We start from the raw sequence: 42,855 nt of genomic DNA, 5'->3' as shown, positions 1-42,855 counted from the left end.
AGGCCTGCGGCTTTTGCCATGCGTTCAAACGGGAACACTGAGTGAAGCCTGCCAAGCTCACTCTCATTAAAACTTTTGCGGTATTTTTCCAGAACATCAAATTCTGTGAAGCCCAAAGTTGGGTGAATTTCGGAAATATTTTGTATCTTAGCCATATCTTAGTCGGGGAATTTCCCCCGTTTTGGCCTTCAAACCTTATTTGCGGGGGAATACCTAAAGATACAAAAAAGCCAGCTAATTCGCAATATTTTGTGTATGAATTAGTTGGCTGATTTTATATTATTTACTGAATGTCCCTAAATAATTACGCCCTGGCTGTTTGTCAATTTCATCCACCTTCTTCTGAGCTTGCTCCAAAGAATAATACTTACGGAAGAAATCCAACATATACTGTTTGAACTCTTCATCAGTTCGTTTGTGGATTTTAAGTTCGTATGTTTGTGACAGATAATCAATAGTCACATCATCTACAAGCCCTATGCAGCACATTCTGTATATTGCTTTATCTGTATCATCTTTATCTCTTTTCTTACAAAAAGCCATTCGTAGCCTTTTATAGATGCTTTTATTTGCATGATTGCGAAGCCATCTAGTATCACCTGAGCATTTGGCTATCTTAGCTATCAACTCATTAAAATCACCAATTTTTTTCAAATCCAACTTTCCGTATCTGTCCTCATTGATATTTTGCCATCCCTGTTCCTCAGATATAGCAAGAATTTCCTTTTTGATTGAAGCTTCAAAACCTTCAGGATCTTGTTGAACATTATTCTCCCAAGAAACAACAACACTTGCATTGCCGTCTTCGTCAGCATGTGCCATTGCCTGATATATACCCTCTGTGATATTGTCTTCTCCCTCCAAAGGGCGCATAAGTGTCTTAGGAGAATAATCTTCATATGATTGGAGTATCTGGATCAAACAATTAGATATATACGAGCATAATGAATATTCAAAACCTAGATAATTATAAGTCGGGCGTAGGCTGTCGAGGAAGATATAACCATATTGTTTGTTATTATCTTCTTCCGAAACGATTTTAACTGCATTTTTTCTTGTATCTATCTTTAAGCACACATCCTCGTTTCCTGCTTCGTCTCTCAACTTTGCCTGAATCTCTGTTAGAAGTGTAGGCTTAGCATTGATTATTCTATCAGTGAGTTCAACAAGAATGACCTTCTCCTTGAATAGACCACGGAACGAGTTATTATGGAACCACAAGTTAATGTCCTTGTCTATGTTCTCCAGAAATCCTTGCTTTCTGATAATATCAAGAATCTTATCTGTCTGTTCTTTGGTACAGTTATTATATTTGCACAATGCAGGAATATCATCTGCAAGAACAAACTTATTTATATATCGTTCAAGCCATGTTGGGTCTTCATCCCCCATCAAATATCGAATATCATTTATTTTATCTATAGTAAATTCAATGAATTCTGTCGGATCATATAAAACATAAGATATGGCATGCTTCTTATCACGACCACAACGACCTGCCTCTTGAACATAACTTTCAATGGATGAAGGGTGATTTATATGAATTGTATATCTGATATTTGGCTTATCTATACCCATACCGAACGCTTTAGTGGCCACCATCAGATTTTGGTCATTTTCATTAAATGACTTCATATCACCAGAAGGCTTGTCACCGCCAACAAACGTACCCATCGACAATTCTGGCTCATGCTCTCGCAATTCAGTGGAGATACCAGTCCTGGTACCCCAAACATTATCTTCTACACCGAAAGTTCCATGTGCATGTGGACAGAATACTATTCCAGCATTTTTATAGTGTTGTTCACTATCTGCCGAATAGAAATCCTCTGCTGAAAAATCCTCTATATGAGCAATCCTTGATTTCTCAGTCTCATGCTGATTGACTTGCACTATATCTGAAGGTATTTCATGCAGTAGCTCATACATCTTATTCTTTTTTGCTGTTGCTACAACATCTTTAAGTTCCCAATCTGATTTTGCTTTAAGCAAGAACTGCTCATTAGGTTCTCTCAATTCATCAAAATTAGAAAAGACCTCAATAATACGATATGTTAGTTCAGGACGTGAATCAGACTCAGGACGTACAATTGTTTCACTGTCAATAGTAAGGTTTCCACCAAGAGTCAATTCACGCTCAACGTCTGCAAGAACATCAAACGATGCTGTAGCCGTCAAACCTATAATAGACAATGGACGACCTGATTTCGTATTCATGAAATTTATCATGTTTCGTCCAAGGTGGAGATAAGAAGTACGGAAATCATGTCCCCATTCAGATACGCAATGAACCTCATCAATAATGCCATAAGAGAAATACACATGATTCTTCTCTGTCATTGTAAGCAAACTTGAACGAAAATTCTCCATCATAAATCTTTCCGGAGAAAGGAGCATGAACAAGACAGAACCATTTTGAAGAAGATTCAGTTTTTTAGCCTTCTCTTTGGCATTCATTCCACTATTAACACATTCACAAGCATCAATTCGTGCTTCGTGCAACCCTCGAACCTGGTCAACCATAAGTGAAACGAGAGGGTCAACAATTATAGAAACGCCAGGTTGTAAAATGCATGATAACTGATATGTCAAAGACTTACCGCCACCAGTAGGAAGTAATCCTATTGTAGTTTTATCAGCTAAAGCATGGCTAAGAATAGGCAACTGCCCAGGACGGAAAGATGGCTTGCGGAAAATATCACGCAAGAAATATGTAAGGACATCTTCCCTTTCCTTTATATTTACATAAGACCCTGTGCCATCTTTTGTAACCAATGGAGGATATTGTATATTGTCTGCAGCGCAGATTGTTCGCTCACGTTTCTTGTAATGAGAAGAACGGATAAGATAGACAGTATCTGCATCGACATTCAAAGGAAGGGCATCAATGTTGTCTCTAAGTAACATTGATATATCCAAGCATAGGTCAAAATGTCCTTCTGGCATTTGAGTAGCGACACGGTTTCCCAAATGCAATGGAGATTTTTTGAATTCTTCTGTTGATATGATCTGAAGCTTTATCTCCGGCAGTCTATCTGATGAAGCTGCTAATTCACAAATATACCTATATTTTTCAGCAAGGTCCTTTATAGCCAATGCAGAACATGGGATATCACGTTCTACAATGGCAATATTCCATACATCGCTATCAAGACTAAGAGCACCGGACATCATTGCCTCCACCAACATTCGTTCTACTCGTGCAATTGCCATTGGTGCAAGAACTATTTGCAAAGTGTCCAACCAATTTCCAGACAGAGCCTTTTTGTAATTAGCCTTTATAATCTGTAAGTAGTCAACTGAAGCAGCGTCACTTTCCCAATTTTGCATGAACGCCATATTCTTCAGTTGTTCAATACGATATGTATCCCAGCCTACATTGAGAGCCATTCGGTCACGCCGCTCATCGCTAATTCTACTGAATATATTAGAATGATAACGCAGACCGTCCATCTCAAGAATGAAGCCGGTTCTTGCATCACCATAAGGAATTTCCAACGCAAAATCTACTCGTTGATCTTTGCTGAATCTTCTATCAGGAATATCTACAATTGATGAAAGATTACGTTGTGGCTCAAAAACTTGAATCAGATATTCACTTTGAGAACCTTCCAAGTATTTTTCAATAAAATCTTTCTCAAAGGAACTGTCAAGCATATCTCCATTATAGAAATCTACATTAAAACGAGGATCTATAATATGCAGGGCTTCATAAATTTCCTGCACCGAAACTTTATGAGTAGATTTATAATCAAGTATCGCTCCTTCTTTTGGCTTGGTTGAAATATGGAATAAATCATAAAAAGTATTCTCTAATAACAACGGAGCCTTTGTTGGCAAACCTCTTGATATGATATTTGCCAAGACTGCAAGTTTGGAGTCTGTATTTGAATTATAAGCAAGAGGTATATTTGATTTGACATCGAAAGCAGAAAGAGAACGATAAAGTTCTTCAGCATTATCTGCCTTATCAGATTTGCTATATTCCTCTGCGACAGCATCAAGAACAAATCCTGCAAAGAACTGTTCTTTCTTATGCGAATCTTCAATACGTTTACGAATATTCTCAACGGTCTCAATGCGGTCGAAATGTTTGAAGAATATACGCATTGAGATTGTCCAGTCACCCTGCCATGTCCCACGTTCCTTATTCATCGTGGCATACATAATATCAGGTGCTGTGGCAGCTACGAATTCATCAACACGTCTGTTGTTACTGTAATAAGGACCGATGCACACAAAATAGTTATCACTTCCGAATAGCTGTTGGAACAAGTGAATGAATCGTGCAAGGTCAAAAGCTTCTACATCGAGAATATTACTGAAAAGATGTACTTTCCTAATATTCGATTTCTTGAAATCTTCCGGACTCAAAGAGTCAAAATCCTTAGTAATGGACTTTACGAAATATGCAGAACTAAAACTTTCAATAACCTGTGTTGCTCTTTCGACAGCAGCAGAAGAAGGCTCTACCAAGCAAAAATGCTTGATATTAGGTGATATATTCTTTGAATGTAGAAAATCCAATAAGCATACTGAGGCTGTTCCTTGACCGCAACCCCAATCGTAAATCTCCACTTCTTCTGAGAAGATTTCAGAAATATCAGGAATGCAACCAAAAGCAGCATCAAGCTTCGCTTTATGCATTTTACCGAAGCTATGTAAATACATATTTAGATGGTCTTCGTCATCTAATATGCCTTTACCTCGTTCTAAATCCTGATACAGCTTATTACGACTCGTTCGATCAGCAGGAAGAAGAGTCAATGCTGCATCTCTCATACCGACAAACGAGATATTTCTGTTTCTTCTGAATATATCTATAAAATTTGACATAATTATTTCCCTGTTATTGTATCAGCATTTTTATTCTGCTGATGACGTTTCCAATTCTCTAAAGCTAAATGCTTAGTTGTATTTGCATAGCAGTATTCACATAGATGTGGACAAGTGTTATATTCACCAATATCTTTAGCTGCCATACATCCACACAGGGCTCTTTGTCCTGGATCTTTCTTGTGAGCACTTAGGAAGAATTGATTGTGTGGCAGAATAATTGCACCATCAGGTAATGATGGTGAATCTTCAAACAATGACGGTGCTGGCATCTGCTGAATTTTAACCTTCATAAAATCCATAAGAACCTTATCGTCCCACGCCAAGCGAGTTATTAGATCTCCATCAATACACCTATTATGAGCTATTCCATATCTATCAATATCTATCTGCTCTCCGCAAGTAGCAAGCTGGAAATTCCAGTTTCTTTCGCTATTCATTTTTGATAATTTCATAGCGAACTTCTCCATTTGCGCAGTTTCCCACTCATGATATGGAATGCCATTCTTTTCAAGATTCAATTTAACCTTTTTATAAAGCTTGATGTCAGCATACGAAAACACCAATTTCTCCGTATATCCTTTGAGCTGGTCACCAATCTTCTCAACTTTACTAATAAGGTCATCTATAGTAATATCATCTGTAAGAATCATCGGATCGAAACGCCAAACAACAGCGTCCGCTCCAAGTTTATCAGATAACATTTTGAATGTCTCAATGCGATTTAAAAGTGAAGGTACTTTCTCCAATCCCTCCTTCTCATAATCATTCAATGTGTATTGTATATAGCACCTTATATTTCTTTCTTTGAGATAATCAAGATATGGAAGAAGCGGACGAGGATTCTTTGACCAAAAAACTATAAAGCGAGTTTTATCATACGATACATAAGACTTCACGCCATTAAATGGGTTGGTCCATGCTGAGTAACCTTTCTTTAAGCGGTCAAAAAACCAATCGGCATAGAATGCAGGAATATCCGTACTTCTACTTGCCGACACGATGATAGGAGCCTGCGCTTTCACAGGCTGCCCATCAACGATTATGTCTGTATGTTCCCAAGATGCCATACTTTATTCACTAAACATTATCAAGTAATAGAAATCATCTTCATTAGGAAGATTATTGATTATAAATGCAACAATCTTACCTTTCTGTTGAGTTATTTGAAATAATGAAACATATTCTTTACCACTTGAAGCAGATTCCCAAGAATTTCCGACTTCAGCAGAAGCTGCCTCGAAATCGTTACCTTGTGATTGGTAGTCAAATTGTGGAACAAATGTAGGATTCTGCTGAAGTATTCTTTTTGAACGAAGTTCTGCTATATTGCTAATATCAAAAGTAACAGTTCCGTTTGTCTCTTTTCTCACAATTCTAGCATAAGCAGATGAGTCCGTCTCGATAATTTGTGCGTCACCATGATAAGGTTGTTTGACAACCTTAACCTTTGGTAACTTCAAATTAAATGTAAAACCATTGGCTACTGCACTAATTGAGATGTTGTTATTGAAAGGTTTGTCATCTTCTTTCGGCTCTTCCTTTTTAATGATTGACGAATGCAAATACTCCAGGCGTATATTGCGGTCATACATATGAAGCACACACTTTTCCACTTGCCCATTTTTGTAATAAACTACAAAACCATAGTCGCTGTAATCTACTTCTTGCCAACCGAAAGGAGATCGTGCCTCGATAGGGAAACCACGCAATTCTACCATGTCTGCCGTTTTTTTCACAACCTTCATAGGTTTGTCTGACATGTTCGGCTTACCCAGGTCATCATTGTATATCTTTACGATGTAACCAACGCCGGGGGCTAACTTGTAACCAGGGCAACCATCAGTATTCTTTACCAAACTGACAGTACGAATACACTCCTGTAATCCCATAACAGGAGTGCCGTTTTCATAACGCTGATGACAATTGGAACGGAATGTAAAAGGCTGTATTGACTCCTTCTGTTCACGTTCTGCTTTCAGTTTGGCTTGACGTTCAAGTTCTTTACGACGGTTCTCTTCCAACCTACGTTCTCTTTCACGTGCAATACGCTCTTCCTCCAACTTTTGTTGGCGAGCTTGCTCTTCAGCGCGACGGCGTTCTTGTTCTTCCTTTTCACGCTTCTTTTTGAAATAATTAAAAGGCCACATATCGATAATATTTTAATTAATATAGTATTCCACATTGATGTTCAAATAAAGTCTTTCGTTATATTCCATGAAATGAAGCCTTGCCATTCGATAAGGAACACATTACTCTACTGATTATTCTTCCACACAAAGGCACTCAGCAGTTTATCCATTTGCGACATAGCATAGAGTGGGCAGATTTGTACGTGACGTACTGCATTATTATCCTTGACATCCTGATACTCAAAACTTCCATAGTTCTCCATTGAGCATCTAAGAGCATTGTCCAAATGCTTTTCGTTCATAAACAGCCAAAGGCTCTTCATTCCGCCTTGCATTCCCGCCTTCACCTCGATGGGAACAACTTGCTGCTTATATGTTACAAGATAATCAATCTCTGCAGAGGAATTTTTCGCCATTCTAAGCCAGTAAAACAAGTCATGGCGGATGTTCGGAGTTTTGTAGTGCAGCATTTCCAGTCCTGCAACCATTTCTGCCATTGGTCCTTTGTTTGCCAATTCTGAAACATCAGATGTTAGGATTTGGGTTGTCAGCTCACTTACATCACCGGTCGTCATATTCAGCAGACGCAACATCAAACCAGTGTCGAGCAAAAGCATCTTACGATAGGAATAATCAGCCTCACTTCCTAAAGGTACGCCATTGGCTGACGTATGTGTGACAGGAATCAGTATGCCTGCAAGAATAAGCATTTCAAGGGCTTTCTTCACTTCTGAAGTACTATAACTGCCGCCGACCTGAGAATAGACAAACTTTTTAGTGGCTTGAACGGCTGCACTACGCATGGTCAGGCGCAAAAGCATAGGATCAACACGCTTCTTATATTTCGGAAAATCGTCTTCATAGGTAACGACAATATCATCCTGCACCTCCTGGCAAGCCAGATAGTCGTGGGTCTCCACCCATTTGCTCACGGCTTCAGGCATTCCGCCAACAAGCATGAAAGTACGGAGTAGCCCCACCAACTTTTCATATAGAGGAGCTGGCAGTGGTGCTGATGACGTAGCTTGATTCCGCGCCTCAATAAGCAAATTCTCGCCATTAGCAAGCAGGAACTCATCGAACGTCATCGGAAACATAAACATCGAGTGAATCCTGCCGACACCAAATGTTGGCAGTTCTTCAAGTGCGAACTCTAACAAAGAGCCTGCAGCTATCACATGAAGTTCGGGCATGTCCTCTTTGAAAAATCGGAGTGACATGATGGCTTCGGGACAAGCCTGAATCTCATCAAGAAACAGAAGTGTGCTTCCTGGTTCTATCGGCTTACCGGCAATAGCCGCCATTTGTGGAACAATTCGTTTCACATCAATATCGCCTTGAAATAGCTGCTTATATGAAGGTTGCCGTTCAAAGTTCACCTCCACAAAGCTCTTGAACTTCTGACTCAGATGACGAACTGCTGTTGACTTTCCTACTTGACGCGCACCTCTTAACAGCAAAGGTTTATGTGAAGACCTTTGTGACCATTCCAGCAAATATCCGTCTATCATTCTTGAATAATACATAACTCTAAGATACTTTATAATTTGTCTGTAAAGGTATAAAATTAAAATTATCCAAGGAAATATTTCTCAATAAATTTCAAAGATACAAGGTATTATTTAAGTATCATTGAATATTTTCCCATCTAATAAAATCGTCAAAAATCAACTTTTCCAATCATTTTCGATATTCTGATTTTGTCTTGAGACATCAATTCCCAACATTTAAGTTGTAGTATGAAAAACATTTCCATATTAGCCCACATAAAAAAGGTATGCAAGGAAAATCCAAGCATACCTTCTCGACAAATTTTTAAATATGAGATTTAAATTTTGATGAAAGTCTCAAGACTTTTTAGCTTATACAAAAAACAACTTCTATCATTCAGTAAGCATGACTACCGCAAAGCGGTTTGAGTCATTGACCTTATATTTATCTATTCCACCAAAGCTATGCAGATGAATGAGACTTTCGGATACCCCTTTATCCACAAGCATTTGAGCAATATATCTGGCACGACGCTGAGCAAGTTCCTGATTGATGGACTGTGTACCAGTGGCGCTGTCAGCTGCTCCAGATATGGCCACTTTTAAATTATGTGCCTTGGATATTTTTGCAATGTCATCAAGGTTCACGATCTGGGATTCATCTACAAGCCTATCAGAATTTAGCTGGAAGAAGAAGTACACTGGAACACCCACAGTTATCTTAGAATGACCTGAAATTGCAATTGAGTCCAATGCATTATTATTTGCAGACATAAGATTATCAGATATATTCTGACCGGCAGACAAAAGTGAATCTGAGTGGCAGTTTCCAGTCTGTACATGCGTATCCACAAGACCGATTTCAACATCATCAGCCGAGTTTTCAGCTATACCGTCAATACCTGATTTGCTTTCAGGTGAGCCAGACTTTTTCCCGGACAACCGCGCTCTTAGTGAGTTAAGCCCACTATAGTTATTCTTGGGATAGACTGTCTGTACCTCTTTATCTCCAGACATTTTTTTCTGCAATCGTATATTCTCATCCTTCATATAGGAGATGTAATCCTTGAGATAAGCATTCTGCTCGATATAAGGTTTAGCATCAACCACACGCTTCCATCCAGTCTTGCCTAATGTGATGGAGAGACCGGCTGAGACCGTAAGCATATTATCCTTGAATTTTATAGAGCTACCCATATTATCAAAATTCTGGGCTGTAGTCAGTCCACTGACTCCGGCAACAAGTTTTAACCTGTTGCCAATTCTGTAACCTATCTCCAGTCCATAGGTAAAGGCGAACGGACGGCTGCCATCTGAACCTCTGCCACATGAGCATGGATCAGACCAGTCCGCATTATGAATCATACCCACTCCCACATAAGGAACAATATCCCATAGAGAGAGTCCGTACTCATTCTGACGGAGTCCGGAAGTCAGATTGTACATCAGGTCTGCATGGTAGAGCTGATACTTCATGGATTTGAACTCAGCGTTCTTGAACGTCAGTCCCTGAAAACCTACACGTCCACCGATTGCGGGTGTGAACCACTTTCCAACACCTACCTGCAAGGCAGGTGTTATCCGGTCGAACACATCACCGCAACCAATGGGTGATCCGAGAAAAGCTGAAGCCCCGCCCTTAATTTCTATAAACCAATTTCTACCCCAGTTAGCTGCTTCGCTTATATTCTTCAGATATGTAGGATTCATAGGCAAGAGCATCTGCTCCTGACTGAAAAGATTCTGCTTATAAATGCTGTCAGAATTGTGATGGATGTTACTTGCAGAGACTGTCATCGCAGCAAGACATCCCGTTAAAAACAAAAGAATATTCTTTCTCATATAGTTTGTACTTTAAAAGTTGATACTGTCATAAGCCAAAAGGCTTACCATTACATTCTCTTCTTCCGGTTAACAGATGGCGCACACATCTTGCGTGCCATTACCAGACACCTACGCGCCCACTCACGGTCATCATCTTCGGGACGTCTTCCCCATCCAGTAGAGGGACCACCGCCACCTCCGTGAGTCTGGGCAATGGTCGTAGCATCGTCCACATAACCGCACACAAGGTTCAAGGCAACCATGACAACATGATTCCCCTGTTCTGCCAGTTGACTGAGCAGCGTATCGTCAAACAAGGATTTTGTTTCATCCGGCAGATGGTGATAGCGGGATGTGAACTCCTGTGACATTGTGTCAAGTATTGCACCGTTCAAGTGATAGCTCATGTTGTAAGCCCATGAAAGTTCAGACTGATTGGCCTTGACTTCCAGTTCCCTGGCCTGCTGCTCGATGTTAGCCTTATCCTCACGAAGAGCTTCAAGCAACCGGTTAGTCTCATCAAGTTTCTTTTCCTTGTCTGCCAGTTTAGCTTCGACCTGAACCTTCTGGTATTCGAGATTTTGAATCTTACGTGCTATCTCTGCACTGATACTCTCGCTGTTGGCCTGCATTGCCCGAAGAGGACGAAGTTCATCTTCAAGACGCTCTTTCTCCGTCTTCAGATTATCAATCATGGTCGTAAATGACTTCTGTTTCTTCTGGGCTATTGCCAGTTCCTCGTTCAGTGACTTCAGCAACTTGCTGTTGTTCTCCAACTGGGCTTCAAGTGTCACACAGGCGTTGGCCAACCATCTTCGGTACTCCTCTGTGGAGCGATGTTTCGCACCAGATTCCACAACCGACACCCCTCTTGTAAGACCCCATTTTTCATTGACCTTTGCTAGCTCGTCATGAAGGGCAAGCATATAATTCTTAAACTCCAGACGGTTCTGTCCATGAAAAATCTGCTTGAAAGCAAACTTGCCGTTTTGGTCTATCGGTAGTAGAGCACAGTGAACATGCGGGTTTTTCTCGTCACAGTGAACTATAAAGGAAATGATGTTTTCCTCTCCATATTTATCCGTCACGAAGCGATAAATGTCACGAGCCCATTCTTCTATTTCCGGCATACGCCGTACATGTTCGTTACCTCCTTTGCTCTCAAAGTCAACTACCTGATTGCCGAAGGCCAGCTCACGCATACGGTCGGTTGAGCCTCCGAATATGAAGTTGACCACTGTCCGGAAACGTGGCTCGGCTAGTCCTTCATTCGGATCCTTGATGCCACGTGACGCAAGGTTTTCTGCCATGCGTTTTGTCAGCGGACGCTTCTTATCTATCGGTGTGACTATGCCACCTTTTTGTACCTCGAAATTAAGATGTTCACGGCTACGGTCATAGTTACCCTCACGCATAGCCTGCTCCCATCCTTTATCCGTCCAGGCACGTAACTCCTCATTGCTCGTCTGTGAGAGCCCTTTGGAAGTCTTTATATCCATGACTTGTTTTGATGTAGTACCCATAATGACAATTTTATTTTTTGCGTTATTCTGAGCCTTTTTTCAGTCTCCTTTGCGGTCATACGCACACTTAGAAAACTGACCCAGCTTGCTGTTTATCTGGTCAGCCCTCCCGCCGCTTCATAGCGGTCGGGGTATTAGGCTTCCCGAGACTGTAAAAAAGTGGCACGTGCAAGCACGCTGCCTGTCGTTGCATCTATCCGTTAGCGGGACAAAGACGAAGTGTATAAAAGCGTATGACATGCCGTGCATCGTTAATAAGGCGTTTAATCCGTTCCGTTTTCAATAGAGGAAGTGCCCCCAGGCTTATCATCCGTTCTGTCCTCTACGGGGCTTAAATCAGGTCGAGGAGGGTCATCATAATAAAATGTTCCCGGGTCAGATACGTAGTATTCAAATATGCAGTCAAGGAGAATAACTTCTGCTTTCGTATAACGGGATACGGGTTCTGCCATATAACCCGGCTTTCTGTTTTCACGTATGGCCACAGCCAGAATGCCAAGGATTTCTATTACTTTCTGCCAGTCCCATACATGGTCTTTTCCAAAGAGAAGGCCGATGGAATCCGACAGTTCTTCAGGCATTTCCTTCTCCATTTTCAAGACCTGAAATATGGACTTTGCCAGCGAGTCAAATACTTGACCCTGCTGTTTGAGAACATGTCGGGCAGGTCTGCCTCCGTCGTTCTCCGTTACCGCCAATTCCATAACCTTGTTGAAATAACAATTATATGATTGGGCCACCTGACCGGCAGTGTTGCGTCCTTTAATGAACCGTACAAACTGAAGTGCGTTGAAGTCCAATATATCAGACGGTGTCTCAACAAAGAGAGAAAGGCGTTGTTCCTGGCTTACGGAAAACACATAGCTTTTTGAGAATTGCTCCATGGTTAGATGGCCCAGGTTGGCAAGACCGGTCAGGAACTGACGGACTGTAGCACGTTGCCATTGCCACTTCCTTGCAAGTTCAGATATGGTGGCAATAAACTGGCCGGGAAGTAATTTCAGATTTCCTACTACAACGGATGTGGAATATGTTCCTGATGTCGCTCTGGTGAGCAGATCACAATAGGCTTCCAGTTTGCTGTAACGGTCCTCTGATTTAGGCTTCAGATACTCCAACAGGGAGCGGTCTATGCCCTGTGGGTCATTCAATTCAGGAGAAGAATTGTTTTTATTGTTAGTCATTTGCGTCATTTTTAGATTACATTTAAAAAGTGGGAAAAAAGCAAGCAAGGAATATATATTCCACATGTAAGTGGCATTAATAGTAGTTCTTCATTATCCAGTCCATCTGGCTTTTAAAACTGTCGCAGTCTTCAAGTACGCTTTTCTGCTGAAGGACTCTTTCAGACGGATAAAAGACAGCTGCCACACTTAGCAGGAAAAAAAGCTGAAACACACTGTTCATATAAGGGGTGGCATAACATACCACTGCTATCAGGAGTGTGATAAGCCAAAACCGTTTCCTTTCATGCAGAATATGAAGGGTACTATCGGCAATCCTTCTGTTCAAAAGTGCCAGCGTCAGGATGCTTGACAGTCCAACTGCCAGATTGGGCTCTGTCATACAACAGCACCAGTTGATGAAGATGAGTGTAAGCATCATAATACTTAAATAAAATTTTCTTGCACTGTCAAATACTACCATCCTCCACATGAAGCTTTGCATGCAGCGGTACGTTTTTTTATATAAGCAAAAAAATGCCAGAAGTAGCAGGAACGGGAACAAAAAACGGATGATGGTTAATGTATGTATCATAGTGAATTCATTTAGTTATTTGTATTCTCAACGTGTTCCTGCTCTTTTCTCTGGATTGACTCCAACCGTTCAGCTATGCGCCTGTTCAACCGGACATTATAGCTGAACGATTTCTGGTCAATAGTGGGGTCTTTTGAAAGTTCTTCATCCGTTTCGATGAGAAGATTCAGATAAGAATCCAAATTGGAATCGTGATTCCTTTTCTCATCTCCTATGGCATAATCATCAGTCAATGAAGTCACCTTGTCCAACGTATCAGGGTCAATATCATCGGCCAGGTCATAGGCCCTTTTAATGCTTCTCATAACCATCAGGCAAGAGAATATGAGGAAACACAGTATAGCCTTGATTATTATATTCAGGTCAAATACCATCATCGCCAGTACAGCCAGCAGGATGACTGTAAAATAAAAAACATAAATTTTCCTGTTAGTATTCATAATCGTCAAGTTCAAGTTTTATTATACCGAAAGAAGCTTTCTCTATAATGTATTCGACATCACGCAAAGTGAGCGCATCATGCTTAATCCGTTCAGAGGCTGAAGGGTCTTTTTTGCAGAGAGCCAACAGACCCATGTTCAAATCGTATTCATTGATGTTCCAGGTACAGGACCTCTTGAAACAGTAATGTTCCCTGTAGCTTTTCAAAGTGATAGCTTTAAACAGCAGCGGCTTCAGCATTCCATCCTGAGGTATTCGCATCTCTACCAGTTTTTCTGTACCGATAACCTTTATCCATGTCCTGTTTTTCTGTATGATGTCTGCAATGAGGTAATACGTTTTCCTGTTCATTCAAAGTCCGCAGTTGAAGTCATTCATTATCTGGACATGCTCTCGCTTTTCTATGAATTTTCCACGACGTTCATGTAGTCGCAAATCTTCAAAAATGTCAGCAGACATAACCTCAATGGAATTGTAGATGGTAACATATAACTCATGGATAAGACCGTCCGTATGTGTCTTGCAGTTTATCTTGAACATACGTTCCGTCACCGGATAACAGTAGGCGCAGCATTCATGTCCGTATGCGGTAGCGGATGATGGCACTATGTGGTAAAGAATGGCAAGATCCGCATTCATCTCAAACATGTCCAAAACCTTTTCGAGAGGCTGAGGTTCGTGTACTTCATAAGGAAGTACGGCATAATCTTCGTAAGTCTTGATTTCCCCAAGCCAGTAATTATCAATAATGGCTGGCAACAATATGGGACCGGATGATCTGAATTTTAAAATAGCTTCCTGTAACATGATATTTATATGATTAGATGGTTGATATGTATAATCGAATTAGCTGATTCGGTATTTTTGTGGTCACATCCCGATCGATTAAGTGTTTGCTGTCTAATCTGGAAATGATAGCCGGATAATCCTTTGCCATATCCGTCATAAGCCGAATCTGTTCCGGTGTCAGCATTGTTATGGCAAGGGCATCTATCGAGAGATAAGGTTGTAACATCATCCACAAGCAAGCATTGGCATATTGCGAATCCTTTACTATACCACGTTTCAGTTTCTCATGACAGACTTTGGCATTCAGAAGCAGACGGCGGCCTGTCCTCATGGACATATAGGTAATAGTTTCATCAGCCTTGATTTTACCATTTGATGCTTCCTTATAAATGCTGTCACAAATATTGGCCGTCATATCAGTAATATCCGCCATACCCAAAGCTGAGCACTCGTCAATGGAAGCAAGAAAGCTTCGGAAGAAGAAGTCTTCCATACGGATAAATCGAAGAAGCGCATCTTCTGAGTGTACCCCATGTAATTTATATGAAAGCAGAAACTCTGAGTAATCGGCAAGTAAGTCTCTAATATTCCCGGTATATACAGGAATGCTATCCAATGAGGAAAAGAATACTGTTGCATGTCGCTTTAATGAGTCAAGTTCCTTATCCTGACCATAGATAGAAGTATGAAGTTTGACATATGCCACATCGCTTAGAGTAAAGTTGTCCGCAAGCTCCATCAACCTCGTGCGAATGGAATCCGTTATACTGTCAAACCTCATGGTCAGACCGGCATGAGCCGTAAACGAAGGGTCTTTCTGAATAAATTTGTAGACTGTGTCTGAGCATTCATACCACAGATTGATAAATGAGGCAAGTTGCTCGGCATTGCACGTTTCCTGTGATCTGACAGTCTTATAAAGATTATCGTATTCATTCAGAGCTTCATCAGAGGACTCAAAATCATATTTCTCATGATTGTTGCATGAGTAAAACAAGAGTACAGAGCATAAAAAAATCAAGTGAAAGATTAAACTCATTTGAGTATTTTTTCTTTCACTTGATTTACTTTCTTTCACTTGTTTTCCTGAACCTGCGTCAGACATACCAATCAAACCGCTACTACAGTGATTCTGACCGATTAAATTTCTATATATCATTGGCATAATTTTGTTTGTTATGTGGCAAATGTATAGATAAAATTCCACATTGTCAGTATAAAATATTCAGTTTATACTAATTTATATTTCATACTCATAATAGTATGATTTATAATACATATCTATTGATAATAAGAAGTTGTTAAAAAAGAAGTCGATTATAAAATCTGTCATATCAGTATGATTACCAATATGAATATAATTTATACCTTTGCATCAGAGTCGTGTTCATTATACTCTTGGAGAATTATCATACTATATATTTTTCAAGACAAGATAAGACATCTATTTGATTATCAGTCAAAACCTTTATAATATGGCAAAGATAGGTTACATTATGGCAATATCCCAGTATGACAAACTGGAAGAAGACAGGGAGTGGATGAATAACTTCGGATGTATACGCATTGTAGAGGAGTGCGATGAGAACGAACGCAACAGGCCGCTTTGGAAGCAACTCATGGTTGCCCTGCAAAGGGGGGATGAACTTGTTATCCCCAAATTTTCAAATGCCATCCGTGGCAGTCGGGAACTGGCTACTTTCCTGGAATTTTGCCGGGTAAAAGCTATTCGCGTCATAAGCATACACGACCGGATTGATTCCAAGAACCAGCTTTTCCCTGAAACCAAGCCATCGGATGTGCTGGAAATGATGGGTGCCTTACCTGAAGAAGTACTTGCTTTGAGAAAGACTGCCGAGCATATGGTGAACCTGCAGGCGAAGATGATTGCATCATTACCGAAGGTTTCTTCCACAAAATTACAAAAGCTCGACAGAGAAAAGACAGTTATCAATCTGTATGCAGCCGGTCATCCTATAGATGAGATATGGAGAGCAAGCGGCTTCAAAAGCAGAAGTTCTGTGTTCCGTATTCTGAACAAGCATGGCATCAAACTCAATAGAGGAAACCATTCCGGACCTATCAAAAAGAAAAATGAAGAGGATACATCGAAAGATATGGATAAAAGCTGACTATAATGAAAAAGATACTTTTCCTTCACGGATTCTTTGCCACAGGAAGTTGTCCGATGGCAGTTGCTCTGAAAGAAGCATTTGAAAATCATGCCTCCGTCTTAACGCCAGACCTTCCGCTTCATCCCAAGGAGGCATTAAAACAGGTACGCTCAATCATTGAACAGGAATCGCCCGACCTGCTGCTGGGTAACAGCTGCGGATCTTTTCTTGCGCAGATGCTCGCCCCGATAGTCGGCATCCCGGCATTGCTTGGCAATCCGCACTTTGAGATGACGAAATTCTTGAAAGAAAGAATCGGTGAGCATCAGTACAAAGCCCCACGCAAGGACGGCAATCAGACGTTTATCATAGATGAAGCTTTAATTGAAGAGTTTGCCAAACTCGAAAAGATTCAGTTTGACTGCTGTAATCCGTATTACAGAGACCGTGTCTGGGGACTATTCGGCGAACAGGACAGACTGGCTCACTATGAGCCCATGTTCCTGGAGCATTACAACAATTCCCATCATTTCCCGGGTGCGCATACTCCCACAGAACAGGAAGTGAAGACCTGGTATGCGCCCTTGGCCATGAAGATGCTGATGGAGTTTCCTAAAAAAGAAGAAAGATATTTCCGTCATTTCAAGGGTGGTACCTATAAATATATCCATTCCGCTTTTGACAGTGAAACTCAGGAGCGGATGGTTGTATATCAGGCTCTCTATGGAGAGAAATCTTATTGGGTCAGACCGGAAAAGATGTTTTTCGAGACTATAGAAAGGGACGGAAGACGCTTTTCAAGGTTTACGGAAATAGACATCTGAGTGTTTAAGGTTTATCCGCATAGCAGCTATAACCGTAAGACTGCAACGAGTAAAGGAACAGAAGACCATCCCTGTGACTCCTGTTCCTTTGTTCTTATCACTCAATTTCCGACGTAATGAAATCAATGTGACCGGCAAATATATCATCGGCATCAATCTCATGTTCATTGCCCCGGTCGTTTTTCTCATCTCCTATGATGGTTATTCTTCCATCATTGCTAACCCTCACTGCAAGGATTACCACATCACAAGGCTCATCATAGTCATACGCTGCCACTATCGGGCAATCACCCTCAAAGTGCCATTCATAGCCATCGGCAACCTTCTCACCATATTGGCGAATTGCAGAAACGAGCTCTTCCTGTTCGCGATGCTTTACCTCCTGCACGCTATCATAGATTGAAAAATTCTTCAACCTGGTATCCCTTTGTTCATGTACCTCCTTGCCATTCTCTTCATCTATGCCAAATTCATGAAACTGCACCGGAACATAATCTGCAGGAACTGCTATCCATGAAATGTTATTCAAGGAGTAGTCGTGCTCTACAAGGAAAAGTTCAACGTCCTCTCCAACCATATTCTCCGGAACGTTCAAAACATCGATGCGGACATTTGCGCAATCCACAACAATAATCTTCATAGCTGTCCAATTTTTAAGTTATACATTAGTTTTCATCATAAAGTCTTGACAAGAAAGACTGAAGTTCTTTATCCTTTACCTCTCTGAGGGCACAAGATTTGAAACTCCTATCCTGTTCTATCTTCAATAAGCCGAGTCCGTACTTACTCGCATCATAAGTGACATCGGCCATTTCAGATGCTGACATGTAGCCGTACTCTGTTTCATGTAGACCGACCACTATACCATATAGGGTGAAGTCATCTCCTTCGGGCTGTCCTTCCATAATATACCAACGGATATTGCCAAGGTGAAACACTGCGATGCAAAGCGCATCCTTTCCTTTTGCGTCCTGTGAATACAGGGGATAATCACTCAGAGCCTCTCTCAGTTCTGGAGTTACCAGACGATTGTTGAATTTTGTTACTGTCATAATATCTGAATTATTTATTTCCCTTTTGTTACAGCCTTTCAGCTGTGTGTCGGGAAGATTTTTCTGCATCAGAAGTTTGGAGAAGGCAAATAAGGCAAGAATGGCATGAAGAATACTCTTTAAGTGCCTGCTTAAAGGAAGATTGTTCACAAGACACGTCTTGCAGTTTGACAGATCCAAGATAACTTCGCTGAAAAATTTTCCTCTGACACGACAGCGGATGTGCTTAAAGGCAGACATATAATAGGTGAAAATCAGTCCGGGACTGCATGTAAGAGTGAGATATGGGCTGTATATAACTGATAAGCAATAACAATATTAAGGAATTTTTGGAGGATTCTCGTTATCTTTGTATCGTTTTCCGGAAATATAATGAGTACAGAGCCATTACGACAATATATAGCCATAGATCTGAAATCATTCTATGCTTCAGTAGAATGTGTTGAACGGGGATTGGATCCGCTCGACACATGCCTTGTCGTGGCTGATGCTTCACGAACGGAAAAGACCATCTGCCTGGCTGTTTCGCCGGCATTAAAGAAGTATGGTACCGGAGGTCGTCCTCGCTTATTCGAGGTGATTGAGAAAGTACGTGTGGCAAACAGGCAGCGAGGTAACAGTGGAAAATCCTACTCGAAGAAGGAGCTGGACAGCAATAAAAGTCTGGCCATAGACTATGTGGTGGCTCCTCCCCACATGGCTCACTACATAGAATACAGTACAAGAATCTACGACATCTACCTGAAATATATAAGTCCGGATGACATCCACGTGTATTCCATCGACGAGGTCTTCATCGATGCTACCACCTATCTCGCGACTTACAGGATGACTGCTCATGAGCTGGCAATGAAGATGATCCGTCATGTCCTTTCGGATACAGGCATTACAGCTACGGCAGGAATCGGTACCAACATGTATCTGTGCAAGGTAGCCATGGATATTGTGGCCAAGAAGATGCCACCCGATGAAAACGGTGTACGCATTGCCGAACTTGACGAAATGACTTATCGCAAATTGCTTTGGGAACACACTCCTCTCACAGATTTCTGGCGTGTAGGCAAAGGTATTGCCAACCGGCTTGCCCAGTACAATATCCTGACGATGGGTGATGTAGCCAGATGCTCTATAGAACATGAAGGATTCCTGTACCAGATGTTTGGAGTCAATGCTGAACTGCTTATTGACCATGCCTGGGGATGGGAACCAGTTACCATGGAATATGTGAAAGCCTATAAGCCTGAAAGCAAATCATTGAGTTCCGGACAGGTTCTCCAGTCGGCTTACACTACGGATATGGCCCGTAATGTGATACTTGAAATGGCCGACAGTGTGTCGCTCGACCTTGTGGACAAGAGGCTGCTCACTGACCAGTTGGTGCTTACCGTCGGATACGACATTGAATCATTGACCAACCCTTCAATAAGGGAGAAGTACCATGGTAAGATTACAACCGACCATTACGGCAGACAGGTGCCGGTCAATGCTCATGGCACCATCAATATCGAGGAGCCGACTTCTGCAGGCAGTATCATCTCCGAAAAAGTGGCTGAACTGTACGGCCGCATAGTGAATCCTGTCCTACTCGTGCGCCGTCTTAACCTGTCGGTGAATCACCTCGTACATGAGGAGCAGTATAAAAAGCAACCTAAAATCGTCCAACTCGATCTTTTTACTGATTTCGAAGAGTCAGAAAGACAGCGGAAAGCTGACCTGGAAAAAGCTGAGAAGGAACGCAGACGTCAGGAAGCTATCCTGAGTATAAAGAAGAAGTTTGGGAAGAATGCCATCCTGAAGGGCATCAATTATGCCGATGGAGCAACCCAGAAAGAACGTAACCAACAGATTGGAGGGCACCATGAGTAAATATGACGACATAATCAATCTGCCACATCATGTCTCAAAGAACAGGACACCCATGTCCATGGAGAACCGTGCCGCCCAGTTTGCCCCGTTTGCCGCTCTCACAGGACATGATGAAGCGTTAGCCGAAACAGCAAGGCTGACTACTCCCAAGAAGCTCCTTTCTGATGATGAGATGGCAAGTCTTACAAGAGAACTCGCCCGCGTCATTGAACAGGTGCCGGAACAGGAAGAATACACTTTCGTGTATTTCGTACCTGATACTCAAAAAGATGGAGGCAAATACGTGTCAATAACAGGCACAGCCAAGAAATACGAAGAGGTGACAAGAGCACTCACGTTATCGGACGGAAGAGTGCTTCTGATTGACAATATTCTGTCTATCAGAAGACTTGATACTCCGGAGTTTTAACAGGTTATACCAAAGTCTCGTTCACCAAAATACGCAAAGACCCGGCAAGGATAAAAACCTATCCTTGCAATGAAAGCGTGATTGTCCTGTAGAAGCTGACGGCAAGACCGCTCCTACTCACCTGTACTTGACTTATATATCAGGATTGCTATCTGTCTCTTCTGAAATCGTTCCGTTCATCTCCATTCCACCATACTTCCAAAATGTAGAAGAAAAAACGGAACACGAAAAAGACAATAATAGTATCAAAAAGTTCATTCATACTCGTTCCATTTAAAATCAATACACATTAATAATCGGGATGCCCCTCGCTCGTGCCTTTTTAACGGTGTAGTATGTTCCCCCTTTCTCACGGCCATCATAATAGGCAATGAGATATGAAGCATTCTCAACCATAAACTTGTCCCGGTCAAGGAAGCACCTCGGATAATAGTAGTCACTGAGCACAATTACCTTATCAGCCAGTTCAAGCAACCGTCTATAAACTCTTTTATCATAAATATTATATCTCTCTGCCTGGCCTTCAAACGGTATGACTGCAGTCAGAGATATTCCGGGCAAATCACACTTCAGCGATTGTACCAACTGTGCTGCCATCAGATCTATTCCCAAAGCAAATCCGGAAATGAAATTCCTGATGCCATGGTCATAGGCTTCGGATATTGCTGAGGTAAGGCGTTCCTGAATAAATTCCCTTTGGGAAAAGTCATAGAACCGATGTCCTGTAAAAGCAGCTGAGACTGTCCTGTCAAATTTCAAATCATTCATAATTGTCATTTTAGTACGTATTTATAGCTTGTTTTGGCAAGGAAGATGCCGTTGGTCACATGAGCTCCGGCCTGTTCTAATTGGGAGACATAGGCATTAAAGGATGCACCCGTTGTGACTACATCATCCCAAATGCAGACCTCCTTGTTCTTGAAGAAATCAGCATCAATCTCAATGTTGTTCTGCTCATTTATCCGTTTGGCACGCTCTTCCTTTTTTATCTTTGTTCCATGGACTGCAGTACGTTCACCGATGACACTCACATGAGAGAACCCGTCAATGGCTCCGGAAAACTTGCATACAAGCTCGGAAAAATGTCTGTTTCTCATTTCGTTACGTTCCGGACTACTTGCAGGGATGCACGAGAATACCACATTGCATATCTTACGGCCAAACTTCTTTACAAGGAACTTTGCCACGCATTTGGCCACCTCCAGGTGGTTGCGGCCATCCTTGTAGTCATAGACAATCTGACGGTCAAAAACTGCGTCCATTCCTATGTTCTTGATGCGTGAAGGAAAATATCGCAAGAAACTAATCAGTTCCTTGTCTTCCTGACCTTTGATGTAAACATTCACTGTGTTCATACTGCACTCTGATTTTGTTTCCCTTTTGTTAAGTCCTTTCGGACTGTGATCGGGAAGTTTTTTCTGTTTTACAAAGTGCAGACAAACCAATACAGCAAGTCTTCAGTGGACAATACTCTTTTCAAGGAAAAGGAAGATTGTTTACTAAGAACGACTTGCCAATTTGGTGATGGATGCAACAACTTTGCAGAAAAAAGTTCGCTGAATCACAAGTAGGAATGAAGACACAATGGTTAAAATACTAGTATATAGGAACTTTATAACTGAATACAATCCTTATAACTGTCGGGTGGGAAATGTCTCGCATCGCCAACAGCAAGTACGGCATCAAGGAGCTCTCCACTATCTTTGATAGCGGAATGCTCTTACCGTACCTTTGACAGAGGGGTGTTCTGGATATAGTCGATTCACTCGACCATGGACAGAATACCTCTATGGCAAACTGTTAGCGAATGCGGACATTGGTGTGGGCGAAGATTACAAGAAAAAGAAAACTCTAAGATTATAAAAGGGAAGCGTCAGCTTATAAAGAAGTAAGAGCATAGCATTACAACTGTCGGGTGGGAAATGTCCTGCAACGCCAACAGCAAGTACGGCATGAGAGAGCTCTCCACTATCTTTGATAGCGGAATGCTCCTGCTGTACCTTTGACAGAGGGATGTTCTGGATATAGTCGATCCACTCGACCATGGACAGAATATCTCTATGGCAAACTGTTTGCGGATGCGGACATTGGTGTGGGCGAAGATTAAAGGAAAAAGAAAACTCTAAGATTATAAAGTTTAAGGCAAGTGTTAGCTGGTGGAGTGGTAAGAGCATAGCATTACAACTGTCGGGTGGGAAATGTCCTGCAACGCCAACAGCAAGTACGGCATTAAGGAGCTCTCCACTATCTTTGATAGCGGAATGCTCCTGCCGTACTTTTGACAGAGGGATGTTCTGGCTATAGTCGATCCACTCGACCATGGACAGAATATCTCTATGGCAAACTGTTTGCGAATGCGGACATTGGCGTGGGCGAAGAGTAAAAAAAGTTCTACAAATAACGTTACAGATTCAAACATATATCAGAACTGACTACGTCTTATAAACAGGAATTTTGGCTATGGAATAACAACCAACGACTTTTCAAGGAATATATTCACTACTTTCCAACCTGGAATGTAAGTATTAAAAGAGGTAATCAACCGTCAGCATACTCGATCTTCAAACAGTCCACATCGGGGCTTCCCGATATGGTCTGTTTGAATTATAACTATATCAGTCTATGTCATAACCTATCACACAATCATCATTGATAAGCAGATAATAATAACCGTTACCACAATTTCGGTATTCCTTGCTGAATCCGGCTATCATATCACCATTCTCTTTCGGTTCACACCAAAGTGTCCCGTCATAACCGCAAAAGTCAAACCTATAGCTTGAATACTTCTCTTTCTTTTTGAAGGCTTCCCTGAAGCATGCCATCACCATGTAGCCGCAATACTTCTCGATGGTGCTCAATCTGATACATTTTCCGTCAATACCTGTTCCTGTGGTTATATGGTTCTCGTAAAGGGATTTTGTCAAATCCGCACCTGCAATCCTGCGCAACCAATCATTTGTATGTGTGGCAAGTCTGGCAAGTTTCTGGTATTTGAGAATCATCTTCTTTTCTGCCTCTTCTTCATTTTCAGTGGTCGGATAATAGACTTTCTCAATGCTTGACCAGGCATTGAAAACATAACCTCGTTTGCGTTTACCTTTTGCAATAATGCCAATCACTCCCTCTCCGTCACTGCGGTTAATGAACAACTTTCTACGTTCTCCACTAATTCTGACATACAATGATGTGGGGTTCTTTTCGTTGCGAAGATACTCTTCTGCCGGATGAATCTTTTGTACTTCCATATCTATAAGTATTAAAATTAATCATTTCCCTTTTGTGAAATCATGACAATTTCAAAGGGCTTCAAATTTTCACGCTCCCGATACTGTGAGACATGGAAGATAAGACAAGTAAATGGCTGTAGATTTGTATGGAATACCCAAATCTCTGATTTGCGGAAGGTTGCCATACCAATCTGAGACACATTAGAGAATCGGTACTTGGCGTTCGGACATTCACAGTAATTTTGCGGTGAAAATCTGACAAGCCGTGAATTGTCAGCATACAAAAAGCTTATGAAATATGCTTTAATCAATTACAAGAAGGCGAATTTAGATTCAACTATAAAGGGTTTATTTCATTTGTCTATCAATGATTTAGAGAATTATCTTTCATTCATCCAATGTCCACATGTATTCATGTCCACACGTTTACATATATACACCTATACAAGTGGACTTATATACATGTTTACATATAACCATGTATTCACGTCCATATGAATACATGTATACAAAAAGCCACCACCAAATCATAAGACTTGATGATGGCTCAAAGCTATATAAGACAATATCAATTGACGTAGGCGTAATTTACGTTGAAATAGGTGTCAGAAACCTTTGCAGTCGTAATGACCATTGACCTGTCTGAGTTCGTGAAACAGTATTCAAGTGTTGCCTCGTTCGCCGGAACAATCAGAGAATAATGTTCCTTCAAATAGTCGATAACCAGACGGCTATTAGCTATCAGCTCTGTATCTATTACCGAATACAATTCCCCATTTGAAGCATAAAAGCTATATAGGATACCCTCATTACCGTTGCCGGTTTTGTAAGTGAGTTGAATAGAACCAGCTATTGTTGCCTCCGATACAAGACCATATCGCTTCATTGAAAACTCCATATAGTTCTTGACCTCGTCTATGGTTGAACTTTCAACATGATAAGGCTCCGTCCATACTTTCAACTCCGGCTGAAGCTCTTCAACATCATCCAAAATGTTGTCTTTGCCACAAGAAGTTAATACCAATGGTACTGCCATTAGGAATACTACAATGGCAAATGAGAAGTATTTATTCATATTCATAATTTTTGATTGTTATTGACTTGAATATATCTGTGTATTCACGTGTACGTGTAAACATGTATATATTGCTACACGTACACATACCTATACGTACACATGGCTACGTGTATACACGTTTACATTACATCATTGATGCTTTTGGACTTGACTTTCCGAGCCTTGCCATGCTTCGCCTCGTATGCCTCGATGCCCTGTTTCATCACATACTCCATAAAGGCACGTATAGTGAAACCCTCCTTGTAAGCTATTGCCTGTACCTTATCTACAAGTTCCCTGGAGCAGATAAAGGAGAAATGCCGCCAGGAATTGTCCAGTTGCTCTTTACGTTCTGCCTTGACTGACCGTTTTTCCTGTTTCGGAATTGGCTTGGTCCCGGGTGTTTGTTCTACTGTTTTATTGTCAGGGCTGATAGCAGCACTGCCCAAAATATTGCCAAGCAGAATGTCCATATTGTTTTTTGCCATAGTTGTTATTGGTTACGTGAAAGAATTTCCTCCGTAAGTGCAAGATAATCCTTTGCACCGTTGGAATTTGAATCATACTCGAATATACTTTTGCCACTACCGGCTGATTCAGCCAAGGCGATATTCTCACGGATGCGGGTATTCATGGTGATACTTTCGTAACGCTCCTTTACAGCCTGTTCCACTACCTTGTTCAGTTTACGATGATTGAATCTGGCGATGAACACACCTCCCAGGCGAAGCGACGGTTTGACACGTTGCAAGGTGGTGACAAATGCGTCAAGCATCCTCATGCCTTTCAAAGGAAGCAGCTCCGGTGTCATCGGTACGATGATCTCATCAGCCGCGATAAAGGCATTGGTAGTGACAATACCAAGAGAAGGCGGACAGTCAATCAGGATATAGTCATAGTCTTTCCTGAGCGGTTCAAGCAGACGGCTGAGCAGTTGCTCTCTTGCCAACAGATTGGTCAGAGCTATTTCCGCACTTGCCATTTCAAGGGAAGAAGGGACAAGGTCAAGATTCTCCCGGATATGTTTTACAGGCAAAGGAACACCGTTTACCAATGAATCAAAAATGCTCGTCTCAATTTCATCCTCATTAGGTATGAAATACAGTGTCAGGTTTGCCTGTCCGTCAAGGTCTATAAGCAGGACTTTCTTGCCTTTCATTGCCATACAAGCCCCGATAGAGGCGGTTGAAGTTGTCTTTGATACGCCACCTTTATGGTTGGCGAAAGTGATGATTTTCTGTGCCATACTATTTGTTTTTATGTTTATATGTTTCAATGTGTTCTTGTATTCCTGTTTACACGTGTACTTGTCCACATGTATCAATGTATACAAAGGTAAATGTATGATATACAAACACCTACCAATGTCTCCTAACAGTTGAAAACAGTCAGGGAAAGTATCAGGGTCATAATAATATGACTTCATCTTTGCTCACTAATCGTTGTGCTCCGCTGATTAACCGTACAAGAAGTTGTTCGTTATACACTGCCACAATTATTCCATGGCTACAGCCCCTGCATGGGGTTATAAGTTCGCAAGATGCTCCAATCAGTTCTGCGCTGTACCTGTCCATATTATCTTGTTTTTATGCAAGGACACGAGACTTGCCTCATGTCCTTGCGGGTATGTTATTCGAATGTAAAAGGGTGGATGTAGAAATAGGTCTCTTCGCTTTCGTATTCATAGCTATTGATAAAATCCACCATTTCTTTTTCACTGCGGTCTCCCTGTCCAATACCGGTCTTTGATGTCCATTCAGCTATGGCATCCTCAATGGTGTCAAAAACATCCTCACATGCATCCTCGAAAGGTTCGCCGTATGAACTCACACAACATTCTTCGGGAAAGAAATCCCCCTCGTCATGGGTATAGAACAAATCACATCCACTTTCGCAACATCTGTATGAAATACTCAGTTCATCATTCAATATCCGGTTTATTTCAAAGAAGAGTTCGTTACAGGCATCCCATGCGGTTTCTGTCTCAAATGAAAGAAGGAAATAATCATTCTCTTCGTCTTCTTCATATTCAGCCCAATAGATATGTCCTCTAACACTGATTTGCTTTTTCTCATAGTCAATGCCGTAATGCTCGGCAAGCTTGAACAGCCTTATATCCTTACTATCCACTTCCATGTCCTGAAAGGTAGTCCACAGGTTATTTACTGCTTCACGTGTCCCAGTGACCTTATAGGTCGTTGTTGCTAAATTTGCCATATCATTGAATTTTAAAAGATTACCACTCCGTATAATAACTCTGGTCGTTGTTCTCGCATTCCTCAGCCCATTCTTCATCGGTGAAGTCACTGTGCAGACATTCATCACTGCAATAGTAGGCTACTCCCATGTCAGCACAATACCCGGCACGCATCAGCTTGCCACACTCTGAACATCTTCTGCAAGCCCTGTCTGTGTCCCACCAGAAGTCAGTGAAAGACTCGGCTATGACATCCTCACTGGTGTTCTCGTCCCACTTGTCAAAGTAGAACTCTGCAAACTTGTTCAACTCCGGCTCTATGTAGAGCATCTTTTCAGTACCGCCAACAGCCTTGGTCAGTCGGCTCAGGATTGATTGGATTGTCGTCATAATATCATCTGTTTTTTTCTTCCCTCTCGTAGATCAACTACTTCGGGAACACATATAAATTTTGTTGCACCAAGAAGGTGTCGGGGCTGTCTCTGCAAGGTTTTGCTCCAAAATACTACCCGCAGGTGTGGAGATTTTGCGGCAAAGCGAAGCCCTGACCTTGCTGATGACAAGACCGGACAATTACCTTCGCAACGGAATTTATGCCAGTTCCCCGAAGTCGGTGTATGAGGAACGAATCTCGGCAAAGAGAAGTATAAGCATAAAAAAAGCGACCCGAAGGCCGCTCTATTGGAGAGAAGAAAGGATTTACTTGCCCTTCTTGGAGTTCTTCTCCTGAGCTGCTGGAGTTTCCTCCTTTTCAACAGCTTCATAGAACCTGGTGGCTACAAATGCCACTCTGTTGCGCTTGACACCGTCGGCATCCTGCCACTCCTCCGGCTTGAAATAGCCTTCAACCGTGAGGAGTGCTCCTTTGACAAGGCGGTCAAAGGATGTAGTATTCTCATTCTTGCGCCATGTCTCGACGTTTATGAAAGCGGAAGTGCGGGTTGTTTCCTCGCCTGATTTCTCAGTGCGGCTGATTGCCAAAGGGAAACGTGCAACGCTTGCGGTTGAGAACTGATGGATGCTTGCATCCTTACCTACAAAACCAGAAACTACGAAAGAATTTTCCATTTTCTTCATAACATTGAAATTTTAGAAGTGAAACATTTATTTTTTACGTTGCCATCAAAGTTGGCAAGGATAGCAATCAGGCAAGTAATTACCGAATTATTTCACCGTCAGGCAGGAAAAGTTTTCCGAAAAGCTGCAGCTGGAAAAGTTTTTGAAAAAATTCAGGGAATAAGGTTCTGGTACTTGCAGTATGCGGCTTGCACTAACTTCGCAACAGGAAAAAGTAAGTGTCACGGCTTCGTCCAAAATGAGATGTGAAGGGAATGGCCTGATATTCTTGTGTCTGGTCATGGTAAAGAATGCTGTTCTCATAGTCAGACTCGACAGGTTTCACAGATCCATGGCAAGCAATCCGGACATAGTGAAAGCGATAACTCCCAAACTTCACCATGAACCCGGCATAGCATAGCAAGAGAAATACGAAACTCCGCACTCTGCATAAAAAGGTCTGAACACGGAAGCTATTCAAGAGGATGGAAGCCAGAGGTGAAGCACAACAAGGCTGATGCCACTCATGTGAGTGATGAAAAGGTGCAAAATCAGCAAGGAGAAAAAGAAAGTCAATGCCTATCAGTCAAAGAGCGGACTTCTGTCCTACTCTGGCTTACTGCAAGTTTAAAGTTTAGATTTACCCATGTATATATACATGTATTTTAAACTTTGGTTACAAACCTGAACAGGTTTATAAAAAGACTGACGAACAATTCATTGCGAATAGAAATATCATATGAGAAAGAAAATGGGAACTACATTTTCTCCTTACTGAAGCACCGACAGACAATGCACAACCATGTAAATATTCTCATAAAGTAGTTAACAGCCCGGATAAAAGAATTTGATAATATAAAGTCGGCAATAAATCGGTTTTATTGCCGACTTTATATTATCCTAGCAGAACAATGGAATCATTTTACAAAGAGTAAACGTAAATGGTAAGACAATGTTTTATGGTGTGATTTCAGATTGTTGATCGAGAAATATTTACCTCTTCATATTAGGAAACAGTCAAGCAGATAGGTGTAGTTTCGTTAATAAGAGATTCTACTTAATTTCTTAGTCATTTGCGGGATACTTTTAATACTATGCTTTTACAACACAAGAAAAATACCTCATATATTACATAATATGATGAATTCATAATGGTGTTACTTAATATAGAAAAACACACTAAAGAATGATTAATTGCTCAGAACTTATATATAAAGTCGGCAATAAAGTTGGTTTGTTGCCGACTTTATATTATATTTGCACTGCAATGAGTATTGACGAGAAATATAGTATTAAACAGAGCATATTGAATTATGCTCGTACTTACGGACGGATTGAAGTGCCTCAATTAGTATCAGTATTGGGGATAAAGACCAATACCGCCCGCCAGTATCTCTGTACCTTAACCAAAGAGAACAAGATAGCCCGTACAGGAAATGGTGAATACATGCTTACAGATAAACAGGTGTTCTCATTTGCTCCAACAGAAACACTGAGAAAACTATATGTCGGATTGAAAGAGAAATTGCCATTCACCGATTTCTGCATCTACGATGGCAGCATCTTCACCACACTACAACATCACGTCTCTGTGAACCATGCTATTTATGTCGAGACCAACCGGGATGCTGTAGATTCTGTTTTTTCTCTGTTGAAGGATTCAGACATGCCCGTTTATAAGCAACCGACAGCAAAGTTCATGTACGACTACGTAAACATGCATGAACCATGCATCATTGTAAAGATATTTGTCACTGAATCTCCAGTAAATAAGGTTGATGGGATGGTTACTCCTACCATCGAAAAGCTACTCGTAGATATACAGAAAGACGAAGACTTTGATTATATGCAGGGCACGGAAATCACTTATATGTATCAGACCGCCTTTGATTTGTACACAGTCAATACTCCCAAAATGCTCCGATATGCAAAACGTAGAGGAGCATACGATAGTACTTATTCATTAATAGAACAATCACAAAAATATGATAAATAAAGAATGCTTTACAGCAAGATGGATTGAAGAAAAATCCAAGGAGCTAAACTATCCGGACAAAAATATCATTGAAAAGGTCATCCATGCCTTTTCATTGCTGGACATGTTGGCGGCTTCAGGTTGCCCATTTCATTTCAAAGGTGGAAGCAGTCTGATGCTTCTTTTAAAAGAACAAAGACACAGGCTGTCTATAGATATTGATATAATATGTCCTCCAGGTACTGAAATAGAAGAGTATCTGCAATCATACAAAGACTATGGCTTTATTGACTATAAGCCGATAGAAAGAATTCAGCGTGGAACAGACATACCAAAATCGCATTCCAAATTCTTTTATCAAGTGGCTTTCCTTGATGGCATAGACCGAAAAGAAACCATCCTGCTGGACGTTCTAAATGAAGACTGTCACTACAACGAAGTCGTGACTTTACCTGTAGAAAGCCGTTTTATAAAGACAGAAGGTGAACTGAATTATGTAAAAGTACCATCCATTGGAGATATTCTCGGAGACAAGCTTACGGCGTATGCACCCAATACAACAGGTATTCCATATATCAAAAATGGTAAGGATGCCAGCATGGAGATCATCAAACAGCTATATGATATAGCCAGACTGTTCGAGAAGACAGAGGTCCTTGAAACAACGACAAAATCGTTTGTACAAATTGCAGAAGTTGAACTCTCATACAGGCATTTGCCAAACAATCCAAAACTCATTTTCGATGATATCAGACAGACTTCGCTGTGTCTGGCAACAAGGGGAAGTGAAGGAAACGGACAATTTGATGCACTACAACGTGGTATACAAAGGATCAAATCCTTCATGTTCAATGGCGGTTATTTCATTGACGATGCGATTAGAGACGCAGCACGCGCAGCCTATATCGCCACAATGATAGAGACGGGCAACACAATAATAGAAAAATACGACGGTAATCCTGCCACCATAGGCTCCCTGGATATAGCACCCACACTTCCTTCGCGACTGAATAAGCTGAAAAGGACTTCTCCTGAAGCCTATTACTATTGGGCAAAGACCAGCCATCTATTACAACAGTTGTAACTATAAACAGAAATACAATTTCAGCAAGGAGAAAAAGACCAATATAGCCCTCCATCAACCAGAACAGCATTCTGACTGATGGAGGGCTTTCTACAAGTTTAAAGTTTAGATTTACCCATGTATATATACATGTATCTTAAACTAAACTTACTTGACTGATTCAGCCATACAACAGGATAAGCCATTGAGTTTACAAGTTTAATAGAACTCATATATGTATATATGAATTGATAAACTTATTTATAAACTTCATCCCTAAGCAGAAAGTAAGTTCTTTATTCCTTTGCTGAAAAATCATGTAGCATAAATTTCTACCATATGCAGGATCAACATAACGTACATCTTTCTGAGAATCTGAAAACCTGTATATATGTGAATACCTTTTTCTCCTTGCTGAAATAATTGGCGACTAAATAAACACAGATGAGATATTGAGAAATATTTTCGATACATATTATGCGAAATAATTGATAATTACCTAATTTTGCAAAATATAGATGCATATTAGAGATAAATTCATTCGCATCTGTGTTATTAAATATTAAACTCTAATAAAATCACATCTAAATCAGGAAAGTGATGAAAAAATTGAAACTTATAAGAAAATCAGAACCGTTCATATTTCCAAATGGATAGAAACGTAAAATTTAATGGCTCAAATATGATTCAATTAGCTGTATCAAATTGAGCATCAGACTGTTTATATAACTGTGTTGGTAAGTAACTTGTGAAAACAAAAGAAAGCAACATTTATATAGCACATAATAAGCTGATTTACAATTACTTAAACTCTTATTTCCAACAATAAAATCATGGCTCAAATACCATTCCAATACAACCCAACTAACTGACATACAGATTACTAACATCTTTGCATCGGTAAGTAGGTAGTGATTACCAACGATTAGCATATATCATCAATGATTATTAAGGCATTCATTTTGAGCGCCTTTCTTTTTAGCCTTATAAGCGATAGTTATCGTTTATAGGGCTTTTTCAGCTCATTTTTGTACCGCATTTGTTGCTCGCTTGTTGAAGCCTTGTTTCTCGCCAACAAGGTAGTGTAGATTTGAGACACAGTGAGACGTGGTGAGACGCACTGAAACAAAAATGGAGAAATAAACGGAGAAAAGAATGAGCAGTAACATCGAAATCAAGAAAAAATGTAAGTGGTGTGGGCAGATTTTCATAGCCCACAAAACGACTACGAACTATTGTTCTCATAGGTGCAACAATGCAGCTTACAAGGAACGGATTAGGCAAGAGCGTATAGCTTCTTATCAAAAAGAGTTTTCAATGAACGCAGAAGAACCGTCTGTTGAAGACAAAGAGTTCTATACGCCACCCGAAGCCGCAAAACTCTTAGGAATTAGTCGAGCCAGCATTTACCGCTACATGGCAGATAACGTAATTAAAGCGGTTCAATTCAAAGGAAAAACATTAGTCAGGAGGAAAGACATTGAGCTTTTATTTGAAAATGCTGCGGAGTATAAGAAGAGAGTACCCATAGAGAAAGCCCCTATTACCGACTTCTACACCACAGCCGAAGTAAAAGAGAAATACCATGTAAACGAATCATGGATATTTGCGGTAGCCAAAAAGAACAACATACCTCGCACTTTCAATCGTGGCAAGACCTACTGGAGCAAGAAGCACATGGACGCTTACTTTGCCAAGAAAGCCCCGAATCCCGACATTACCGAATGGTATAGTACCCAAGAAATGCAGGAGAAATTCGGTATGACCTTATCAGCCATCTACACTTTCGTTTCCAAGAACGCCATTCCGAAGAAGAAAGAGGGTATCATGGTGTACTATTCCAAGAAGCATGTCGATATTGCCAAAGGAGTGGCAGCACCCGAAGAACCGCAATATTATACGGTAGTCGAAGCAATGGAGAAGTTCAATCTCACCCGTGACCAACTCTATCATTATGCGAAGTATCATAATATCTCAAAGATCAAGAAAGGCAAATACACGCTTATTTCCAAACCCGAATTGGATAAGCTACTTGCAGCCCCAAAGATTGAATAAGTTATTTATCGGTGAATGTTACCACCATTGAATCACCATATTCCTTTGCACCAAACAAATGTAAAACTCTAAATATTAAACAGTATGACACACACGTGTACAAAAGTAACAGTTCGTCAGAGAGCGATTCGAAATAATCGCATCTCCTTGTATCTGGATTATTATCCGGCAGTCCGTAACCCTGAGACAATGCAGATGAGTCGTCGGGAATATCTCGGCATCTACATCTATGCCCACCCGAAAAACGAAATGGAAAGGGAGTTCAACAACGATATGCTGAACAAGGCAGAGGCAATCCGTTGTATCAGAGTGCAATCGCTTATCAATGAAGAATTCGGTTTCTTGGATAAGACCAAGCAGAAAGCCGATTTCCTTGCCTATTTCAAAAAGATGTGCCGAAGCAAAGATCAGAAATGGACGTTTGTCTATCAGCATTTCTACAACTTCGTTAAAGGGCAATGTACCTTCAGCGAAGTAAATGTGGACTTGTGCAAGAAGTTCCGTGAATACCTATTGAACGCCAAGCAACTCAAACACAGCAACCGCCCCATATCCCTCAATTCGGCATCCGGCTACTACTCCACTTTCAGAGGGTTGTTGAAGATTGCCTATCGGGACAAATGGCTTCGAGAAAACATCAATGACTACCTTGATAAGATTGAACCGCAAGATGTGAAGAAAGAATATCTGACATTAGACGAGGTGAAGCAACTTGCCGCCACACCTTGTGATATCCCTGTTCTGAAAGCAGCCTCTTTATTTGCTTGTCTGACAGGTTTACGCATCAGCGATATTCTCAATCTTCAATGGGAAGATTTCGCTATTGCTCCCGACCAAGGCTATTGCTTGCGTATCAGAACCCAGAAAACCCAAACGGAAGCGACACTCCCTATCAGCTACGAAGCCTACGAACTATGCGGTACGCCCGACACAGGTAAAGTATTCAAGGGTTTGAAACGGAGCATGATTAACTATCCGCTGAAGAACTGGCTCAAAAAGGCAGGAATAACGAAACCGATAACCTTCCATGGATTTCGACATAGCTACGCAGTCATACAAATCTCCTTAGGTACAGATATTTACACGGTCTCAAAAATGCTAACCCACAAGAACGTTTCCACAACTCAAATCTATGCAGATTTAGTAAATGTAAAGAAACGAGAGACAGCCAATAAGATTTCACTGAAATAAATTATAGCCATGAAACGAGGAATCATAACAAACAACGGAGCAGTCATCCAGATTTCTGATGGCGAAGTATGGATGACCTCTTGGGAGATTGCCGACTTGTTCTATACAACAACTGGAGCAATCAACTCTCGCACAAAAGCGATATTGAAAACCAATATCTTAAAGGAGTATGAAGTACGCCAATGTATCAGATTAGAGAATGGGAGTAGTACCGATGTGTATAATCTCAATATGATTATAGCCCTATCCTATCAAATAGATACAGGACATTCCGCTGCATTCAGAAAATGGCTAACACACAATGTTCAATCCTCACGAGAGAACAAGGTATCTTTCCTTGTTCATTTAGGAGGTAGGTTCTACTGCTAATCAGAAAGCCCGAATTAGATATAAAGTCCAATTCGGGCTTCAATTCATTAAAAAGTGGCATAGGTTGTCTAGGGTACCGACGCAACACACTGCCACTTTCAAAAAAACGCATCTACTATCCATAGAATGATATATATTTGCACACAAACGATTAACATATATCATTATGGAGCAGAAAAAGATAGAACATATAACTTTGAATCTGATTGTTTTCGGAACAATCGTCATCATTGGTGTTTTAGCCCGTCAGACCGCACTACACTATGGTTGGGACGAGTTCAGTAGCTACCTCATTTTTGTGGTATGCTCCTTTGTCATAGGAGCTATCTATCTCAATCTGCAAATGGTATTCGGACAACTCCTTTCACCAACAATAGAGAAGTGCTTTATGAGATTTGAGTGCTACCACAATAAGGTTGTGGTGGCAGAAGCTCCAGTAACGCACCCGGAACTTACCGAAAGTACCATAATTTCAGAACCTATCGTTTCAGAACCTGAACTCAAAATTGAAATCAAAACTACATCTGACACAACAGAAGAAGTTTCTACTCCATCGTGTCCTGAATCCAATGAAGATGTAGCTGAACTTCCCAAAGAAGAAGCCACACCTTCTACCATCAACAATATATCTACCGAAGAATCCAACCAGCCAACAGAATACGAGATATTCCGTGCTAACGCAATAGCTGAAAAGGAACGAGCATCACAAGAAAAGTTAGATAAGGTTCTTACATATACGAAACAGAACCTGATTCTCTATCTTAGCGAAACTGACCTCAATCGTCTATGTAGATATATTACGGAATACTACTTCTCAGATTCTCTACCCAAAGTTGAGCAAATAAAGGTTGATGCTCAATTAAAAACCATTGACATCATGCACTTTGGCTGGAATATCGGCAAAGCATTCGGAAAACCACGCCTACAGACCGCTACTTTTATAAAGAGGATATTTACTCATACTCTCCGTGATTCGGAAATATCTACCATTGAGCGCAAAATGTCTAATACTGAATCACCATGCAAAATTCAGCTACAATCGTTATAACAAATAACGACTGCCCTAATATCCTCTGAAGGTGTATAGTTTGTCACTCAGCACCTCATTCCCTTTAATAAAATCCAAAAGATATTCTTTTGTGATTACAAATTGATTGTGTTGTTTATCCTTTGTTGCCAAAATCTGCTCTTTATCATCATTAGTGATCTGAAAGCTGTGAATTATACGATTTCTTTTATCTACTAAATCGCTAAATATTTGAGCAATTTCAGAACCAGCTTTAGTTGTTATTGTATCATTAATTGCAGCTTTTAATTGGCCAGAAGTTTTATCAATTAAATCATACCAACTATAATTTCTTCCCCCATCTTCTCGTAATATATTCTCTATAATAAATGAATTGTTTGAATTGAACACACAAATTGCACTGCCTAATAATTCTCGATATTCTTTAGTTGGAAGAGATTGTCTTGTATAATTTTCATACATAATACACTTGTATTTAAATAATTAAACAAATAAATAAGCATTGTTTGTAGAACCTACTTATGTCTTGTAAAGGTATGTATAATTCTCAAGGATGACATCAACTACCATCAAAAAGTTATTCATCAGTTATATTTTGGTGAATGATTCCACCATTGAAACACCTGTTTCCTTTGCCGTCGAACAATTAAAAACGAGCGACGTATGCAAAAAGAAACAGTAACATTTGATAAGCTGCCCGAAGCGGTAGGTTATCTGACCGAACAGATCATTGAGTTGAAAAGAATGGTGTCGGCACTTCAACCGCCAGCATCAGACAAACACGTGTTGGTTGAAATTGAGGATGCTTGCCGTATCATCAAAAAAGCCAAGCCTACCATTTATACATTGGTGCGCAAAGGGCTGCTCCCTGCCTATAAGAAAGGCAAGAAGCTCTATTTCTACGAGGACGAACTTCTGGCTTGGATTGAGAACGGGCGTAGAAAGACTTCCGAGCAAACATATGAGGAAATGCTTGCCAATATGCAAGGAGGTGTCCGTCATAAGCCCAAATCATCTGTGAAATTTTAATGGATATAGTAATGGATACATCTTCTATTAATCCGGCATCCATCATTGATGAAGCGGTTGATTTAAGTATGCGACTAGCTGGCACTGATTTTCCGGTCAGCATATTCCCGACAAGAATCCAACGCATCATCAGTGAGGTTCACGAATGCCATAACTACCCGACAGACTACATTGCCGCAGCTATCCTTATGGCAATAGCGGTCGGCATAGGTAACACACATCTTGCCCAAATCAAGCAAGGCTGGGTAGAAAGCCCTATCCTGTATATGGCATTGATCGGAAGACCGGGAGCAAACAAAAGCCATCCGCTTAGCTTTTCCATGAAGCCGTTTCTTGATTATGACTATCAGCAAAATCAAGTCTTTGAAAAGGCTCTTGCCAAGTATGATGAGCTGATGAGTATGAGCCGTAAAGAACGTGCGGATAACGGTGAGGAACAATTTCCACAGGAACCAGTCCGTAAACGTTTCTTGATTTCGGATGTAACACCCGAAGGATTGAGCCTCATTCATGCACAGAACAAACGTGGTTTATGCTTGTGGGCTGATGAGTTATCCGCTTGGTTCAAGAACTTCAACCGTTACAACAACGGTTCGGAAGAACAGTTTTGGTTGTCGGTATTCAGTGCCAAAACCACTATATCCGACCGCAAGAATGCCAAGAGTTCCATCTTCATCAAGCGACCGTACATCTCAGTTATCGGCACTATCCAAAAGAAGATTCTCAGTGAACTGGCTAAGGGCGAACGTTCCAGTAATGGATTCATTGACCGTATCCTGTTTGTAATGCCCAATCTGCAACAGAAGGCACGTTGGAATGACAAGGAGCTGCCGGAGAATATCGAGCAAGAATGGAATGCCATTATTAATAAGCTGATACAACAAGAGTATGCCCTCAATGAGTTTGGAGAGATAGAACCACATATTCTTCTCTTTACAGAGGATGCCAAGAGACGGCTTTACGAGTGGCAGCACCACTTCTCAGAATTGTGCGACCGAGAGACAAACGACACTATTGTGAGTATCTATTGCAAATTGGAGATATACATCATCCGCTTCAGCCTGATTATTCAATTAGCACGATGGACTTGCGGAGAGTGTGATAAAAACTATATCGACCTATTGACGGTGGAACGAGCCATAAAACTGACGGAGTATTTCAAAGAATCCGCATTGAGCGTTCAAAATATCCTCAATGAAAATGCGCTCAACAACCAACAACAAGCGATAGTCAATTTGCTTCCTCCAGCCTTTACAACTGCCCAAGCAATACAGATAGCCGAGCAGAACGGAATGAAGGAGCGGACGTTTCAACGCTTTCTCAATGACAACATCGGAACATTGTTCCGCAAAGAGAAACATGGAGAATATTCAAAGATTAACCCGTGACATTTTTGTCGGTTTTGACACTTTCCAAGCGAAAACGACAATAACGACAAAAGTGACACACCAAAAAAGAAACATACAATGAGTACACATAGATTCATATTAGAACCCTACAAAGGTGTCAGCACTCGACACACTTGCCCAAACTGCCACCGCCAAAGATGTTTTTCCAAGTACATTGATACGGAGAAGCAAATCAAGTTCCCAGAATACGTGGGGCGTTGTGACCATGAGCAGAAATGCGGTTATCACTTCACGCCTCGTGATTACTTTGAGCAGAACCCGTCAGAGAAAGAAAGGTTTGCAGAAGATAGTTTCAGGAGTTATGTACCGATTAAGGAAGCACAACCTCTAGTCACATCCTACATTGATTTGGATATAGTCAACCAATCATTGCGTGGTTATTCTGCAAACAAGTTGTTTCAATTTCTATCAACTCAGTTCGGAGAAACAGAAACATTAAAACTCATGAAGAGATACAAGGTTGGTACTTCTAAGTATTGGGACGGTGCAACTGTATTCTGGCAAACGGATAACAAAAATAAAGTCCGCACGGGTAAAATAATGCTTTACAATCCCGAAACAGGTAATCGGATAAAAGAACCATACAATCATGTTACATGGGTACACTCCGTGCTGCACAAAGGTGATTATAATCTGAAGCAATGTTTCTTCGGTGAACATCTGCTTGCTGAAGACAGAAGCCGCCCTGTTGCACTGGTAGAAAGCGAGAAAACGGCACTCATTGCTTCCTGCTATCTGCCACAATTCCTATGGATAGCATCAGGAGGAAAGAACGGTTGCTTCAATGCTAACAACCTATCCGTTCTGGCAGGAAGAAGCGTTGTATTATTCCCCGATTTAGAAGCGACAGACTATTGGCAGAGCAAAATCGGGCTGATGAAAAGCTACGGGATTAAGGTGCGAATGTTCGATTATTTGGAAGCCCATGCCACCGAAAGCGAGCGAAAAGAGGGGTACGACATAGCCGATTATCTGCTCAAAGTGAAGCCTGATGAAGCTATCCTCCAACAGATGATAAGGAAAAATCCTGTCTTGAAAACACTGATAGAAACATTCGATTTGAAGCTCGTCAGCGTACAACAAGGCACTCTACAACCAAAGGTTTCACCACCTAAGAAACGAGGTTTCAGGCTTTGAATACAGGGAGAGAAATCGAGACTTTTTTACTGTAGCAAGTTAATGTCGGTGTATTACATTTCCCGACCACTTGCTCCTCAAAAAGTCTGAGGAGATAGCTCCCGATGGTCACAAATTATTCACTAAAAAACAATTCAAATGGAAAAGAAATATACAATAACACTTCGTCTGTCATATCAGCAACACGCATGGTTAGGTGCGCTTTGCAGACGAAGCAAGCAGACTCAAAGCGAAGTCATCCGTTCGCTCATCGAGAACGGTTCGGTACGTGAACGAATCACGCAAGAGCATATCCACATCATCCGGCAACTAATTGGTGAAAGTACCAATCTTAACCAGTTGGCAAGACAGGCAAACACCTACGGTTTCTTTGCCGTTGCGGACAGATGCGAGGAAATGGCTCAGTACATTAATCAACTTATAAAACGACTAAAAGATGATAGGTAAACAGACTAAAGGAACGTCATTCGATGGTTGCGTCCGCTATGTACTCAAAGAGGAAAAATCCAAGCTATTGGAAGCAGTCGGAGTAGAAGGTACACCCGAACAGATGGCAGTGCAATTTGAGTTACAAACATTACTCAATGATAAGGTAAAGAATATTGTCGGACACACTTCACTCAACTTCTCACCGGAAGACAGTGCAAGGCTAAAGTCCGATGATGCCTTGATGCTGAACATAGCGCACGACTATATGAAACTGATGGGTATTGAAAATACGCAATACATCATTGCCCGACATATCGACCGTGAGCATCCGCATTGCCACATCGTATTCAACCGAGTGGATAATGACGGCAAGACGATTAGCGACAAGAATGATTTTCGCAGGAATGAGAAAGTCTGCAAAATGCTGACCGCCAAATATCGCTTGCACTTTGCCAATGGTAAAGACCATATTAAAGAGGAACGCTTGCGCCCCTACGATAAGGCAAAGCACGAGATATACAAGGCATTGAAAGAAGAATTGCCCAAAGCTCATAGTTGGGATGATTTGAAAGATACACTTGCCGGCCGAGACATTGATATGAAATTCAAGGTCAGCCGGACTACACGGAAAATACAGGGCGTCAAGTTTGAACACAACGGATTTTCTTTCTCCGGTTCAAAAATAAGTCGAGAGTTCAGCTACTTGAATATCGACAACCGACTGGAAGAGAATGCTTGTGCATCCTTGTTGGAGTCAGCCAAGCAAGAACCCAAACAGCAGAAAGAAGAGGTGCTGCAAAGCGTTTCCCATTCCGATGATAGCTTTGGCTTCAATCTCGGTTTGTTAAACGGAAGCTCATCCTACGATACCACTGCCGCAGAAGAAGCAGAGTTCAATCGCCTGATGAAAAAGAAAAAGGCTAAGCGCAAGCGAGGCTTTCATTTATAATCCATTTTTATTAACATTTTAAATTCAATTATTTATGGTTCAAAAAGATTTAATTCTTGATTTCAATCTCTACTTGTGTGAGAAATTTGGCTACAGAGAAAGCTGTAGCGTGATGCAAAATGCCAACGGCTTTTGTGTGGACATCCGTGAAAGTGACTTAGACTGCTACATCCGCTTCTGGGAGTATAGCTGTGGAAGAGGAAACTTTCCCGACTGGTCTATCATCATTGTGCGCAGTAACTTCAAGAAGAACCAAGAAGAAAGTTTGAAAGACTTGGCTCGGTTCTTCAAGGAGTACATGCCACGCTACGGTTACAAATACATATGTACCGAAGATGATGACTACAAGTATTATCAGACACTTGGCTTGAAGTGCATTATGGACGGTTTTTGTCCCAATTATGCAATTGCACTGAAAGATTTGAATGTCTGATACATGGTTTAGAGTTAAGGAGGGGATTTTTTCCTCTCCTTTTCTCTTTCCGATGTGCTCGAATGAGCAATTCCTCTATTATGGATGTTGGTAATGAAAGTGTTATTACTCCATTCTCATAATGTGCGCAATAATTGAGAGCGAAGAAATTACTTTATCAAATTCCTTCGCTCTACATATTACATCATTTTCCCAACGACTTAAATACTTTCGCAATACAACGCTTTTTCTGTTCCATATTTGGATGGACATACAAGTCCAATGTAGTTGAAATGTTGGAATGCCCTAACAATACACTAACGGTCTTGTAGTCACAGCCTGCCTCTATACAACGAGTGGCAAAACTATGGCGGAGCCCATGATATTTCAATTTGGGAATACCCAACTTTGCCATTAACTTGCCGTAATAATTACGGTAGGTACGAGGCTCGGTTGGATATTCATCATTAGTCAAGACATAGAAATCTTCATTGACGACCTTCTTTAGTGGTTTTACCATTGTAAGAAGCTCCTTTGTCATAGGAATTTCCCGACATGAGTTTTGTGTCTTGGGGGTGTTGATAACCAGCTCGGTATGTTTCTCCATCCCATCAATAATGTAAATCCGTTCAATTGTACGATTAACGGTAATCGTACCCTCGGAAACATTGATGTCACTCCATCTCAAAGCGCAGACTTCCCCGATGCGAAGTCCTGTACAAAGACTGATGTAGATACCCAATCCGGCAAAGGAGAAATGGTTTTGAATATGATTGAGTATTTTCTTGTGATTGATAACTGACAGTACTTCCAATTCTTTGGTTGTCGAAGAAGACGGATATTTGATGTCCCACTCTTGATAATCCATCCATTCGTTTTTCACACCGAATTTCATAATCATTTTCAGAACAATCAATATGTCCTTCACGGATTTCACACTCAGTCCATTTGCAAGTTTCCGCAAAACAAAGTCTTGCACAGCCTGTTCATGGAGTGTATCGCTTTCTCCAAAGTTTGGAAGAATATGATTCTCCAAGATGAGCACATAAGCAGCCATTGTAGACTGCTTTACATAAGGTTGCTTGTACTCTTTCCATGCAACCGAGATTTCTCTAATTGTTTTTTGTCCCATAATCGTATATTAATATGTTGTACATATAATTAGAGAATAATGAATCCCTGATGTTCCCCATTTGAGATTCCCGGAGTTTA

The 42,855-nt window shown here is 41.0% G+C and carries 42 protein-coding genes and 1 pseudogene; 16 read left to right on the top strand and 27 right to left on the bottom strand.

Translation table 11 applies throughout. The features are described from left to right. The 13 genes and pseudogenes from C233_RS23755 to C233_RS0116400 form a co-directional block, all read right to left on the bottom strand. A pseudogene (locus C233_RS23755) lies at nucleotides 1-155 on the bottom strand (DDE transposase); the annotation flags it as partial. 124 nt (nucleotides 156-279) lie between these two features. Then, nucleotides 280-4,836 carry a DEAD/DEAH box helicase gene (locus tag C233_RS22795; RefSeq protein ID WP_244149078.1) on the bottom strand — a complete coding sequence of 1,519 codons (4,557 nt, stop codon included), beginning with the start codon at nucleotides 4,834-4,836 and terminating at the stop codon, nucleotides 280-282. 2 nt (nucleotides 4,837-4,838) lie between these two features. Further along, entirely contained in the window at nucleotides 4,839-5,906 is a 1,068-nt protein-coding gene (locus C233_RS0116455) for a DUF1848 domain-containing protein (RefSeq protein WP_018668652.1), read from the bottom strand. Between the two features lie 3 nt (nucleotides 5,907-5,909). Beyond that, on the bottom strand, nucleotides 5,910-6,986 hold the full coding sequence (locus C233_RS0116450; RefSeq protein WP_018668651.1) for a hypothetical protein: 1,077 nt from the start codon (nucleotides 6,984-6,986) through the stop codon (nucleotides 5,910-5,912). A gap of 107 nt (nucleotides 6,987-7,093) precedes the next feature. Then, nucleotides 7,094-8,494 carry an ATP-binding protein gene (locus C233_RS0116445; protein ID WP_018668650.1) on the bottom strand — a complete coding sequence of 467 codons (1,401 nt, stop codon included), beginning with the start codon at nucleotides 8,492-8,494 and terminating at the stop codon, nucleotides 7,094-7,096. Between the two features lie 357 nt (nucleotides 8,495-8,851). Further along, on the bottom strand, nucleotides 8,852-10,300 hold the full coding sequence (locus C233_RS0116435) for an OmpA family protein (protein WP_025069000.1): 1,449 nt from the start codon (nucleotides 10,298-10,300) through the stop codon (nucleotides 8,852-8,854). 50 nt (nucleotides 10,301-10,350) lie between these two features. Further along, entirely contained in the window at nucleotides 10,351-11,805 is a 1,455-nt protein-coding gene (gene mobV / locus C233_RS0116430) for a MobV family relaxase (RefSeq protein WP_018668647.1), read from the bottom strand. A gap of 263 nt (nucleotides 11,806-12,068) precedes the next feature. After that, nucleotides 12,069-12,989, bottom strand: coding sequence for a hypothetical protein (locus C233_RS0116425; protein ID WP_004312135.1), 921 nt, complete (start codon nucleotides 12,987-12,989; stop codon nucleotides 12,069-12,071). Nucleotides 12,990-13,065: 76 nt separating this feature from the next. Next, on the bottom strand, nucleotides 13,066-13,410 hold the full coding sequence (locus C233_RS0116420; RefSeq protein WP_227195314.1) for a hypothetical protein: 345 nt from the start codon (nucleotides 13,408-13,410) through the stop codon (nucleotides 13,066-13,068). Nucleotides 13,411-13,574: 164 nt separating this feature from the next. After that, nucleotides 13,575-14,003, bottom strand: a complete 429-nt coding sequence (locus C233_RS0116415; protein WP_005939537.1) for a hypothetical protein — start codon at nucleotides 14,001-14,003, stop codon at nucleotides 13,575-13,577. Next, nucleotides 13,993-14,355, bottom strand: coding sequence for a hypothetical protein (locus C233_RS0116410; RefSeq protein ID WP_018668645.1), 363 nt, complete (start codon nucleotides 14,353-14,355; stop codon nucleotides 13,993-13,995). Before C233_RS0116410 ends, C233_RS0116415 begins: the two co-directional genes overlap by 11 nt. After that, the gene (locus C233_RS0116405) at nucleotides 14,356-14,652 is read right to left on the bottom strand and encodes a hypothetical protein (RefSeq protein ID WP_232306303.1); all 297 of its coding nucleotides are present in this window, start codon (nucleotides 14,650-14,652) and stop codon (nucleotides 14,356-14,358) included. Nucleotides 14,653-14,824: 172 nt separating this feature from the next. Continuing rightward, entirely contained in the window at nucleotides 14,825-15,958 is a 1,134-nt protein-coding gene (locus C233_RS0116400; protein WP_026314894.1) for a hypothetical protein, read from the bottom strand. A gap of 310 nt (nucleotides 15,959-16,268) precedes the next feature. Here C233_RS0116400 and C233_RS0116395 point away from each other — a divergent pair, with 310 nt between their 5' ends. Continuing rightward, on the top strand, nucleotides 16,269-16,925 hold the full coding sequence (locus C233_RS0116395) for a recombinase family protein (protein WP_004312130.1): 657 nt from the start codon (nucleotides 16,269-16,271) through the stop codon (nucleotides 16,923-16,925). Nucleotides 16,926-16,930: 5 nt separating this feature from the next. After that, a complete protein-coding gene (locus C233_RS0116390; RefSeq protein ID WP_004312129.1) occupies nucleotides 16,931-17,731 on the top strand; it encodes a YqiA/YcfP family alpha/beta fold hydrolase in 801 nt (266 codons plus the stop codon). A 97-nt stretch (nucleotides 17,732-17,828) separates the two neighbouring features. Here the strand turns inward: C233_RS0116390 and C233_RS0116385 are convergent, their stop codons facing one another. Continuing rightward, nucleotides 17,829-18,371, bottom strand: coding sequence for a hypothetical protein (locus C233_RS0116385; RefSeq protein ID WP_018668643.1), 543 nt, complete (start codon nucleotides 18,369-18,371; stop codon nucleotides 17,829-17,831). Between the two features lie 25 nt (nucleotides 18,372-18,396). After that, on the bottom strand, nucleotides 18,397-18,933 hold the full coding sequence (locus C233_RS0116380; protein ID WP_241217579.1) for a DUF2958 domain-containing protein: 537 nt from the start codon (nucleotides 18,931-18,933) through the stop codon (nucleotides 18,397-18,399). A 222-nt stretch (nucleotides 18,934-19,155) separates the two neighbouring features. Between C233_RS0116380 and C233_RS0116375 the strand changes: the two genes are divergently transcribed. Both C233_RS0116375 and C233_RS0116370 read left to right on the top strand, forming a co-directional pair. After that, on the top strand, nucleotides 19,156-20,649 hold the full coding sequence (locus C233_RS0116375; protein WP_004312127.1) for a Y-family DNA polymerase: 1,494 nt from the start codon (nucleotides 19,156-19,158) through the stop codon (nucleotides 20,647-20,649). Next, nucleotides 20,642-21,058 (top strand): hypothetical protein, encoded by a 417-nt coding sequence (locus C233_RS0116370; protein ID WP_018668641.1) that lies wholly within the window; start codon nucleotides 20,642-20,644, stop codon nucleotides 21,056-21,058. The genes C233_RS0116375 and C233_RS0116370 overlap by 8 nt, the downstream gene beginning before the upstream one ends. Nucleotides 21,059-21,337: 279 nt before the next feature. On the opposite strand, the gene C233_RS0116365 is transcribed toward C233_RS0116370, so the two are convergent. From C233_RS0116365 to C233_RS0116320, 10 genes are all read right to left on the bottom strand, one after another. Continuing rightward, nucleotides 21,338-21,826 (bottom strand): SLOG family protein, encoded by a 489-nt coding sequence (locus tag C233_RS0116365; RefSeq protein WP_241217578.1) that lies wholly within the window; start codon nucleotides 21,824-21,826, stop codon nucleotides 21,338-21,340. Between the two features lie 5 nt (nucleotides 21,827-21,831). Continuing rightward, nucleotides 21,832-22,413: a hypothetical protein gene (locus tag C233_RS0116360; RefSeq protein ID WP_004312124.1), complete on the bottom strand. Its 582-nt coding sequence runs from the start codon at nucleotides 22,411-22,413 to the stop codon at nucleotides 21,832-21,834. Between the two features lie 477 nt (nucleotides 22,414-22,890). Then, complete coding sequence (locus C233_RS24890; RefSeq protein WP_018668639.1) at nucleotides 22,891-23,379, bottom strand: hypothetical protein; 489 nt, start codon at nucleotides 23,377-23,379, stop codon at nucleotides 22,891-22,893. A 294-nt stretch (nucleotides 23,380-23,673) separates the two neighbouring features. Beyond that, the gene (locus tag C233_RS0116350; RefSeq protein ID WP_004309326.1) at nucleotides 23,674-24,306 is read right to left on the bottom strand and encodes a hypothetical protein; all 633 of its coding nucleotides are present in this window, start codon (nucleotides 24,304-24,306) and stop codon (nucleotides 23,674-23,676) included. A gap of 550 nt (nucleotides 24,307-24,856) precedes the next feature. Then, nucleotides 24,857-25,369 carry a hypothetical protein gene (locus C233_RS0116345; protein WP_004309325.1) on the bottom strand — a complete coding sequence of 171 codons (513 nt, stop codon included), beginning with the start codon at nucleotides 25,367-25,369 and terminating at the stop codon, nucleotides 24,857-24,859. Between the two features lie 116 nt (nucleotides 25,370-25,485). Beyond that, on the bottom strand, nucleotides 25,486-25,833 hold the full coding sequence (locus C233_RS0116340) for a hypothetical protein (RefSeq protein ID WP_018668638.1): 348 nt from the start codon (nucleotides 25,831-25,833) through the stop codon (nucleotides 25,486-25,488). Nucleotides 25,834-25,838: 5 nt separating this feature from the next. Continuing rightward, nucleotides 25,839-26,591 (bottom strand): ParA family protein, encoded by a 753-nt coding sequence (locus C233_RS0116335; protein WP_025068999.1) that lies wholly within the window; start codon nucleotides 26,589-26,591, stop codon nucleotides 25,839-25,841. 383 nt (nucleotides 26,592-26,974) lie between these two features. Then, nucleotides 26,975-27,562, bottom strand: coding sequence for a hypothetical protein (locus tag C233_RS0116330; RefSeq protein WP_005826889.1), 588 nt, complete (start codon nucleotides 27,560-27,562; stop codon nucleotides 26,975-26,977). Nucleotides 27,563-27,581: 19 nt separating this feature from the next. Further along, complete coding sequence (locus C233_RS0116325; protein ID WP_018668635.1) at nucleotides 27,582-27,932, bottom strand: hypothetical protein; 351 nt, start codon at nucleotides 27,930-27,932, stop codon at nucleotides 27,582-27,584. Nucleotides 27,933-28,241: 309 nt separating this feature from the next. Beyond that, nucleotides 28,242-28,619, bottom strand: a complete 378-nt coding sequence (locus tag C233_RS0116320; RefSeq protein ID WP_004309321.1) for a single-stranded DNA-binding protein — start codon at nucleotides 28,617-28,619, stop codon at nucleotides 28,242-28,244. A 1,246-nt stretch (nucleotides 28,620-29,865) separates the two neighbouring features. Here C233_RS0116320 and C233_RS0116305 point away from each other — a divergent pair. The 6 genes from C233_RS0116305 to C233_RS0116280 all read left to right on the top strand — a co-directional run bounded on the left by C233_RS0116305 (nucleotide 29,866) and on the right by C233_RS0116280 (nucleotide 36,299). Further along, nucleotides 29,866-30,594 (top strand): DUF6577 family protein, encoded by a 729-nt coding sequence (locus C233_RS0116305; protein ID WP_008781782.1) that lies wholly within the window; start codon nucleotides 29,866-29,868, stop codon nucleotides 30,592-30,594. Next, entirely contained in the window at nucleotides 30,584-31,657 is a 1,074-nt protein-coding gene (locus tag C233_RS0116300; RefSeq protein ID WP_005826901.1) for a nucleotidyl transferase AbiEii/AbiGii toxin family protein, read from the top strand. Before C233_RS0116305 ends, C233_RS0116300 begins: the two co-directional genes overlap by 11 nt. Nucleotides 31,658-32,791: 1,134 nt before the next feature. Beyond that, a complete protein-coding gene (locus C233_RS0116295; RefSeq protein ID WP_018668633.1) occupies nucleotides 32,792-33,691 on the top strand; it encodes a helix-turn-helix domain-containing protein in 900 nt (299 codons plus the stop codon). 84 nt (nucleotides 33,692-33,775) lie between these two features. After that, on the top strand, nucleotides 33,776-34,882 hold the full coding sequence (locus C233_RS0116290) for a tyrosine-type recombinase/integrase (RefSeq protein ID WP_025068998.1): 1,107 nt from the start codon (nucleotides 33,776-33,778) through the stop codon (nucleotides 34,880-34,882). Nucleotides 34,883-34,891: 9 nt separating this feature from the next. Next, entirely contained in the window at nucleotides 34,892-35,251 is a 360-nt protein-coding gene (locus C233_RS0116285; protein WP_018668631.1) for a virulence RhuM family protein, read from the top strand. Between the two features lie 166 nt (nucleotides 35,252-35,417). Next, complete coding sequence (locus tag C233_RS0116280; RefSeq protein WP_018668630.1) at nucleotides 35,418-36,299, top strand: hypothetical protein; 882 nt, start codon at nucleotides 35,418-35,420, stop codon at nucleotides 36,297-36,299. A 15-nt stretch (nucleotides 36,300-36,314) separates the two neighbouring features. On the opposite strand, the gene C233_RS0116275 is transcribed toward C233_RS0116280, so the two are convergent. Then, complete coding sequence (locus C233_RS0116275; protein ID WP_025068997.1) at nucleotides 36,315-36,740, bottom strand: hypothetical protein; 426 nt, start codon at nucleotides 36,738-36,740, stop codon at nucleotides 36,315-36,317. A 201-nt stretch (nucleotides 36,741-36,941) separates the two neighbouring features. Between C233_RS0116275 and C233_RS0116270 the strand changes: the two genes are divergently transcribed. From C233_RS0116270 to C233_RS0116245, 6 genes are all read left to right on the top strand, one after another. Then, on the top strand, nucleotides 36,942-37,307 hold the full coding sequence (locus C233_RS0116270; RefSeq protein ID WP_018668628.1) for a helix-turn-helix domain-containing protein: 366 nt from the start codon (nucleotides 36,942-36,944) through the stop codon (nucleotides 37,305-37,307). Nucleotides 37,308-37,318: 11 nt separating this feature from the next. Beyond that, a complete protein-coding gene (locus tag C233_RS0116265) occupies nucleotides 37,319-38,695 on the top strand; it encodes a DUF3987 domain-containing protein (protein WP_025068996.1) in 1,377 nt (458 codons plus the stop codon). A 78-nt stretch (nucleotides 38,696-38,773) separates the two neighbouring features. Continuing rightward, entirely contained in the window at nucleotides 38,774-39,853 is a 1,080-nt protein-coding gene (locus tag C233_RS0116260) for a DUF6371 domain-containing protein (RefSeq protein ID WP_018668626.1), read from the top strand. Nucleotides 39,854-39,991: 138 nt separating this feature from the next. Continuing rightward, nucleotides 39,992-40,300, top strand: coding sequence for a MobC family plasmid mobilization relaxosome protein (locus C233_RS0116255; protein ID WP_018668625.1), 309 nt, complete (start codon nucleotides 39,992-39,994; stop codon nucleotides 40,298-40,300). Next, entirely contained in the window at nucleotides 40,290-41,231 is a 942-nt protein-coding gene (locus tag C233_RS0116250; protein ID WP_018668624.1) for a relaxase/mobilization nuclease domain-containing protein, read from the top strand. Before C233_RS0116255 ends, C233_RS0116250 begins: the two co-directional genes overlap by 11 nt. A 34-nt stretch (nucleotides 41,232-41,265) precedes the next feature. Then, nucleotides 41,266-41,664 (top strand): hypothetical protein, encoded by a 399-nt coding sequence (locus C233_RS0116245; RefSeq protein ID WP_025068995.1) that lies wholly within the window; start codon nucleotides 41,266-41,268, stop codon nucleotides 41,662-41,664. A 184-nt stretch (nucleotides 41,665-41,848) separates the two neighbouring features. On the opposite strand, the gene C233_RS0116240 is transcribed toward C233_RS0116245, so the two are convergent. Beyond that, entirely contained in the window at nucleotides 41,849-42,775 is a 927-nt protein-coding gene (locus C233_RS0116240; RefSeq protein ID WP_018668622.1) for a tyrosine-type recombinase/integrase, read from the bottom strand. Between the last annotated feature and the right edge of the window lie 80 nt (nucleotides 42,776-42,855).

It is taken from the genome of Bacteroides gallinarum DSM 18171 = JCM 13658, from assembly GCF_000374365.1.
Classification (GTDB): domain Bacteria; phylum Bacteroidota; class Bacteroidia; order Bacteroidales; family Bacteroidaceae; genus Bacteroides; species Bacteroides gallinarum.
The sequence above is the reverse complement of the archived record's forward strand: the minus strand, read 5'-3'. Positions and strand labels throughout refer to the sequence as shown.

What these genes read in the sequence shown, in the direction of transcription:
- C233_RS22795 (WP_244149078.1), bottom strand. Translation starts at nt 4,836, where the DNA reads ATGTCAAATTTTATAGATATATTCAGAAGAAACAGAAATATCTCGTTT.
- C233_RS0116455 (WP_018668652.1), bottom strand. Translation starts at nt 5,906, where the DNA reads ATGGCATCTTGGGAACATACAGACATAATCGTTGATGGGCAGCCTGTG.
- C233_RS0116450 (WP_018668651.1), bottom strand. Translation starts at nt 6,986, where the DNA reads ATGTGGCCTTTTAATTATTTCAAAAAGAAGCGTGAAAAGGAAGAACAA.
- C233_RS0116445 (WP_018668650.1), bottom strand. Translation starts at nt 8,494, where the DNA reads ATGTATTATTCAAGAATGATAGACGGATATTTGCTGGAATGGTCACAA.
- C233_RS0116435 (WP_025069000.1), bottom strand. Translation starts at nt 10,300, where the DNA reads ATGAGAAAGAATATTCTTTTGTTTTTAACGGGATGTCTTGCTGCGATG.
- mobV (WP_018668647.1), bottom strand. Translation starts at nt 11,805, where the DNA reads ATGGGTACTACATCAAAACAAGTCATGGATATAAAGACTTCCAAAGGG.
- C233_RS0116425 (WP_004312135.1), bottom strand. Translation starts at nt 12,989, where the DNA reads ATGACTAACAATAAAAACAATTCTTCTCCTGAATTGAATGACCCACAG.
- C233_RS0116420 (WP_227195314.1), bottom strand. Translation starts at nt 13,410, where the DNA reads ATGATGCTTACACTCATCTTCATCAACTGGTGCTGTTGTATGACAGAG.
- C233_RS0116415 (WP_005939537.1), bottom strand. Translation starts at nt 14,003, where the DNA reads ATGAATACTAACAGGAAAATTTATGTTTTTTATTTTACAGTCATCCTG.
- C233_RS0116410 (WP_018668645.1), bottom strand. Translation starts at nt 14,355, where the DNA reads ATGAACAGGAAAACGTATTACCTCATTGCAGACATCATACAGAAAAAC.
- C233_RS0116405 (WP_232306303.1), bottom strand. Translation starts at nt 14,652, where the DNA reads ATGTTTGAGATGAATGCGGATCTTGCCATTCTTTACCACATAGTGCCA.
- C233_RS0116400 (WP_026314894.1), bottom strand. Translation starts at nt 15,958, where the DNA reads ATGCCAATGATATATAGAAATTTAATCGGTCAGAATCACTGTAGTAGC.
- C233_RS0116395 (WP_004312130.1), top strand. Translation starts at nt 16,269, where the DNA reads ATGGCAAAGATAGGTTACATTATGGCAATATCCCAGTATGACAAACTG.
- C233_RS0116390 (WP_004312129.1), top strand. Translation starts at nt 16,931, where the DNA reads ATGAAAAAGATACTTTTCCTTCACGGATTCTTTGCCACAGGAAGTTGT.
- C233_RS0116385 (WP_018668643.1), bottom strand. Translation starts at nt 18,371, where the DNA reads ATGAAGATTATTGTTGTGGATTGCGCAAATGTCCGCATCGATGTTTTG.
- C233_RS0116375 (WP_004312127.1), top strand. Translation starts at nt 19,156, where the DNA reads ATGAGTACAGAGCCATTACGACAATATATAGCCATAGATCTGAAATCA.
- C233_RS0116370 (WP_018668641.1), top strand. Translation starts at nt 20,642, where the DNA reads ATGAGTAAATATGACGACATAATCAATCTGCCACATCATGTCTCAAAG.
- C233_RS0116365 (WP_241217578.1), bottom strand. Translation starts at nt 21,826, where the DNA reads ATGAATGATTTGAAATTTGACAGGACAGTCTCAGCTGCTTTTACAGGA.
- C233_RS0116360 (WP_004312124.1), bottom strand. Translation starts at nt 22,413, where the DNA reads ATGAACACAGTGAATGTTTACATCAAAGGTCAGGAAGACAAGGAACTG.
- C233_RS24890 (WP_018668639.1), bottom strand. Translation starts at nt 23,379, where the DNA reads ATGGTCGAGTGGATCGACTATAGCCAGAACATCCCTCTGTCAAAAGTA.
- C233_RS0116350 (WP_004309326.1), bottom strand. Translation starts at nt 24,306, where the DNA reads ATGGAAGTACAAAAGATTCATCCGGCAGAAGAGTATCTTCGCAACGAA.
- C233_RS0116345 (WP_004309325.1), bottom strand. Translation starts at nt 25,369, where the DNA reads ATGAATATGAATAAATACTTCTCATTTGCCATTGTAGTATTCCTAATG.
- C233_RS0116340 (WP_018668638.1), bottom strand. Translation starts at nt 25,833, where the DNA reads ATGGCAAAAAACAATATGGACATTCTGCTTGGCAATATTTTGGGCAGT.
- C233_RS0116335 (WP_025068999.1), bottom strand. Translation starts at nt 26,591, where the DNA reads ATGGCACAGAAAATCATCACTTTCGCCAACCATAAAGGTGGCGTATCA.
- C233_RS0116330 (WP_005826889.1), bottom strand. Translation starts at nt 27,562, where the DNA reads ATGGCAAATTTAGCAACAACGACCTATAAGGTCACTGGGACACGTGAA.
- C233_RS0116325 (WP_018668635.1), bottom strand. Translation starts at nt 27,932, where the DNA reads ATGACGACAATCCAATCAATCCTGAGCCGACTGACCAAGGCTGTTGGC.
- C233_RS0116320 (WP_004309321.1), bottom strand. Translation starts at nt 28,619, where the DNA reads ATGAAGAAAATGGAAAATTCTTTCGTAGTTTCTGGTTTTGTAGGTAAG.
- C233_RS0116305 (WP_008781782.1), top strand. Translation starts at nt 29,866, where the DNA reads ATGAGTATTGACGAGAAATATAGTATTAAACAGAGCATATTGAATTAT.
- C233_RS0116300 (WP_005826901.1), top strand. Translation starts at nt 30,584, where the DNA reads ATGATAAATAAAGAATGCTTTACAGCAAGATGGATTGAAGAAAAATCC.
- C233_RS0116295 (WP_018668633.1), top strand. Translation starts at nt 32,792, where the DNA reads ATGAGCAGTAACATCGAAATCAAGAAAAAATGTAAGTGGTGTGGGCAG.
- C233_RS0116290 (WP_025068998.1), top strand. Translation starts at nt 33,776, where the DNA reads ATGACACACACGTGTACAAAAGTAACAGTTCGTCAGAGAGCGATTCGA.
- C233_RS0116285 (WP_018668631.1), top strand. Translation starts at nt 34,892, where the DNA reads ATGAAACGAGGAATCATAACAAACAACGGAGCAGTCATCCAGATTTCT.
- C233_RS0116280 (WP_018668630.1), top strand. Translation starts at nt 35,418, where the DNA reads ATGGAGCAGAAAAAGATAGAACATATAACTTTGAATCTGATTGTTTTC.
- C233_RS0116275 (WP_025068997.1), bottom strand. Translation starts at nt 36,740, where the DNA reads ATGTATGAAAATTATACAAGACAATCTCTTCCAACTAAAGAATATCGA.
- C233_RS0116270 (WP_018668628.1), top strand. Translation starts at nt 36,942, where the DNA reads ATGCAAAAAGAAACAGTAACATTTGATAAGCTGCCCGAAGCGGTAGGT.
- C233_RS0116265 (WP_025068996.1), top strand. Translation starts at nt 37,319, where the DNA reads ATGGATACATCTTCTATTAATCCGGCATCCATCATTGATGAAGCGGTT.
- C233_RS0116260 (WP_018668626.1), top strand. Translation starts at nt 38,774, where the DNA reads ATGAGTACACATAGATTCATATTAGAACCCTACAAAGGTGTCAGCACT.
- C233_RS0116255 (WP_018668625.1), top strand. Translation starts at nt 39,992, where the DNA reads ATGGAAAAGAAATATACAATAACACTTCGTCTGTCATATCAGCAACAC.
- C233_RS0116250 (WP_018668624.1), top strand. Translation starts at nt 40,290, where the DNA reads ATGATAGGTAAACAGACTAAAGGAACGTCATTCGATGGTTGCGTCCGC.
- C233_RS0116245 (WP_025068995.1), top strand. Translation starts at nt 41,266, where the DNA reads ATGGTTCAAAAAGATTTAATTCTTGATTTCAATCTCTACTTGTGTGAG.
- C233_RS0116240 (WP_018668622.1), bottom strand. Translation starts at nt 42,775, where the DNA reads ATGGGACAAAAAACAATTAGAGAAATCTCGGTTGCATGGAAAGAGTAC.